Here is a 57671-nt window from a genome sequence, read left to right as displayed (position 1 = left end):
ATTTGTTGTAATTCTACATGTTTTTACAATTTCCTTTTCTAAAATTGCCAAACAATCATACCACTTCATGGTAAAATAGATGCAGTTGATCGGAGGGGTAGAAATGAGGGGGTTCCCTGACGAAAAAGGGTTTACATTAATAGAGGTTTTGCTATCTATTGTCATTTTTTCTATTTCTCTTTTACTATTCAGCACTTTTTTTATCAATAACATTAATCAATCAAGCAAACAGGATGCGCAGTTGATTGCCATGAATCTGGCGCGGCAGACTGCGGAGCAGTGGAAAAACGGGGATGGAAATGTGACGAATCCAACAGAAACAGATGGAAGTGCGATTCATGTGACCGGCGTTGATTTAAGCCAGCCTTTTACTTATGATGTGTTAAATGCGCTCATCAGCAGTGGAACCGGCAGCGGAGACAGCCAGGTGAAAACACTTGCTTTACCGATCGGGCAGCCAATTAACGGGCGGATTTACAGGCAAAGTGTCACCCTGCGCGCTCTTTCAGTTTCCGATCCAGATGGCGGCAGTCCCAAGAAAGCCATGGTGTTAATTACCGTTACCGTAACAGACGAAAATAACCAGGAGCTCGCAACCTTGACGACTGCCATGGCTAATCCGGCGAGAGGATGAAGTTCCAATGAAAAATAAAGCAGCGTATCTGCGTTCTTTTCTCCCAAATCAGTACGGTGTAACCTTGATAGAATTGCTTATTGCAACGGTTATTTTTCTAACCATTGTCCTTCCTCTTTCTACCGTCTATATACAGGGAATGAATGAATACAAAAAGACGAAAATACAAACCCAGCTTCGCAATGAAGCGGATTTTTTACTATCCGGCATCATGAAGCAGGTGCAGGAGTCGTCCTATTTCGAACTTGCCGATGATAGCATGTTAAGCGATCAGGGATTGGTTACAGCGGATGATAAGGAAACCCTGCTTACGATATTTTCACAAACAAATTTGTTAACACGAAATTCACCCACGGCGCCATCCGGGACGCCGGCCGACACCGATTACCACCAGGGAATCATCTCGTATAAACAGACGGTTGCGTATGACAGCTCCAGCGGCCAGCCTTCCTCTACGTTAAACAGAAAAATCTATACGTTCAATCGGGGGGGCTCCACCGATTTATTTCAGGGATTTGATTACGATAACGCCGCCTATATCGCGAAGGGATTGTTTCGCGTGTCGGATGACAACAAGAAACTATATATCTATCTCGTCATCGCGCCGCATTATGATCCGGGCTCTGCCTCTTCAAACAACCAGCCGATGTTTATTAAAGGAATACAGGCCAGCTATAAAAACCTTGCGGAGATTAAAGCGGCTATTGACGCTTCCCACCATGATTTTATTCATGTAGTAAAAACAGAAATATCGATTAACAACCTGGGAAAGGGGTGAGGGAATGATTCTTCGCAACGAAAGAGGAGCCGCCCTCATAACGGTTTTTATTATTCTTATATTATTTATGGTGCTTGGACTCTCAATAATGGGCTTCACTAATCAGTCAACCAATGTAAGGGTATTTGAAAACGATCAGGTTCAGGGGAAAATGCTGGCGGATATGGGCTTGGAGTATTTTAAGAAATATTTGGAAAAAAATCTGGTATTCTCTGATCTTCAATCCGCGATAGAAAGCACAGACGATTCGGCTCTTTTGGCTAAATTAAATCCAATTGCTGCAAAAATGGCTGACACCGGACACCCGACTTATCGGCAAACCGTATTACCGGACAACAAAGGGGCATTTGCTATCGGATATATTTCTCACCCCTTTTATTCGTACAAAGACGGAAGCAACGGGCCGAGCCAGCCGTATATCCACCGGTTGGATGTCTCCATCATTGGCATCCCGCCGCGGGCAATCGGTAATTCTTCTCTCACACAAAAACAGGTTGAACTGGACGCAACCGTCTATATCAATACGATACCGGCCCCCTTTCATTATGCGCTCAGCACGCCGGGTGAATTACGCCTGTTTGGGGGAAGCAACATTATAGGCAACGTTATCGCCTCCAATGTTGTAACAACCACGCAGTATCGCTACCGAACTATACCTAGTGATTCAACCTCAACAGCCCAATGGAAAACAGGCCCTGACAGCAGCGATAGTGGTGCGATTGCTGCTATAAATAAACCTTATATTGAAGGCAATGTATTTTTGACATCCGGGAATCTGTATCAGTTAACGGCGTGGCCAACCGACCCAACCACCGGCCAGGTTGCTGCGCCGACCGCGGACACGATTAGTTTAAATTCATCGTATGTCAGTTCACTTGGAACTTCGCGCAGCGAACTCGATACGAATAAAGTATTCACACCGAAAGAATTACAGGGCACAGACCAACAGACAGAGACAAACCTGTCTTATCCGGCCGGTGAACCTTACTATCCCGGGTACGAGCCTCCGATTGTACAGAAACAAACGAATGCAGTTGAATCATTGTTTCAAAGCCAAACGATCGGTGCATTTATTGAACAAAAAATGGCAGATGCAGGATCGGAAACACCGGGTTTTACTGTGGGAAGTGGTGACCCGGCAACAGATACAGGACCGCAATCTATGCAGTTCGAATATCCCGACCCTTATACGAGTCCAGGAGAGGAAACAGACAGAGAGTTTATAACACCTACTACTATTCCTCCGGGCAAGCTGGTAATCCGGTCAACCTATACGCAGAATATTGATAGTGCCCCGGTTACTGTCAGGCTGACAGGTGACCATTTTTCCGGCTTGAATGAGCTTTATATAGGCCCGTCGGTTAGCGCAAACCCAGATACAAAGGCATACGTAGAGATGGGAAAGCTCAGTTCATTTTTAAATTTTCTTCCTCCTGGGAATACCGATGATCCGTTTACTTTTAACGGAACTATATATATTAAAGGAAACCTGGACATTGTTGGGGATATTAAGGTGAATGGAACCATTTATGTGGATGGCGATGTTTTAATTCGTGAAATAAGTAATCTTGCAAATAAAAATCTCGTGATTATCGCTTCCGGTAAAATTAGCCTGACCGACCGTTACGCTGATAAAACATTTAGCGAATGGTCATCTCTCAGCCCAAGTCCGGTACTTTTTGCATTTCTATATTCCGACCAGGGAATTGAGGTGTACTCTATACAATCACGAAATTGGATTAACGGTGGAATTGCCTCAAGTTCTTATATAGAATTAAACACAAGACGGGAACTTGGAACCGATACACAGAAAGGCAATCCATCCCGTATGACCGTTCAATTTAACCGGAAAATTTTCGATGAATCTACCCCAGGGTTGCCGGCTGGAGATGAATTTTTCTTTGATACATATGATGTCAAATACAAGACACCTCCGGCAAACCTTACGATTGTTCCTTAACAGTAAACTTTTAAAAAAACAATAGATCATTAAATAAGGCTTAACGTATTTTCACCGTACGTTAAGCCTTATTTTTTACTGCAGATTATCCTTTGCTTTCACTTTGATAGGTCCTAAATCCTTAGATCCGGTAATTGAAATGGGGGTAGGATCTCCATTGAATTTTACAGAAATCGTTAAGTTGATTTTCACTTTGTATTGCTCACTATACCCGCTGGCTGTTTTAATATAACGAACGGTTTTATAAATCTCAGTAGGTTTATCCTTATCTTTCTGGGTGCCCATGGGTAGAGAAACATGAAGTGTTTTTCCATTCGATGTATTCGTTATATCATAACTCGCAGATATTATAGTGACCGAATCAACGTTTGGACGAAGAGCTAAAATATTATATCCTACTTCTAATCTGGCCGCCCTATTCTCATTTGACAACTGATCGTCGGGAGTAGAGAAGAGGAAGTTTACGAGATTGGTGAAGATATCCTTTCCATCTCCACGGATAACAGCGGTCTGAGTAGACTCATCTCCTCCAGGGTTTACCGCTGTAACGGTAAAGGTCGTATCTAACAAATTTCCATTCCCGTCAGTGTTCAGCTGAACGACAATATTTTTCTTATCAAATGTACCTGTATAGGTTGCCGGTGCTCCATCAGGCAATACCTTTGTCGTCCATTGTGTGCTTCCCGTAATGGTGCTGGTGTCCGGCACAATTGTAACGATTGCATAATTTCCTACAATATTCCCTAATTCGAGATTGAATTTTGGAACTTGTTTAACCGTTACCGTACATGTCGCAGTTAAATTTCCGTCGTTTGTTGTTACGGTTATGATGGCCGTACCACCTGATATACCTTTAACGATCCCATTACTATCTACAGTGGCTACGGATGGATTGCTTGATGTCCATGTAACACTGGGATCTGTTGCATTGGCTGGTGTTACCGTTGCCGTCAACTGTTCGCTGTTCCCCGCGTTAATTGTCGTTGATGTTTTATTCAGAGTCACACCTGTTACATGTATAACCGGACTGACTACTGTAACCGTACAGCTTGCCGTTTTGTTTCCATCATTCGTAGTCACCGTAATGGTTGCAGTTCCCGGAGCGACCGCTGTTACATTTCCACTGCTGTCCACAGTGGCGATAGATAGATTGTCTGATTTCCATGTTACACTGGAATCTGTCGCATTTGCCGGAGATACCGTTGCCGTTAATTGCTCGCTGTTCCCTACAGTGATGGTAGTCGATGTTTTATTCAGACTCACACCTGTCACAGGAATACTGACAACATTAATAGTTACCGGATTGGTTATCGTCTTGGTGACATTCGTTCCATCATAATTCGTATACGTGAGTACCATGTCGCGGAAAACGTAGGTACCTGCAGACGAAAACTGGAGAGGTAGTGATTTGGTCAAATTCAACCCATCCAGAATCGGTCCATTTGTATCGAACGGTACATCAGGCATACTTACTACCGCATAGCCCTGATCATCGATGTACGCCGTAGAATCTTGAGGCAAAGATACATTTTGCGGTAATTTTATTTTTACTTTCACATTCCCAATTTGATGTTGATTGATTTGTTGGGTTATGTTGCTGAAAACATCGTCTAAATTATCAACGGTGCCGTTTTCCGCGCTGCCTCCTGTTTTGGAAGACAATTGTTGAAGATAGGACATGTCTACAGCATCATTTTCCTGACTATTTGGGTCTCCCAGTCCAACAGAGTAGATTTTAATATTGTTTGCCGACAGATTACCTGCTAAGTTAAGGGCTTGTGTTCGAATCGTATTATTTAAAGTTTGGTAATCATAATAATTCCATCCTAGTCGAGAGGCCCCAAAAAACCAGAGTAAATAATTTCTCCCATCATTTGAATATAGAGTACTACGGCCATCAGATGAGAGGGCATAATATACCCCATTTGATTTCATAACAGTGGGTTCACCATCTGTTAGAAAAACAATATATTTTTTCCTATCCGGAGTCGATTGGGAACTAAAAATATTCTGCGCCTGGCTTAATGCCGCGTAGTAATTAGTCCCACCACCTGCTTGTAAACCATTTGCTTTTTGCATGATTACATTTTGAAAAGCGTCATTATCGTTCGTTGTAAGAGCAGATACTCCGGAACTTGATATATCGTAACTAAAAGGAACCAGTGCAATTCTATCCCCACAATTAACAGAACCGGAATTTACACCTTTTAGGATGTTGATAGCCTGTTGAAGCGCACCCTTTGCAAGCTGTAGTTTAGTCTGCTTACTAGAGCCAACTTTGTTGTTCATCGAACCGGACGTATCCAATACAAACACTACATCCACAGGAGGCCGGGTTGTATTCGGTGCTTTTCCTTTCGCTGTCAATGAGATATTCAGGCTTCCCTGGGCAGGTGAATTGGCGGGCTTTGTTATTGGAGACTGGCCCGTCACAGCCGCGTCTAAAGAAGGTCCCTGGGTTACCGTCACCACACATGTTGAGACCGGTGTATTTTTCCCGTTATCATGCTTTACGGTAATGGTGGCCGTTCCTTCTTTTAGTGCCTGAACGGTTACTGTCAGACCTTTCACGTTATTGCCGTTTCCGCCTTGAAGTGAGATAACATCCTGATTATCCCAGTTCCACGTCGGATTCCCGTTCGTATCACCGGCACTGATTGTTACCGTTTGACCCACAGTCATATTCAAGGACGCCGGAATCGTTATCGTCTTATCATTATCTGCCTTAGCCTGCGGGATAAACATATTAAAAAATACAAGACCAAAAAGAAGAAGAAGCGACATCCCTACGGATAAAATTTTTTTCAAGGCTACCCCCCCATACGCCACTTTTTTCCTATTTAACCATCCTACTTTTATAATACTTCATTTCTTCTATATATTAAATGAACTTTTAATAATTCCTTGCTCACAATTGCAAATTCTGTCATACAATGAACACAATTTATGAACAAAAACTCCCCTCTTTTTCACTATAAGGAGGGGAGTTACATATATAAAAACCTATACTTTTTTTCATTTATATTTTTTTCTTTATCATTTTTTTTCTATAATTTTTTCTATAGCTTCTTGTGCTGAATTGTTATGCCGAATTGCTTCTCCCGAATTCTTCTATAATTTCTCCACTAATCTTTCAGCTACTTTCCATATGTCCCCTGCGCCCATTGTCATAACCAGATCACCCGGCTTGGCAGCAGACTGGAGGTATGCGAGCACATCTTCTTTGCAAGAAAGATACCTGGCGTTCTGGTTGCTGTTCTGTTTAATCAGATCTACCAGCTTCTCGGCGCTGACGCCTTCAATTTCAGGGTCGTTTGCCGGAGAATAGATATCTACGATAATCACTTCGTCCGCTTCTTTAAACGCCCGGCTAAATTCATCAAACAGGAAGAAAGTCCTGGTGTAGCGCTGCGGCTGGAAAACACAGATAATGCGTCGATTGGTAGAACGGGCCGCTTCAAGCGTTGCCTCAATCTCCGTCGGGTGGTGCGCGTAGTCATCTACTACAAGTATGTTATTCACTTCATCAATCACCTGGAAGCGGCGCTTGGCCCCTCTGAATTCTATGATCGCCTTGACAATTGCTTCAAACGATAAGCCTGCCTCCATGCAGACCGCTGTTGTGGCAAGCGCATTGTATACGTTGTGGATGCCGGGTACGGAGAGTGTAAGCGCGCCAAGCGAATTTCCTTTGTACAGCACGTCAAAGGCAATGGTCCGGTCGCCAGGCCTTATATTCACCGCTGTATAATCGGCTTCCCGTTTAATGCCGTACGTAATGGTGGAAACTTGCTTGCTTACCTGCGGCAGCATCTCACGCACATACCCGTCATCCGAACAAACAACGGCCGCACCGCCCGGTTTAACCTGGGACAGAAACTGACGGTATGCTTTTTTGAGATTCTCAAAATTACCGTCGTAGTTTTCCAGGTGATCGGGTTCAATGTTCGTCACAACCGCAATCTGCGGGTAATATTCGAGGAACGTCCCGTCGCTTTCATCCGCTTCCGCGACGACATAGTCGCCTTTTCCCGCACGCGCATTGCTGCCTACCCCTATAATTTCACCGCCGATAATATAGGTCGGATCCGCACCCGACTTTTCCATAACGAGCGCAATCATGGAGGAGGTGGTTGTTTTTCCGTGCGCTCCCGCCACCGCAATGCCATGTTTCTCATTGAGCAGGCGCCCAAGCATTTGCGAGCGGTGAATAAGCGGAATCGATTGCTCCTTCGCAGCTGCAAGCTCCACATTATTCTTTGGAATGTCCGTCGAATAGACAACGAGATCCGCACCTGCTATATTGCGGGCATGATGACCGATGAACACATGAGCGCCTTTTTTACTTAGCTTTTCCGTTAGTTCTTTCCGTGCAACGTCAGAACCGCTAACCTTATAGCCCATGTCAACCATGACACGGGCAATGGCGCTCATGCCATACCCCCCAATGCCAATAAAATGAACATGCTGTATATTATCGTCAAGTTGTTTTGGTATGGATGTGTTCATCTTAATCACCAGCTTTCCTATACTTTTCTTTCCACTCTTTTCTCACATCTGAAATAAAATAAAGGGAACCAGCGACGACAATAATGTCGTCGGATTCGGCCGTATGTATGGTGTCATGCAACGCTTCCCGCCAGTCCATGTAAGAATGAACCCGATTTTCTCCAATCACAGCCCCGAATACGGAAACAAGCTTATCAGGGGACTGGGAACGTGGATTATCGACCTTTGTTACACGGACCTGTTTACAAACAGGGGCAATTATTTCAATCATTTCTTGATACGGTTTATCCGCCAGCACGGCAAACACCAGAGAAATCCTTTTGCCCGGATAAAATTCTTCCACCGTTTGTCGGAGGGCTTTGATTCCATCTGCGTTATGCGCTCCATCGAGAACGACAATCGGTGCTTCGCTTATTTTTTCAAAACGCCCCGGCCACACGGTTGCCAGCAATCCCGCCCGTATATGCTTTTCTTCCGTGTAAAGGGCGAAATATTTGCCCAGCACCTGAAGGGTCATCAGAGCAATTCCGGCATTTTCAACCTGGTGCTTCCCGGCCATCGGTGTTTCGCAAGCTTCAAGCGCACCGAAAATGCTTTTGAAGTCAAACATTTCCCCGTGCATTCCTGGTCTCTTTTCTCTGCGGTTGACCTCATATTCCACATCCGGGCGGTAGACGGTCGCGTTTTTTTGCCGGGCAACCTCAAGAATCACATGCAAAGCCTCTTCCTTACGCTCCCCGGTAATGAGCGGGACACCACTTTTGATAATGCCCGCCTTTTCCCGGGCAATAGAGGGAATGTCATGCCCCAGTATATTCATATGATCCAGCCCAATATTTGTGATAACTGTTGCGATTGGATGCACAATATTGGTCGAGTCTAACCTGCCGCCCAGCCCGGTTTCCCAAACAACAATATCGGGGTATACGATAGTGGCAAAGTACAAGATGGCAAGGGCCGTGACAACTTCGAACTCGGTTGGTTCTCCAATTTCCATGTCCGCCATTTCTTCGACGATCGGACGGATTTTCTCCTGTAAAAGAAAGAGGTTTTCGTCGGAAATGGGCTCGCCATTATTCTGTATGCGTGAATGGAACGATTCAATATAAGGGGACGTAAAAAGCCCGACATCGTGCCCTGCCTCCCGGAGAATAGCTGCGAGATAAGCGGAAGTCGAGCCCTTTCCATTCGTCCCCGCTATATGAATAAATTTTAAGCGGCGATGCGGATGGTTAAGCCGCTCCATCATATATTCCATTCGTTCGAGGCCGGGCCGGATCGAAAACTTATCCAGACCGCCAAGCCATGTTTGTATTTTTTCAATGTTTTGTTCCGGATTCACCGTCATCTCATCCTTTAAGTTCCTGAATTCTGGCACGTACCTTTGCCTGTTTATCAAGATAATCTTTTTCTTTCGCTTTTTCTACTTCTACAATATGAGCTGGTGCTTTGTCCACAAAACCTTTGTTAGCTAATTTCTTTTGCACCCTTTCCACTTCCGCATTCAACGTTTCGATCTCTTTTTCCAGGCGGGCGACTTCCTGCTCAATGTCGATAAGCCCGGCAAGCGGCAGATAAAGCTCGGCTCCGGTTAATACGGACGACATCGCCTTATCAGGCGCCTCCAAATCTGTGTTCATCTTGAGCAGTTCAGGGTTACAGAAACGTTCGATATACGCCTTACCGCCTTCCAGATACGAGAGTACCGTATCGTCGGATGCTTTAATAAGCAGTTCAATTTTTTTGCTCATCGGGACATTGACTTCGGCCCGTATGTTGCGCACGCTCCGGATAATATCAATGAGCAAATTCATCTGCTGAACGGCTTCCTCATTGACAAGCTCGGAACGGTAAACCGGCCACTCGGCCACGATCACGCTTCCTCCTTTATGCGGCAGGTGCTGCCAGATGTCTTCCGTAATGAACGGCATGAAAGGGTGCAGCAGGCGCATTGTCTGGTCAAGCACGTAAGCAAGAACGGAACGCGTCGTTTTCTTTGCGGCTTCATCTTCACCATACAGTGGGAGTTTGGCTGCTTCAATATACCAATCGCACAATTCGTCCCATACGAAATTATAAAGTACGCGGCCGACCTCTCCGTATTCAAAGTTGTCGAGCAGGCGCGTCGTTTCTTTAATCGTTTCGTTGAGGCGGTGAAGAATCCATTTGTCGGCAATGCCGAGGTTTGCGCTAATGTCAATTTCTTCGTACGTGAAACCCTCCATGTTCATCAGCGCAAAACGGGACGCATTCCAGATTTTATTGGCAAAGTTGCGCGCAGCCTCTACGCGCTCCCAGCGGAAGCGCTGGTCATTCCCCGGCGTACAGCCGGTTGCCAGCATGTAGCGCATCGCATCGGCCCCGTATTTTTCAATGACTTCCATCGGGTCGACACCGTTGCCGAGCGACTTGGACATTTTGCGCCCTTCGGCATCGCGGACAAGGCCGGTAATCAATACATACTTAAACGGATTCTTACCGGTAAATTCAAGGGCCGTAAATATCATTCGCGCGACCCAGAAATAAATAATATCGTAGCCCGTCACCAGCACATCGGTCGGGTAGAAGTGCTTCAAATCTTCCGTCTCATCCGGCCAGCCGAGCGTGGAAAACGGCCAGAGGGCAGAACTGAACCACGTATCCAGCACATCATCATCCTGCTTGATATCCTGGCTGCCGCAGTGCGAACACTGGTGAACATCATCCTCGGATACGGTCATTTCCCCGCAACTGTCACAATACCAGGCGGGAATTCTGTGGCCCCACCAGAGTTGGCGGGAAATACACCAGTCACGTACGTTCTCAATCCAGTGCAGGTAAATTTTTTCGAAACGATCCGGGACAAACGATACGCCCTGTTTCGATTTCGCATCGGCAATCGCCTGTTCCGCCAGCGGTCCCATTTTAACAAACCACTGCGTGGAAAGGTACGGTTCCACAACGGCGCCGCTGCGCTCACTATGGCCGACGGAATGCATATGTTCCTCAATTTTAAAAAGGATCCCCTGCTCCTGCATATCGCGCACAATATTCTTGCGGCATTCGAAGCGATCCTGCCCCTGATAAGCACCGGCGTTCCCGTTCATTTTCCCGGACTCGTCCATGACAAGGATCTGCGCAAGATTATGGCGAAGGCCAAGTTCAAAATCGTTCGGATCGTGCGCCGGTGTAATTTTAACCGCACCGCTTCCAAATTCACGGTCAACATAATCATCCGCAACAATCGGAATTTCCCGGCCGACAATCGGCAGGATAACGGTTTTGCCTACTAACGCCTTATAGCGTTCATCTTCCGGATGGACCGCCACCGCGGTATCACCGAGCATCGTTTCCGGGCGGGTGGTTGCCACCTCAATAAAACCGCTTCCGTCCTTTAACGGGTAGCGCAGATGGTACAGCGCTCCCTGCACATCTTTATACTCCACTTCAATATCGGACAGCGCAGTGCGGGTTGCCGGGTCCCAGTTGATAATATATTTGCCGCGATAAATCAGGCCCTTCTCAAAGAGACGGACGAACACTTCACGAACAGCCCGGGACAAACCTTCATCGAGCGTAAAACGCTCGCGGCTGTAATCAAGAGAAAGTCCCATTTTTGTCCACTGCTGGCGGATCACATCCGCATAATGTTCTTTCCACTCCCATACTTTTTCGACGAATTCCTCCCGGCCTAAATCATAGCGTGATATGCCTTCTTCGCGCAGTTTTCCCTCTACCCGCGCCTGCGTAGCGATTCCGGCGTGGTCCATTCCCGGCAGCCAGAGCGCGTCAAATCCCTGCATACGCTTAAACCGGATCATAATATCCTGCAGTGTATTGTTTAACGCGTGGCCGATATGCAGGTTTCCCGTAACATTGGGCGGCGGAATCACAATGGTAAACGGCTTTTTATCAGGGTTTCTTTCGGCTTTAAAATACCCGTTATCCCGCCAGAACGGATACCATTTGGATTCAGCCGCCTTCGGGTCGTATTTTGTTGGCATTTCAATCTCGTGATTTTCCTGACTGGACATAACATGACCTCCATCATTTGTAAGCAAATAAAGAAAAAAAACTCCTCCCGTCCCTCAAAGGACGAAAGAAGTTGATTTCGCGGTACCACCTTTGTTAACCTGCTTGAAATAAAGGAAAGCAAGTTCACTCATTTCATAACGGAGAAATTCCGGTCTGCCCTACGTTTTTCAGGCAAACAGCTCAAAGGCTACCTTCCATCAGTACATCCATGCGGCCTTCCACCAATGGTCCGCTCTCTGGTATGGCATCCTGATGTACTCTTCCTCATCAGCGCTGATCAGCTATCAATTTCAATTCATCTTATTATTTTACCCAGTTCTCTGCATAATAGTCAACATGTGTATAACTGACTATACATGATTTTCCCTGACGATGTCCTGGACTATCCTGCTGTTCTCTAATTCAATGATGCGTTCTGCCTGTTGGGCAAGCGTTAAATCATGCGTAACCATAATAATCATTTTCCCCTGCTGATTCAACTCTTTAAACAGATCGATAATGAGTTTTGCATTCTGTTCATCGACAGCCCCCGTCGGTTCGTCGGCCAGTATAATGTCGGGGTTGTTAATCAGAGAACGGGCTAAAGCGACACGCCGCTGCTCGCCCCCGCTTAATTGATACGGCAGATTTTCCAGCTTATCTCCGAGCCCGACCCGTTCGAGCACTTCCCGGCCCCATTCATTATCTTTTTTATCATAGTTTCTATTAATTGTCCGCGGGAGCAGCACATTCTCAAGGGCATTTAACGTAGGAATCAGGCTGGGAAATTGAAAAATAAAACCGCAGCGCCCAGCCCGGATTGCCGTCCGCTCCTGATCGCTTAAGCCGGTAACATCTTTGCCATCAAAGAGAATTTTTCCTTCCGTCGGCTTGTCCAGCAGACCAGACATAGCAAGAAACGTAGACTTCCCGCTTCCTGAAGGCCCGACAACCGCTACAAACTCGCCGGACTGCAGGGTGGCACTTACTTCAGTTAAGGCAAATATCTTCCGCTCCCGGCCAATTTTATACACTTTGCTGACATTGTCTAATGTAATCACTTACTATTCCCCTTCCCGAATCGCCTCATATGGTTGAAGTTTTAATGTGGACCGGACAGGGAAGAAGGCGGCAAATACCGCAATAACCGCCGTAATCACTGTGATTATCGTTCCGATAAGCAATCCGGTTGGCCAATCCGGAAAGAGCATGGGCAGCTGCAAAAGCTGCAAAATAAGAATACGGTTATCATAGAGCGCCGCTCCTGCCAGCAGCGAACCGACTGCGGCCCCTATAACCGATGCAAAAGCAGCTTCCATCAAGAGCAAGCGGTAGGTAACCATTTTAGAAGCGCCCATCGCCCGCAACATGCCAATTTCCTTTTGCCTCTCGCTTATGACGGCTGTGAACATTGTCATCACCTGCAGCGCACTCATAATAAGAACGAGCCCAATCATCATATAACTCAGCATTTTGACGGGGAAAACCTGCTTATTTACCGTTTCCTGCAGACCGCTGCCTTTTACTACATCGACATTCAAGTTCATTCTGTCTATTTGACGTTTAACGAATTCCATCATACCCGGCTGTGTTTTCACCAGCACAATGGAAATGGAGCCGTCCGGAAAATTAAGCTTGTTATCTCTTTTATGGTTTAATTCACGGGCGGCATCCATCTGCATAAAAATCGTTTTATCCGTCCCCATTCCCGTTGGAAAAATCAAATTTTTTATTAAAAAGTCCTTGCCAAACAAGGTAATCCATTCTTCGGTTGCGTTATCATCATAATGATAGAGGTAATTTTCACCTCCCGCGTTTGCGCCGATAATTAAATCATACTTTCCTATTTTTTTATCGCCGGCCACCCAATTCTTCAGGGTAAAGTCCGTTTTCGGATCATACGCTACGACGGGAAAGTCGCCTGCTGTCCGACAGCAAACCGCTGAGACGGTTTGAAGATAGATTTGTGGTGAAGCGATCTGCACCTCGCTTATTGTACGGATTCTATCCAATACTGTCTCTGGCATATAGAATCGAGTCGGAGTACCCGAAATAATCATATCCCCCGCCTGGCCGCCAAATCCTTTCGGCACGACCATTAAATCGGCTCCCAGGCGATTTGAACTGGCTGCAATGCTTCTTTCCATGGAAAAAATAAAAAAATAACTGGTAAATAATATAAAGGCCGTAATGGCCGCACTGCCAGCTAACAGGACGGTTCGGGACATCTTTCGTTTCAGGTTACGCCAGGCTACGGTCGATAGTCTATTCATCTGCACACACTCCTGCGTTCTATCCTACGCTGCAAAATATAATAGTTTAAGAGAAAAAGAATTAATCACGGGAAGTGAATATTTTTATCGACATAAAAATCAACCCTGCGAGTACGACATACCAGATAATAGAGTGGACAATTTCTACTCCGTTAAGCAATGATGTTCACCACACAATGCTAAAAATTATTTTTACTATTGAAATATATCATACCGTACTTGGAATATAAAGAAAACTTGGCTAGCGCCAAGCCGCAGGTGTCGGTGATGGCCTTAGTTGCACTTATATAGATAAGAAAGTTATTCTTTCTTATCTACGAAATATAAAAGGTCTGACAGCTATAGCCGACAGACCTTTTTCCTACTAATTCAAGGTTTTCAAATACGCGATAACAGATTTTGTCTGGTCGGTTGTCCATCCGCTGTTTTTCGCCATCGCCGGCATTCCGCCCTTACCGTTTTCGAGTATCTTCATAACCCCGTCTTCCTTAAGCTTTCCAACCACGCCATGCAAGTTCGGCCCGAGGCCGCCTTTTAAATCCGCTCCGTGGCATGCTGCGCAGGCCGAAGTCAAACCTTTTCCTACTTCTGCGCTAACGCCTTGAGCTGCTGTCTGGCCGCCTGCAGGGCGGTCATCGATCCCTTTTGCTGTTAACGCATACGTAACGGCCCATATTGCCAGAATGACATATACGACAATAAGAAAGCGAGGGACTTTGCCGTGGCCTTGCTTCATACCCATTACTTCATCAACGTGCTCTTCATGACCATGATTTTCGTTGTTCGACATATTGTCTCCTCCTTTCTTATTTCGCTGAAGCCGTTGCACCTGCAGGAGCCGGTTTTAAGCTCATCAGGTAGGCTACGAGATTGTTTAAATCCTGCTCACTCAAATAATCAAACTTAGGCATAATCGAGTCAGGAACGAGCGCCTGCGGGTCTTTCAAGTGTTTGTAGTTCCAGTCTGCACTCGTACGGGCGCCTACCCACATAAGGTCCGGACCGGTACGGTTAGAACCTACCAAGTGTGGATGGTCATACACATAGTCGCCAGGAACCGTTACAGGGCCAAGATTCATCGCAAGGTCTGCTTTAACAGGCCGAACGACCTGGGTATGGCAAGTGTTACAACCATTTGCTATGTAAACTAAACGCCCTTTTGCTTCAGGTGAATCCGCTTTATAATGTCGAAGTTCAGCACTTGCTGTCGGAGTCGTCATGTCTTTATCAAAGAACGGCAGAATAATTGTGGCAAACGTACCGATCATGAACAAAACGATCGCAGCAAGGTATATAGCTAAAGCGTTTCTTTCCAAGTTTTTCCCCTCCCCGGGTTATAGTACAGGGTTGAAATAATTAAGCTGCTGCGCTTTCATCAGAAACGAATTTTGTTCCTGATTTTACGGATTTCCAGATATTAAAGGCAAAGAAGAATTGGCCGATAATCATCAGGCTTCCGCCGATGGCGCGCCATACAATCAGCTGGTGCACCGTACGAACCGTTTCGATAAACGGAGTGCCTTTCATCCATGCAAACCCTTGAATTACCCCGGCAATCCATAAGGTAAAGGCAAACATTAAGAAGCCGATAACCGAGAAGTAATAATGGGCATCCATTAATTTTTTGCTGTAAATATTCCGCCCTGTCAAACGCGGCACGGCATAGTAGATCGTTACGAAGCATACGAATGAGAAGGCTGCAAAAGGCGCCATGTGCGCATGGCCTACAACCCAGTGCGTAAATTTGACAACCGCACTAACCTGCATTAATGCCTGGAACGGCCCTTGTAAACACGCCATTAAGTAAAAGATGGAAGCCGTTACGAGGAATTTCAGGCTCACATCATCTGAAACTTTATTCCATACGCCTTTCATCGTTCCAAATACGTTTGCCAGCACTGTCCAAACCGGAATAATTAAAAGTACAGAAGGGACGATACCTGCTTTCATCAGCCATAAAGGAATCGGGCCGTTAACAATATGGTGGGGTCCGTTCCATACATAAATCGTTGCAATTGTCCAAAAACCGATAAGGGACAGCTTATGACTGTACAGCGGCTTTCCGGTAAGCTTCGGCAGAAGATAATAGATTTGGCCGATACCTACAGTAGTAAACCACAATCCGAGAACGTTATGCCCATAAAACCAGTTCATGTTTAATTGGATGGTACCGCCAACGAGCGAAGAAGGAACATTCCCCACTATATACACGAGCGGCAGCCAAATTAAAGATCCGACAAAATACCAAATAGAAACGTATAATTGCTTTTCCTCGCGTTTGGCGATAGTCATAAAAAGATTGATAGACATAAGAATGCAAAGAAGAACGACTCCAATATCGAGCGGTAACGGAAGCTCTGCATACTCAACGCCAGTGGAATAACCCATGCAGATGACAACGACTGCAGCAGCGATTGCAAGGTTCCAGATTAGGCATGTAAGGTTTCCCAGTCTTTCACTCCACAGCGGCGTGCGTGTTAACTTCGGAATCATGTAAAACATGGCTCCAACCATCGCCATGGACAACCAGGCAAGCAGGATTCCGTTCGTGTGTATAACACGAATGTGGGCGTACGTTAAAGCAAAATCCAGCCCGTTTTGTCCTTTAAAGTAAAGGAAATCAGGGTTAATTTGCTTAATTGCCACAACAAGACCAGCCAACATCGAAACGATTAGCCAAAACATAGCGGAGTACCAAAAGTTCTTAGCGGTACTGAATGGTGCATTACTTAACATGTTGTGAACCTCCCCCTTTTTTAAAATAGTGCGTGAGAACGAATACTTGTTTCAGCCCCCCGAAAATTTTTGCCATCTTTGTTTTTATACAATCCAAAATATAGAAAAAAATAAAATGGGCAAAAATAATACGCCTCCACAAGTAATCACATTTTTAGAATATATCCTCGTTCTGTTACGGTCAACCTATAAAGCATGGCAAATTAGTGACAATGGAATCAGGTCTAAATACTTATCATTCGCACTGTGTGAATGTAGTTTTCTTATCCATAACACAATACGTATATATGTATAAATATTTATAATCACCTATTTTTTTTCTGCGCATAGATTGGTACTAGGTAATTAGGAAAGGATGAAGCTGTTTATGAAAAACTGGCGCACTCATCCCCTCTATGTAAAGGTTCGTTCAGGAGCTTCCCAGCTGCTTATCCCTTTTATCGTATTTCAGCTGGCGAGAACTCTTATCTTTCCGACAGCGTTTGATGTGCTGATTTTAATCATACTCGTTTTCGCGTATTCGTCGCTGTTGATGGAATGGATATAGCCGCAGCCAATAATGGCTGCGGCTAATCCAACTGACGCACAAACTTTTGAATTTTAGTAAGCATTTTTACGTCTTTCTGCCATCGCTCAATAAATTCCTGTTCCACATTTTGAGCAGGCGGCCGATCGCGCGTATATCGTTCGATGAGAGACATCATGCGTTCCGGATAAAGCAAACAGCAGCCGAGCAGCCTTTTTTCCTGTTCAGATAACGGCCGGTGTTTATTGTATATGGCGAGCCACCTGCTTCCCCTGCTGTTATCCCAGCTGTAATTAAACAGGTGCTTGCGAAAAAACAGAGCCAAATCACGCACCGGCGTATCATAATTAGCTTTCTCATAATTAAGGAAATAAAGGCGGTTATCCGAGAATAACAGATTCTTCCGGTGAATATTCCCGTGGCATAAGCTTAACGGCAGCCCTTTATCCTCGTCGATGCCGCGCTCCAGTTCTTCTAATTTGTGGAGCGCGTGAACCGCTGGCTTGAGCACGTGATGCAAATCTTCTGCCACACATCTCTGAAACGGAGTGAGCTGCCCCTCGGATTTATCGGAAGAAAAGGCTTTAAGGCGCACGATTCCTTCTTTCCAGCGTGCGCCTATCTGCCGAAGGGCAACTGGCCCATATCCGGTCCACTTTTTTTCCATGTCTGAACTTACCGCATGGATGCGTGCCATTTCCTGAAGCACGATCAGTTCCCAATTCGTCGGAACAAGGCTGTTCCCGCCATCAAGATCCCATGGTATTAATGTGAACATCCCTTTCGGTGCATGAATATATGATTCCCCATACTTTGTCTTACAAAAAGGAAGGATGCTTTTCATTCCCTGCTTCTCTAAAAAATACAACGCATTGGCTACAGATTCAATTTGTGCAGGTTTTTCTTCTGTTTTTTTTAACAAATATTTGGCTTTTTTTGTTTTAATAAGCCATGCTTTTTCCGGCTCATTCGTTTGAATAGCAAGCGGACGCAAATCATATTCATACAGAAGGTGTTTTGCCTGTCTTTCCATTGACAGACCTCCCTCGCTGTTCGTTCCATAAGGCAATCTCATGTAAAATTTTTTCCCTTTCCATCTGCAGCTTGAACTGGCGCTGGACGAAATCATCTTCCTCGGCACGGTATCCCCCTAAAATGGCTAACATTTGCTGAAGCAACCTCCCGGGGTAGCAGAGGAGCGCAGATACGTACTTCCACTCGGCTTCAGGCCATTCACGAACGGATGTATATCCACCCAGAAAGGCATGGAGCGCGTCTGCCTGGCCGTTCTCGGCTTGAAAAATCTGCTCAAGCAGCGACACCGTATCTTCATGCAGCGGGCCAAGCACGGGATTATGCAGGCCGGTTACATACCATTCCCCTTCCCAATAAACAAGCTGCGAGCATTGAACAAAAGCAAAAGAGAGCCGTTGGGTGTCTCCCCGGGCTTTAGACGCCAGATAGAGTTCTTCCGCCTTTTGAACCCGTTCCGTTACGTGCGGAAGATTGTGTATCCAGCGGACTCCTTCCTTTTTTTCCTTCATAATCGTTTGAAGCCATTGGTAGGCATTTGTAAATTTTTCTGGTCCAATCGTACCTTCAGCCCTGTATCTCCCCCTGTAATCAACCAGGCAGCTGTCGGCATGAATAGAAGCAAGGATTTGACCGAACGATTCATATCCTTTCAACCTGATTTCCCTATCTTCCGGCCATTGAGTCATTGGCGGCCAATAATCCGACAAAGCATAAATGCCTATCCGATCCTCAATCCAATGCTCATCTTCCTTCGTAGCAAGGTAGCGCTCCACATAACGGAACCCGCGTCGAACGAGGTTTTCACGCCATGTATGCGACCATTGGAAAAGTTCCTTATCGGGACAGTAAATAATTCGCTTCGCTCCCCGGTCTGTTAGCGCCACCCAGCCGTCTTCTACGTTCTCTATTTTCTCCACCTCAAGAGCATACGCCTTTAAATAGCCGCTAAAGAGATGCTCGTGTACTTCCACGTTATCCGCTCTTGCGCACAGGAATATACAAGACTTGGCCCTGAGAAAGGGTGGCGTTACTATGCAGGCCATTCGCCTGTGCGAGATCAGATGCTAAAATACTATACCTTTCCGCAATGATTTCAAGTGTCTCATCCTTCTGGGCGATACACATTTTGAGACGTGTAAAGGTTTCTTCACTCCCCATAAAATTGGTCAGATACAGTGCATTTTCTTTTGCTTTGGGTTTTTCTTCGCTTTCATCCCTGTCATCCTGCGGCTTTTCCTGTGCGATTCGGGACTTCTGGACATCGGCTTCCACCTCCAGCATACCCGCCCGCAATCTTTCCGCAGTTTCCACTTGTTCAGCCGAATCTTTGGAACGGAACAGCGAAGAAGGATCAACCGTGACAGGATCCAACTTCGTCCCTTTTTTCGTTATCGAAACTTTAATTTCTTCCTTCGGTTCATCGGGAACTTGCTCTGCTAATTCAGCTGCCCGTTCAGCTTCCTCCTGAGTTGCTTCTTCCTGGTCTGCATCTTCCGCTGTTTCTGCCACGCTACCGTCTGTTTCTTCTGCTTCTTCTGCTGTTCTTTCTTCGGCGGCTTCATTTTTATATTCTTCCGAACCTGCATCGTCAGCTATTTTCTCCGATTTTTTCTCTGTTTTTACTTCCGCCTTTACTTCCAGGCTTTCCTTCACTTCTACTTCAACCGTTTCTCTCGCCTTTGCTTCTGCGCTCTCTTCCGCTTTTACCTCTACCGCTTCCTCTGTTATTTCCTCACTTTTTTCCATTGCTTTCTTTTTCCATCCGTCCGGCATAACATGAACTTTAACTGCCGGTTCACTCTCTTTTCTCCGTGTTTCCACTATTTTCTCGCTTTCTTCTGCCACCTTGGGGAGGAATTCTTCTTTTTTGGACACCTCTGCGATTTCCGTTACCGGAAGAGAATAATTATTTGCCGTGTCCTCCTGTTCTTCGTCTTCCATATTTCTCTCTATATCATATATAGCTGCCTGCTGGCTCTCTTCGTCACTTTCTGCCTGGAAAGAGAACTCATTAGCCACTTCATCCCCTTCTTCCGGCTCTTTGTTCCGTGAAGCAATATATTCATAGGAAATAGGAAAAGAAGACGTTTGCGTTTGCTCTTCCCTCGGAAGTGTATTCCTGTAATGAATCCCATTTAAAATCAAGTCAGCCGATATAAAAAGTTTTCGGGAAGAATGAAACTCATAATCGAAAGAATCAATAGAAGCATAAATCTTCTGCAAATCTTCTATTTTATTTCGTGGAATCTCAATATGGACAGGGATTTTCCGTGCAAATGAAACCAGTTCCTGTTCTAACGAAAAATCAATCGGCTCCAGTTGAAACGGATTGAATTTCACCGAATCTACATATCCTGTGACTTCATCCGGATCCCTATTCAGGAAAGGATTCGGATGAGGGTCGGGTTTTGCCACGTACTTTCCGGAAAGCTGGAGGTATCCGGAAATCGTTATCTCTTCGCCCTTTTCCTGAATTTGAATCATAGGAGTTAACTCTATCTCATCAATTTCCGCGATTTCTTTTTCATCGGGTGATACAAAAAAGGCATCCTGGATAGGAAACGAAAGCTTATTTACTTCGCCTTCATGCATGATGCTAATGTCCTCCCTTCGCTAATGGCTTTCTTTATTAAATATATAGAATGGGATTGATAGATATGCCAGCCGTAAAGAAAAAGTTCGTGGAATACATCAAAATTCGTTGTATTTTTGCGGATTTTCCCTTGCATGGAAGCCTTAACTGGCCGTGCTACAAATAAGAAAAACCTTTGGCTAAAAACCAGCCAAAGGCTTGCACTGATACAGTCTATTCAAGCAGACTATGAAGCACTACAGCTGCTTCAATGCTTCATAGTTTGCTTGAATGGTTCGCTCGATATCTTCATCGGTGTGGGCAAGGGAAATAAACATGCCCTCAAATTGTGAAGGTGGAATGGAGATTCCCGCTTCGATCATGAGGCGGAAGTATTTGCTGAAGCGCTCAAGATCGGAAGTTTTGGCCGTTTCATAATTGACCACCGCTTCGTCGGTGAAGAAAAGACCGACCATAGAGCCGACGAGGTTGATATGAATCGGAATCCCCACTTCGTGTGCGTTGGCGGTGATGCCTTCTGCCATGCGGGATGCCTTGCGTTCCAGCTCTTGATAAACGCCGGGCTTTCCAAGCTCAAGCAGGGTGGCATATCCAGCCGTCATCGCCAGCGGGTTTCCTGACAGGGTTCCCGCCTGGTATACCGGGCCGTCAGGAGCAATCTGGCGCATAATCTCCTCTTTTCCCCCATACGCCCCGACAGGCAGGCCGCCACCAATGACTTTACCCAGTGTCGTAAGGTCCGGCGTAATGCCAAACCGCCCCTGGGCACAATGATAATCTACACGGAATCCGGTCATCACTTCATCAAAAATAAGCACAGTTCCATACTGGCTCGTTATTTCCCGCAGTCCTTCCAGGAAACCCGGCTGCGGCGGAACCACTCCCATATTCCCGGCAACAGGCTCAACAATAACAGCCGCCAGCTCATTGCCAAAATGTTCGAAGGCGACCTTGACACTGTCCAGGTCATTATACGGAACGGTAATGGTGTGGGAAGCGATCGATTCCGGAACACCCGGGCTGTCCGGGAGTCCAAGGGTAGCCACGCCGGAGCCCGCTTTAATTAATAAGCTGTCTCCATGACCATGGTAACTTCCCTCGAATTTCATAATTTTATCGCGCTTCGTATACCCGCGTGCCAGGCGCAGGGCGCTCATTGTCGCTTCCGTGCCCGAATTGACCATGCGCACCACTTCAACAGACGGCACAATATCACAAACGAGCTTTGCCATATCCGTTTCTATTGTTGTAGGAGCCCCAAAGCTGGTCCCCTTTTCCATTACCTCTTTTAATGCCTGCTGCACAGCCGGATGGCAGTGCCCGAGAATGAGCGGCCCCCACGAGCCAACATAGTCTATGTACTCGTTACCGTCGATATCATATATTTTTGATCCGACTCCCCGTTCCATATAAATCGGGTTCATCCCGACGGATTTAAAGGCGCGAACGGGGCTGTTAACCCCGCCCGGCATGTATTTTTTGGCTTCTGCAAAATTTTCTATGGATTTATCAAATTTTTTACCCATGCTGCCAGCCTCCTTGAGTTTGTCCTATTCTAATTCCTGCAACCAGCGTGCAGCATCTTTGGCATGGTAGGTCAGGATCATATCGGAACCCGCGCGTTTTAACCCGGTAAGCAACTCAAGTGTAATGGCCTTTTCATCGATCCAGCCGCGCTGTGCCGCTGCCTTAATCATCGAATACTCTCCACTCACATTGTAGGAGGCAACAGGCAGATCAAAATTATCCCTCACTTCCCGGATAATATCCATAAATGCCATGGCCGGTTTTACCATCAGAATGTCCGCCCCTTCTTCAACGTCTGAGGCGGCTTCACGCAGCGCTTCGCGGCGGTTGGCCGGATCCATCTGGTACGTTTTGCGGTCGCCAAATTGCGGGGTTGAATGGGCCGCATCCCGGAAAGGACCGTAGAACTGTGAGGCATATTTAACGGCATAGGACATGATGGGAACGTTAATGAAGCCCGCTTCATCCAGTCCTTCACGAATCGCGGCAACGAATCCGTCCATCATGTTGGAAGGAGCGATGACATCAGCACCCGCTCTCGCCTGGGACACCGCTGTTTTTACAAGCACTTCCAGACTGGAATCGTTATCGACATAGTCACCATGAATCATTCCACAGTGCCCATGATCGGTAAACTGGCAAAGGCATGTGTCTGCCATCGTCACAAGCTGGGGTGCCCACTGCTTGACTTTACGCGTGGCACGCTGCACAATTCCTTCTTCATCGAAGGCGGCTGAACCGCATTCATCCTTATGGTTCGGTACGCCGAATAAAATAATCGACTGAATGCCAAGATTTACGATTTCTTCGATTTCTTCCTCCAGCCGGTCCAGTGAGTAATGATAAACACCGGGCATTGAGTCGATTTCATGTTTAATGTTTTCTCCCTCTACTGCGAAAAGCGGATAGATAAAGTCGTTGGCACTCAGAGATGTTTCACGAATGAGATTGCGCATCGCTGCTGTCGTACGAAGACGGCGATGCCGTTGAAAATTAGCCGACATATTTGACTCCTCCTCATAGGGTATTTAACTGTACATGTTGTAAGATAGCTTCAACTAAACCATGAATCGTATGTTCTTCAGCCATTACATCGACATGCAGTCCGAGTTCCGCAGCTGTATCGGCGGTTATCGGGCCAATTACACAAATGCAGACCCTGTCCAGCCACTTTCGCCGCCTCTCTTCAGGCAGAGCCGTGAGAAAAAAGCGGACGGCAGACGAACTGGCAAATGTAATGATATCAATTTTCTTATCTTTCAACAAATCACTGATTTGTTGAATATTCTCAACTGCTGCTACCGTATCATAAGCTGCCACATCTGTCACGCGCAAACCCAGCTTCCTCAATTCATCAGGCAGAAAATCACGTGCGATATTGGCCCGCGGCAAAAGAACCTTTTCACCCGGTTTTACGTGTGTTTTTAGTGTTTCCAGCAATCCTTCTGCGGTAAACGTTCCTGCTGTGCGCTCAACTTCTACCCCGTGTCTGGAGAGCGCAGCCGCTGTTTTTGTTCCCACCGCCGCCACACGAACGTGCGTTATTTTTTTAGCCAGCTCTATATGTACGGATTGGGCACGCTGAAAGAAAAACTTCACACCGTTAACGCTGGTAAATACGAGCCAATCATAGGAATCAACCGTGCGCAAACAGTGATCAAGTTCGGATAAATCTGCCGGGAGAGCGGTTTTTATTACCGGAAAAATAATCGGCTCGCCCCCCAATTGTTCGATTTGTTTGGCAAACTCGCCCGACTGGCTGCGTGCCCGCGTAATAACAATCCGTTTACCGGAGAGCGGACCCCTGTGCTGTGTCATTGCGCGTTTTCCTCTTTAACCCTGCGCAAAATCCCGTCAGCCCCCTGCTGTTTTAATTGGCCTGCCAGCTCCCGGCCAACTTCCTCAGGATTGCTGCCGGAAAGCTTTTCTTTTAGAATAACCTGTCCATCCGGTTCCGCTACCAGACCGGTTAAGGCCACCTCACTGCCCTGTACATTTGCATGGGCGGCAAGAGGAACCTGGCAGCCACCTTCGAGCGCAGTTAAAAAAGCACGCTCCGCGCGAATGGCAAACGCCGTATCCTGATCATGTAAACGGGTAAGCAGATCAAGCACTTCCCGGTCATCCGCCCGGCATTCGATACCAAGCGCCCCCTGTCCGACGGCAGGCAAACTTACCTCCACCGGGAGATATTCCGTGACCTCACCTTTCCATTCCATACGTTCCAGACCTGCAGCGGCAAGGATAATCGCGGAAAAACCCTCTTCCTTGAGCTTGCGGATTCGGGTATCAATATTTCCACGGATCGATTTAATCGTCAGGTCAGGGCGCCTTGCTTTAATCTGCGCGGCACGCCGTAAGCTGCTGGTTCCAATGACGGAGCCTTGCGGCAGTTCATCGAGCTTCTTACCGTCAAGGCTGATGAGAACGTCCCGCACATCCACCCGCTTCGGCACACATCCAATCACAAGCCCGTCAGGCAGCCGGGCCGGCATATCCTTCATGCTGTGAACGGCCAAATCGATATCACCATCAAGCATCGCCTGCTCAATTTCTTTAACAAACAACCCTTTTCCACCCACTTTAGAAAGGGTGACATCCAGAATTTGATCGCCTTTGGTCACGATTTTTTTAATTTCAAACGTATAGGGTAATCCATAGCTTTTTAATTGCTCAATGACCCAGTTTGTCTGCGTAAGCGCCAGAGCACTTTGTCTTGAACCGACGATAATTTTTCGCATGATATACCGTTCCTTTTTGAATTATTGTCTAAACGGATACAGCCCGTTTACAACCATTGATGAAAAGAAGAAACCGATCCGGAGATCACGTAGTTAAGAAGCACAAGCAGAAAGGATCCGGCATTCCAAAGTGCCAGTTTTCTGCCCTGCCAGCCGCAGGTAACCCTCTGGTATAAATAGAAGGAATAAACGAGCAAAAGGCTAATCGACATTAATACTTTTGGGTCAATCCAGAAATTTGCCGATACTTTCAGATGCGCCCATATGGCCCCTAGAATAATCGCCATAAGAAGGAGGGGAACCCCCGCCATATTTAATCGGTACGAATATAAATCAAGCAGAGCAAGACCGGGAAGGCGACGCATCCACTTATTCCATATTTTCTGCTTGAGCATTCGATCTTCCACCAGATACATCAGCGAAAAGATAAAGGAAAGGGAAAAAGCCCCATAGCTCAACAGCGCAATGCTTATATGAATAAACAATAAATCAGAGGTCAGACGCTCTGACACAAGAGGGGAAGCGCTCTGGTTGGCAAAAAAGTTAATCGCCAGAACAGAAAAACCAATCACATTTGTAAATAATACGAGCAAATCCACCCTGAAAAAGTAGTTAATAATTAACGAAAGGGTAACGAGAATCCATGAATAAAAAAACAGGGTTTCAAACAGAGTAAGGACAGGAAAATAATCTTTTTCCACCATGCTCATGACAAAAAAGACGCTTTGCAGCGCCCAAACAATAGCAAGCAGCCAGAAGGCGATTCGATTCACCTTCCGGCTACGATTAAGGAAATCCGCAAAATAGAGGAGTACACTACTTGCATAAAGATAAACAATGGCATCATATATTAAATTCTCACGAAACAAACGGCATGACTCCTCTCCTTAGGAGCGAACAGGAAGCTCCTGTCCAATAAGAACCCGGCGATGCCGTACAGAAATATAATCTTCTTCTCCCTGCTCCGGCTCATTCTCTATTCTATCCTCAAGAGCAAATAGCTTAATAAACATGTTCAGCGCTTGTTCGGAGTCCGGCTGTCCTGACAGTTCTTTAAGCCGAACAATCGGATCATGCATCACCTGGTTAATCAAGCTTCGCGTCTGCTTATTAATCATTCGTATTTCTTTTTCCGTTAAATCCGGACATTTATTCTCGATATTGCGCATCGCCTCCTGCTGATGAGTCAGCAGTTTTTCCCGAAGTGCTGTAATAAGGGGAGCTACCCCTAGTGTATTCAGCCAGCTCTTGAAGGCAACAAGTTCTTCCCCAATCATTATACCAATTTTCTCCGCTTCCTGCGCGCGTTCTTTTAAATTGGCTTCCACAATCCCCTCTAAATCATCAATATCATATAAATAGACGCCTTCCAGTTCATTGATAGCCGGGTCAAGATCCCGAGGCACCGCAATATCGATCATAAAAAGCGGGCGATTGCGTCGTTTGCGCATAATGGATGCAATACCCTGCTTGGTTACCACGTATCCTTCCGCACCGGTTGAGCTAATCACGATATCAGCCTGAATAAGGCCGTCATTGAGCTGTTCCATTGTATACGCCGTACCGTGAAACTTTTCCGCGAGCGCTGCTGCGCGCTCATATGTACGGTTAGCCACAATAACGTGGGCCGCCCCATTCGCGTGCAAATGTTTGGCTGTCAGCTCGCTCATTTTCCCGGCGCCGAGCACCAGAACGATTTTATCGTTAAAGTATCCGAACACCTGCTTGCCCAGTTCGATGGCAGCATAGCTGGTAGAAACAGCATTCTTGTTGATTTCGGTTTCAGAATGAGCCCGTTTCGCAACCGTAATCGCCTGCTTAAACAACGTATTAAAAACGGTCCCGGTCGTTCCAACCGTCTGCGCTAACTGGAACGCATCCTTAATCTGACCAAGAATCTGTGTTTCACCCAGCACCATTGAATCAAGGCCGCAGGCGACCCGAAACAAATGGCGAACAGCATCATCGTTCTCTTTTATATAAATATGGTCTATGAATTCCTCGCGCGGAACATTAAACCACTGCGCGAGAAAGGCTTTAATAAAATGTCGGCCCGTGTGGAGCTGGTCAACAACCGCATATACTTCCGTCCGGTTGCACGTGCCAAGAATGACGGCCTCCAACACGCTTTTTGTACCGTTTAACGTAAGCAAAGCCGCACGCTTATCTTCTTCTAAAAATGCAAATCGTTCACGGATTTCCACTGGGGCCGTGCGGTAATTCAATCCGATTGAAAGAATGTGCATAGGTGACACCCCATCCTTACATAAATTTCTTCTTTCTATGTTACGACCCGTTCTAAAGTGCTATGCACTTCTTTTCACAAAATTTATTATACCACTCATTTTGTCGATAATTAAAATAAATTGTGAACGGTTTATGAAGTCTTGTCTTTTTTATTATAGCAAAAAAAAGCATCCGCCAAACAATTGGAGGATGTTAGGAAATGTATAGTATGGCGTTATTCCTCGGCGTGCGTTTTCGGTTTAAGCTGCTTCATATAAGGTGTTTGACGGATTTTCTTTGTGTGTTTAACGGCCAGTGCATGGAAATAAGTTTGGCTGTGAACAGTTTTTTCGCCTTCTTTTTTTTCAACGCGGGTATACGTGCCGTCCGGGTTGAGCTGTCTCGCTTTAACATTGTCGCTTAAATAAATGCGCAGAATTTCTCTCACCCGTTTTTTTAAATGATTGGCTTCAACCGGAAAAAGAATTTCGACCCGGCGTTCCATATTTCTTGTCATCCAATCTGCGCTGGAGAGAAAGATTTGCGGCTGCCCGCCGTTGCGGAAATAGAAAATACGGCTGTGTTCCAGGAAACGGTCAACGATGCTGCGCACCCGGATGTTCTCACTTACTCCCGGAATTCCCGGCCGCAGACAACAAATCCCCCGCACAATCATATCGATCTGGACACCGGCCGCTGAGGCCTTATACAAAGCTTTAATTAGTTTCTTGTCGGTAATTGAATTCATCTTTATGATAATCTGTCCCGGATTTTCCGGCGTACTGTTCGCGATTTCATGTTCAATCAGCTGGAGAAATTTATTTCGCAGCCCTGTTGGAGCCGCCTCGATTTTTTTCCACTTCGGCGTTTTTGAGTAGCCGGACAAATGATTGAAAATATAGGAAGCATCAATACCAAACATCTCATTACAGGTAAACATTCCAAGGTCGGTATAGAGGCGGGCTGTGGAATCATTGTAATTTCCTGTACCCAAATGCACATAACGGACAAGTTTCTGTCCTTCCTGCCGGACCACAAGCGTAATTTTGCAATGCGTTTTCAAACCAACCAACCCGTATATAACGTGGCAGCCCGCCTTCTCCAACTTTTTAGCCCAGACAATATTGTTTTCTTCATCAAAGCGCGCCTTAAGTTCGACAAGCACGGTAACCTGCTTGCCGTTCTCCGCCGCTTTTGCCAGTGAATTCACGATCGGTGAATCCCCGCTTACGCGGTACAGGGTTTGTTTAATGGCAAGTACGTTCGGATCCTCGGCAGCCTGCTTCACAAAATGGACGACCGGATCGAATGACTCATACGGATGGTGTACAAGAATATCTTTGGTGGCAATTGCTTCAAAGATGTTGTTTTCCCCTATAAAATCAGCAGGCGGCTGAGGCGGGAGTTCCTGATAGCGCAAATGGTTATACCCCGGTAAAGAATAAAATTTCATGGCGAATGTCAGGTCAAGCGGCCCGTCGACTTGATAGATATCGCTTGATTCAATCTCTAACGACTCCTGAAGAATCCCTTTTACGTATTCATCCATCTCCCTGGTTATTTCAAGGCGGACAGCGGAGCCCCATTTGCGTTTTTTCAACTCTTTTTGAATCTCTTTCAGTAAATCTTCGGCGCCTTCCTCGTCCAGTGTCATGTCCGCATTCCGTGTAATCCGGAATGGTTGAACGGACAGAATCCGATTCCCTTTGAAAAGAAAGTCCACATAATGGCAGATGATATCTTCCAATAGGATAAACTGCGACTTATCTTCCTGGCATGGCAGCTTAATAAAGCGAGGAAGAACGGAAGGAACCTGGACCACCCCGAACAACAATTTACTCTTGCCGTCTTTTTCGGTCTCGAGCATCACCGCTAAATTAACGCTCTTATTTAATAGCAGCGGAAACGGACGGCTGGCATCCACAGCCATTGGCGTTAATACCGGATAAATCCGGTCGTAAAAATAAGCGTGGACAAATTTCTCTTGCTCCGCTGTCAACTGTTTCGGTTTAAGAAACGAAATCCCCTGTTCGAAAAGCAACGGAATGATAGAATTATGAAGGATTTCATATTGGGAAGCAACGAGCTGATGCGCTTCATCCGAGATCGCTTCTAACTGCTGTCGGGGGGTCATGCCCGCTTTATTTTCCGGAGCGTAATCCCCATGTTTTTCCTGGTCCTTAATCGAGGCCACCCGAACCATAAAAAATTCATCCAAATTCGAACTAGTGATAGAAAGGAACTTCAACCGCTCCAGAATGGGATTATCCGGATCCATGGCTTCTTCCAGAACACGCCGGTTAAAAGCCAGCCAGCTTAATTCACGGTTGATATAATAATCCGTACAATCGAAATCTATTTTATCCTGTTCAACCGAATGCTCGATATTTGCTGAAGTATTTATGTTTTCCATGCTTATCCTCTCCGTTTAACGGGATCTATAAAGCCTTCCATTCAATTTGCAATGGGTGACCAAATTGTTTTTTAAACTTTTTCTTATATTCTTCAATGGCATCCATTTCAAGCACTTGATTGCCGTTGCTAAAACACCTCAGAGTGATTTCCTCCTGGCTGCGGGTATACCGGATGATGGAAACTTGCTGTGTAGCTGTCCGATCCAGCGCTTTTGCCATTAAAATAAGGAGACTAAGCTGTTCAATCATTTGAAAATCAGCTTCCGTTAACAGCGAATCATAAGGCGCGGCAAGCTGGCGCATTTTCTTGGTTCCTTTATAGGAAGCAAGCAGTGCCGCCAGAAGCCTCTCCCGGTGTGATAATCCCGGCAGAAGGACATGTATCATTAAATAAAAGGTATGCTGGTTCGATTCCCGGAGATTGATTGCCTGTCCAATATCACGCAGCCGTGACGCCACTCGAAGCAGCATTTTTTCACGGTTGCCGTAGTTATGCACTTTCTCCTGTTTCAACTGGTCAAACATCCATCCTGTTAACTGGTCTACATGAGCAGCATGCACCGGGTTGACATTGTAGCGATTGATAAACATCTGAACACCATGTTCGACAACGTCATTCAGTAATGGTTTAGCCGCTGGCGAAAGGTCATTTTCCATCCAAACACCATCCCGCAGACCTCTGTTGCTTATCATGAGCGAGTCACATTCGGCATGCTCAAGCAAGACTTTTATAATGGCGATCCCGGCCACAATTATATCCGCCCGCTCCTTTGAAAGTCCCTCTACGTTTTTAAGCTGTGCGATGGTTAGTGGACGCACATAGTCATAGACAGAATCGATCTGCCATGTTTTCATTTCATATTGATGAAGGCTCGGCAGAGGGTAGCGGGAGATTTTCTGGTGAATTTTACCGAGATTTCTCGCCGTTCCCCCCATGCCTACAAGCGGAATATTCTCTTTTTTTATCCATGGTTGTGTTGCAAACATGCTGCGCAAATAGTTCTCCAGTGACTGAATTTCTTCCGGAGTAGGCACTTCGTGATGAAAAAATTGTTGAGTCAGCGTAACAGCCCCAAAGGGAAAGCTGTGGCTTTTCACAAGGTTTCGATTGCAAATTTTTACTACCTCTGTGCTTCCACCCCCGACATCAATTGTCAAACAATCGTTTACCCGTATCGAATTAACTACAGCAAGATAACCATAATAGGCTTCTTCTTCTCCTGTTAACAAGCGAAAATGAAATCCGGTACGCTCGCTAACTTCTTTCAGGAAAAATTCTTTATTACCTGCTTTGCGTACGGCAGCAGTAGCTACGCCTATTACTTTTGTAACACCACGCACCTCACACAGACGGCGAAATTTCAATAACGTACTGATGGTTTTTTCCATGCCTTCATCTGAAATATTGCTGCTTTTATCTAAGTAAGCACTTAAACGAATCGTATTTTTTACATGGTCCACTTCATACATAACGCCTTTATCCGATTTACAGTAAATGACAAGACGAACAGAATTCGACCCCATGTCAATGATAGCCTCATATTTATCCATAATTACCAGCCTTACGCATTTTGTACTTCTTACTTATTTTAACGATTATATGTTAACTTATTGTAAATCTTTTAACAACTGTATGAAGAATTTGTGATTGCTCAGATAATTTTTCGGCTGCCCGGGCAAGATCCTGAACTCCACCTACCTGCTGTTCCATAGAGGCTGCCCCCTTGGCCATTGACTCGGTAAATTCCTCCACAATGGCGGTCAGACTTCCAATAATATGTTCCATCTCCGCTCCATTCTCCATGATGCGGCTTGAGAACGTTACATTTTCCGATACTTGATCTTTCGTTTTTTCAACTACTTCATGCATCGTACGGATCGATTCTCCCGCTACTTTCACGACTTCCATTCCTTTTGTAATCGCCCTTACACTTTCTTCCGCTTTTTGTACGGCTTCCGTTGCTTCCTCCCGCGTTTTTTCCAGCGTCATCAAAATATCGTCTGCAAACTGTGACGTGCTTTCGGACAGATTGCGTACCTGACCCGCTACAATTGCGAATCCGCGTCCGTGTTCTCCGGCACGCGCGGCTTCAATGGAAGCATTCAGCGCAAGCATATTCGTTTGCCGCGCAATCCCCGTAATCATGGAAATTTTCTGCATCATTTCATTTGTAAAATGCGATACGGCCGAAATTCTCTGAACCGCTTCCGTTACGAGAGATTCAATGTTTTTCATATGAAATTCTGAATCGCCTATAGCTGCAGTTCCTATGTTGGCGCTCTCAAAAGCACTGTTTGATAAAGACAGAGCCTGACTTATATTATCGGTCATCTTATGTACTTCGGTCATCATTTGCTCTGTCATCGCGTGCGCTTCTTCTAAGGAAGCGAGCTGGGATTCCGTCCCTGTGCGAAACGTGTTCATCATTTCCGACATTTCTTCGAAAGTCCGAACGATCTGTGCCGCTTCTCCCGCCTGGGCTTCACTTATATCTTTTGTCACCTCAGCGGAGACAGCCAATTCCTGTACAATGTTCCTCGTTCCAATAATAACTTTATTTAACTCATACCCCATCTGGGTAAATTGATTCCGCCCATGGCTTCGCGTTGTGACACGCAGGTCTCCCGCTGAAATACTTCGGGTTACCTTGTACCAATCACGTAAACGGCTTGCGATCTGGTTATACAAAATAAAAGATCCGCTGATTCCTACAACAAGTGAGATAATGGAGGCAAATAGCATAGATTCCTTCATGTCGCCCATCGCGATAAATGTAAAGGCGGTTGCCAGCGTTGGAACAGTCCCCAATCCATAAATCGCCGGAGTCAAAAACGGGCGGTGCATAATGCGTCCCATCCGCAAATTAAAGCGCTTACCATTTGCGTATTTTAAAACCGGACAGGATGCGTCGATTAACAATTCACCCGTATTGCGCGGATACACTTGCAGCAGAGGTTGATCCGTATTCGCCGACTTTCTACCTACTTCATCGTCAAAAATATTTCCTTCACGAAGCCGATTCGTATGAACAAGACCGTGTCCGTTCCTGTCAACGAGTACGAAATATTCGTCGTTCGCAAGATCCTCATCCAGGATCGCCCTTATCTGCTCTCTGCATGAATCGATGGATTCCATTTCTCTTAGAAGCGGTTCTATTCTTTTTGCTGTTCGCTGGACTTTAGCAAGTCCTGTTCTCGCACTCCGGCTTTGAAGCATGCGATTCATACACGTTCCCCCTTTATTAGGCATATTGAATTATTCGCCATTCGATTCAGTCGAACCTGCTTTTCCTTATTATATTTCGGAATATTATTTCTTTTCCACCTTATCTTTTTTTCCCTTATAATTGTAATATCTCTCTGCCACATACAAACGGGAGTACCAGGCTTGGCTGCATGTATGTGTGTAAAGACAATTTGATTAGCGCCAAGCAAAAGGCGTAGGCGTTAGCTTTAGTTACACGTATGCGTGTAAGAAAGTTACACTTTCCTGCACGCTGAGAAAGGGTCGGGTGAACATCTTTATGAAAAAAACGCTTGTAGCTGATGCTATTTTGCTGTTTGTTACTCTCGTGTGGGGAACGACTTTCGTTGTGGTGCAGAATGCAATTAATACCCTCCCCCCACTGACATTTAACAGCATTCGTTTTTTTATTGCGTCCGTTTTTTTATTTGTTTTTCTTATTATGTTTTATCGGCAGCAGATTCGCCAAATTAATGGAAAATTAATGGTTGCAGGATTCATACTTGGGACCCTGCTGTTTTTAGGGTATGCGTTTCAAACAGTTGGCTTGCTTTATACAACTTCATCTAAGGCCGGATTTATCACCGGTCTCTCTGTTGTCATGGTTCCGGTTTTTGCTTTTTTCATCCTCAGGCAGCATCCAAAACTTTCCGCCATTTTAGGCATTCTGATTGCAACCATTGGATTATACTTTCTTACCATGAGCAATACGATGGCGGTTAATAAGGGAGATATCTTTGTTTTTCTTTGTGCGATTTCTTTCGCTTTACAAATTATTTACACCGGGCGTTACGCCCCTCATTTTCCATCGTTGGCGCTCGCATTGCTGCAGATTCTCACGGTATCGATCCTTAGCGGCCTTGGTTCCCTGGTGTTTGAAGACTGGCATGCGGCTCTGAGACCGGCCGTGATGATGAACCCCACCGTGTATTGGGCCCTTCTCATCACAGCGATACCCGCAACAGCACTTGCTTTTCTGGCCCAGACAAAGTGCCAAAAGTTTACGACTCCAACACGGGTCGCCCTTATCTTCTCAATGGAACCCGTTTTCGCCGCCGTTACCTCCTACTTCTTCTCCAGCGACGTATTAACCGGCCGTTCACTCGTTGGGTGTCTGTTTATTTTTATCGGTATGATTTTAGCGGAGCTGCCTATTGATCAGCTGGTACAGAGGATGAGGGACAAGGCAAAAACTTCGACGAATTGTTAGCAGAAACAAACTCAGAGGGCGGTGAATGGAATGGTCGGTTTCTATTTTTTTGCTTTTTTTCCGCTACCCAGTGCTTCTCTGGAGCTTGGAGGTGCTTTTAGGCCCGACTGTCTCCATCATTGAGATACCCGGATGTTTCGGTCCGCCTCCAAGCGGAAGAGGAGCACGGACGGTTTGCGCATCCCAACTTAAGTTTTACACTCGGCTGCATTCATGCGTGGTAAAAGAAAAAAGGGGGCTGACCCAAAAGCCTCTTATAGAAATTCCAAGACCCACTTTAGCAGTAAAAATCGCATCAAAAATAATGAGCCCGTACCACTTTTATCGTGATTACGGGCTATTTTTTGGGATTTAATTATTTGGGACTTCCCTCGTCGTTTCCACCATTTTCCTTTCCATGCTTTATCTTGTTCCAGATTTCTTTCCAGGCTTCGTCTTTCCCTGCGCCGGTTTCGGAAGAAAAGATCAAAAGCGAGTCTTCTTTCTCCATCTGCAGGGTTGTCCGTACATCTTTCAGGTGTTTGGGCCATCTGCCTTTCGAAACCTTGTCCGCTTTTGTCGCGATCACAATGACGGGAATCCGGTAGTGTTTTAAAAATTGGTACATCGCCTGGTCATCTTTGGTAGGAAGGTGACGAATATCAACAACCTGAATCACCGCCTTGAGCTGCTCCCGGGTTTTCAGGTACTCTTCCATCATCTGGCCCCATTTTTCTTTCTCCGTTTTTGAAACTTTGGCGTAGCCGTAACCAGGCAAGTCGACAAAAAACATTTCATTATTAATTAAATAATAGTTCAGAGTCTGGGTTTTACCAGGTTTAGAGGATGTGCGGGCCAGATTTTTACGGTTTATCATTTTGTTGATAAATGATGATTTACCTACGTTCGACCGTCCGGCCAGGGCAATTTCCGGAAGGTCGCCCGGCGGATACTGCCTGGGTGAAACGGCGCTAATCACAAATTCGGCTTGATTAACCTTCATCGGGATACCGCCTTTACCAAGGCCACCTTCAATACTTGATCAAGGTGCTCAACCGGGATAAATGTCAGGTCTTCCCGAACACTTTCCGGAATATCATCAATATCTTTTTCATTGTCGCGTGGAATAATAATTGTCTTTAATCCGGCCCGGTGAGCGGCTAGAGCCTTTTCCTTCAAGCCGCCGATCGGCAGCACCCGGCCCCGCAGGGTAATTTCTCCCGTCATGCCAACTTCCCGGGAAACAGGGATGCCGCTTAGAGCGGAGACAAGTGCGGTGGCCATCGTAATCCCCGCGGACGGCCCATCCTTCGGGATGGCCCCTTCCGGAACATGAATATGGATATCGTTTTTTTCATAAAATTCCGGATCGATATTGAACTCTTTCGCGAGGGAGCGAATATAACTAAACGCAGCCTGGGCAGATTCCTTCATCACATCGCCGAGCTGACCCGTTAGCGTAAGTTTCCCTTTACCAGGAAGAACGGATACTTCAATATTGAGTGTATCTCCTCCCGCTTCCGTCCACGCAAGGCCTGTCACCGCGCCAACCTGATCTTCCGTTTCAGCCACGCCGTAGCGAAACTTAGGCCCACCGAGCATATCTTCGACGGTATTCGGGGTAACAACGACTTTTTTCTTCTCACCGGACACAATCATCCGGGCTGCTTTCCGGCAAATGGTCTCCATCATCCGGTTCAGGTTGCGCACGCCCGCTTCCCGGGTATACTGGCGGATCACTTTCATAAGCGCCTTTTCCTGCACGCGAAGCTTATCTTTATCGAGACCATGCTCTTCCAATTGTTTAGGCAGCAGGTATCCCTGGCAAATTTTAAGTTTTTCAATTTCTGTATAGCCGGGAATATACAGCATTTCCATCCGGTCTAACAGTGGCCGGGGAATCGTATGAACCGCGTTGGCTGTTGTAATAAACATAACGGATGATAAATCATACGGTTCTTCAATATAGTGATCGCTAAAAGTGTCATTTTGGTTCGGATCCAGCACTTCGAGTAAGGCTGCTCCCGGGTCCCCCCTAAAATCGTTGGACATCTTATCGATTTCGTCCAACAGGAACACAGGGTTTAACGTGCCGGCCGTCTTCATTCCCTGGATGATCCGGCCCGGCATCGCACCCACATAGGTGCGGCGATGTCCGCGGATTTCAGCTTCATCCCTGACTCCACCCAGTGAAATGCGGACGAATTTCCGGTTTAACGCACGCGCAACAGAACGAGCGAGTGACGTTTTTCCAACTCCCGGGGGTCCAACAAGGCAAAGGATGGGGCCCTTTGACTTGTTAACGAGTTTCTGTACGGCCAGATATTCAAGCACGCGTTCTTTGGCTTTTTCAAGCCCGTAATGGTCTTCATCCAACACGCGTTCCGCATTTCTGATATCAAGATTGTCCTCGGTTCGCTTCGTCCACGGCAGTCCAAGCAGCCAATCAATATACGTACGGATGACACTGCCTTCCGCACTCGTTGTCGGCATTTTCTCAAGTCGTTCAATTTCCCGTTCCACTTTGTCAACGATATTCCTGGGTGCTCCCGACTCATCGAGTTTCTTGCGCAACTCTTCTACTTCTCCGACGCGGCCCTCTTTATCCCCAAGCTCCTTCTGGATCGCTTTCATCTGTTCACGCAGATAATACTCCTTCTGCGTTTTCTCCATCTGCTTTTTTACACGCTGTCCGATTTTTCGTTCCAGATCGAGCACCTCTCGCTCGTTATTCAAAATTGCAAGCAGCTTTTCCAGACGTTCCCGAACGGGAATCGTCTCCAAAATCTCCTGTTTATCTCGTATCTTGAGCGGGAGGTGAGAGGTAATAATGTCCGCAAGTCTTCCGGGTTCCGTTATATCAGATACGGAGGCAAGCGTCTCCGGTACAATTTTTTTTGACAGGTTTATATACTGTTCAAAATTAGCCAGCACGGTTCGCATCAGCGCTTCAATCTCAGTGCCGGAGTCTTCCTTATCATCTAGAAAGGAAATCTGTACTTCGAAGTATTCCTCTTCCTGTAAATATTGCTCGATTCTTGCCCGACAAATTCCTTCCACCAGCACACGAATCGTCCCATTGGGCAGCTTCAACATCTGCTTCACTTTGGCCACGGTACCTACGTTAAAAATCTGTTCTTTATCTGGTTCCTCAATGTGCACTTCTTCCTGTGTAGACAGAAGAATGAGGTTATCATCCACCATTGCTTTTTCCAACGCCTTGACCGACTTTTGCCGGCCGACATCAAGATGCAAGACCATGCTCGGGAAAACGAGCAATCCTCGCAATGGAAGAAGAGGGATTTGTCTCTCTTTTTCAGTTGTTCCCATCTGTTCTACCTCCAGTCCCCTGTAGCCATGATGAAATGTTACCAGTACAAGGTTTTTCTGCATTTCATTTTAACGTAACCAGTCCTTCTTGTCTAATCCCGAAATCCGTCAAATATGCCTTTATGCTTGAATGGAGGACGGAGAAGGATTCAGGATTTCAGTGGCCTTGCGAAGAGTTTGTTCCAGCGGGACTATTTCAGGCTTGGTAATGATCGCTTGCTCCAGCACTTCGTCTAATTTCTCCACCGCGATGACCTCGATCCCTTCCATCCCTTGAAAAATTTCCTGCCAGTTGTCCTTCGGGATAAGGACTTTTTTCACGCCGGCACGTCTGGCTGCTTCCACTTTGGCCACGACACCGCCGATCGGCTTGACGTTCCCATATAAACCAATCTCCCCGGTCATCGCCACATAGTTATCGATCGGCTCCTCCATAATGGCTGAAAAAATAGCCGTAGCGATAGCGATTCCGGCTGACGGTCCGTCGACTGGCGCACCGCCGGGAAAGTTAATGTGGATTTCGTAATCAGCCGTCGGAACACCTTTCATCCGCAGAACAGTCAAAACATTATCCAACGAACTACGGGCCATCGATTTGCGGCGAAGCGTCCGGCCGCGTCCCCCCATTTCTTCTTCCTCTACAACGCCGCTTATCATCACCTGCCCGGTTCCCGGTTGCACCGCTCTCGCTGCTGTTACTTCAATCTCCAGCAGCGCACCCAAATTCGGGCCGTATACGGCTAGGCCATTAACAAGACCTACAAACGATTCACCCGATACTTTTTTATCCGGACGAGGAGACTTCTGACTGCTGTTCACAACCCATTCGACATCCGACTTCGTTATCGTATTGCGGTCTTCTGTAATTGCCAGCCCCGCTGCAATCTGAACCATATTCACCGCTTCCCGCCCATTGGCGGCGTACCTGGTTAAAAATTCAATCGCCCCTTCTGCGGCAGACATATTCATTTTTTCAACAGCGTTCTTTATTATCGAAGCAATTTCATCCGGTGTAAGGGACCGAAAAAATATTTCCAGACAGCGGGAGCGAAGGGCCGGCGGCAGCTCATCCGGCGTCCGTGTAGTCGCACCAACCAAACGGAAATCAGCAGGCAGCCCATTTTGAAAAATATCGTGAATATGTTTAGGGATCTGCGGGTTTTCCTCGTTATAATACGCGCTCTCCAAAAATACTTTTCGATCTTCCAATACTTTAAGCAGCTTATTCAACTGAATCGGATGTAATTCACCGATTTCGTCAATAAACAGCAGTCCCCCGTGTGCTTTTGTCACAGCTCCGGGTTTAGGCTGGGGAATTCCGGCCTGTCCCATCGCACCGGCCCCTTGATAAATAGGATCATGAACCGAGCCTATTAATGGGTCGGCAATTCCCCGTTCATCAAAGCGGGCAGTCGTTGCATCCAATTCGGTAAATAATGCATCCTGTTTAAATGGGGAAGTGGGATTCTTTTTCGCTTCTTCTAAAATAACTCGCGCCGCCGCCGTTTTCCCTACTCCCGGCGGCCCATATATAATCACGTGCTGAGGATTGGGACCACACAGCGCAGCGCGGAGGGCACGGATGCCATCTTCCTGTCCAACGAGATCGGCAAGAGATGACGGGCGCGTTTTTTCAGAGAGAGGCTCAGTAAGTGAAACGGAACGAAGCTTTTTTAATTGCTCCATTTCTTTTCGCGATTCACGGTCCACCGTCGTTCGGCTGGATCGTTGATTCTTAAGTAGATTCCAGAAGTATAATCCAATGACCACCGCAAAAAACACCTGAATCAACGTTAAGATAAATGTCCAATTCATATGTACCCTCCTAAAAATAGAGAAATGCGAAGCGGGCACCTCTATGTCTCTTTTCTAGGAGTATTATTGCCTTTGAAGCCGGGAACTAAACTAAGAAAAACAGAGCAAGAAAAACGCGCGGTTTTCTTCCTCCATTTTTCTTGCTAAGTTGAAACGCAACAAAAGAGAGGCTGTAATAACAACCTCTCTTAGCAAAGTGTCTTATGCACTTTCCGGTTTACTTACATCAATTAGTTTGCCCTGTTCCGTGTATAATTCAGGATCCGATTTTCTTTTTACGGTTTCATCCGTAATTACACATCTTACGATATCGTCACGTGACGGAAGTTCGAACATGATGTCGAGCATAATCCCTTCAATGATCGAGCGAAGTCCACGGGCACCGGTGTTGCGTTTAATCGCTTCTTTGGCGATTTCCTTTAATGCGCCTTCCGCAAACACAAGTTCGGCATTATCCATTTCAAGCAGTTTCTGGTACTGTTTTACCAGCGCATTCTTTGGCTCTGTCAGAATTCGTACGAGCGCTTCTTCATCGAGAGGTTCGAGTGTGGTAATGACAGGGAGCCGGCCGACAAATTCAGGAATCAAACCGAATTTAAGCAAATCTTCCGGCAGCACCTTTTGCAAATATTCCCCGGCTTTCAGGTCACGGGTTGTTGCATCCATATCGGAACCGAAACCAATTACCTTCTTGCCTATCCGGCGCTTAATAATAGATTCAATCCCGTCAAACGCTCCTCCGACAATGAAGAGAATGTTGGATGTGTCGATTTGTATAAACTCCTGATGCGGGTGTTTGCGTCCGCCCTGCGGAGGTACACTGGCTACTGTGCCTTCGAGAATTTTAAGCAAAGCCTGCTGAACCCCTTCACCGGAAACATCCCGCGTGATAGAAGGGTTCTCCGATTTCCGCGCCACTTTGTCAATTTCGTCGATGTAAATAATTCCACGTTCGGCCTTTTCCACATCATAATCGGCCGCCTGGATCAGTTTAAGAAGAATGTTTTCCACGTCTTCCCCTACATATCCTGCTTCTGTGAGGGACGTAGCATCGGCGATCGCAAACGGCACGTTTAAAATACGGGCTAACGTTTGAGCAAGCAGGGTTTTCCCGCTGCCGGTAGGACCGAGCATAAGAATGTTGCTCTTTGCAAGCTCAACGTCATCGATTTTTGCACCGGTATTAATTCGCTTATAATGGTTGTAAACGGCAACAGAAAGTGATTTCTTCGCCGCATCCTGGCCGATGACATAATCATCAAGGAAATTGCGGATTTCACTTGGCTTCGGAATCTCTTTTAAATCAATCTCTTCTTCAGTTCCGAGCTCCTCTTCCACGATTTCGGTACAAAGCTCAATACATTCATCACAAATATATACACCCGGTCCGGCCACGAGCTTGCGTACCTGGTCCTGAGATTTTCCACAGAAAGAACATTTCAACTGACCTTTTTCATCATTGAACTTAAACATGAATTCACCCCTTACTTTTCATCATTACGAGTAATGACGGCGTCAATTAATCCGTATTCTTTCGCTTCAAGGGCACCCATAAAATTGTCACGATCCGTATCGCGTTCAATCCGTTCCATAGGCTGCCCTGTACGCTCGGAATAAATTCGGTTCAATTTCTCCTTTGTCTTAATAATCCATTCAGCGTGAATTTTAATATCCGCTGCTTGCCCTCTTACCCCGCCTAGGGGCTGATGAATCATCACTTCACTGTGTGGAAGAGCATACCGCTTGCCTTTCGCTCCCGCCATCAACAGGAAGGAGCCCATACTTGCAGCCATGCCAATACAGATGGTTGAAACGTCCGGTTTAATAAACTGCATAGTGTCATAAATCGCCAACCCGGCCGTTACTGAACCTCCGGGAGAGTTTATGTATAAGTTTATGTCCTTATCTGGATCCTCTGCTGCTAGAAAAAGAAGTTGAGCTACGACCGCATTTGCCACATGATCATCGATTTCCGAACCAAGCATGATAATGCGATCCTTCAATAAACGGGAATAAATATCATAAGCGCGTTCTCCCCGACTTGTCGTCTCTACAACATAAGGTATGACAGTCATTCATACTCCTCCTTTCACAACACGTTTGAAAAACAAGGCACGAATCGTCCTTCGTGCCTTGCCATTCTTATTTCATTCCTGACTATTTGCTGCTTTCAACAAGCAGGTCAATCGTTTTGCGAATACGAATGTCATTTTCCAAGCTTTCCAGATTACCCTGTGTCTCAAATATGCGGCGAAGTTCGTCTACCGGACGATTGTATTGTTCGGCAAGTTTATTTAACTCTTCATTAACGTCTTCATCCGTTACTTCGATATTTGCATCCTTGCCAACCGCTTCAAGTGTCAGTGTTGTGCGAACGCGTTTTTCAGCGTCGGCATGGAACTGCTCACGAAGCTTCTCTTCATCCAATCCGGTAAATTGATAATACAGGTCAAGATTCATGCCTTGATACTGCAGGCGCTGGGCAAAATCATCAACCATATGGTTAACTTCATGTTCAATCATAACTTCCGGAATGTCAATAGTTGCATTGGCAGCTACCTGCTCAATCAGCGCTTCTTTTTTATAGTTATCGGCATCGATAACCGCTTTCTCTTCCAGCTTATTCTTAATGTCGGCTTTCAATTCATCAAGCGTATCAAATTCACTCACATCTTTAGCGAATTCATCATCCAGCTCCGGCAGGTTTTTACGTTTAATTTCGTTGACTTTTACCTTAAATACAGCAGGTTTGCCAGCGAGCTCCGCTGCGTGGTACTCCTCCGGGAACGTGACTTCGACATCTTTTTCATCGCCCTTCTTAAGGCCGACGAGCTGGTCTTCAAATCCGGGAATAAATGTACCGGAACCGATTTCTAATTGATAGTTGTCCGCTTGTCCGCCTTCAAAAGGTTCATTATCCACGTAGCCATCAAAGTCAATGATCGCGTAGTCGCCTTTCTCAATGGCGCCATCTTCTACTACAACAAGCTCAGCATTGCGTTCCTGCATCGTTTTTAATTCTTGCTCAACAGATTCGTCGGTTACGGCAAAATCTTTCGGCTCAACGGTTAATCCTTTGTAATCACCGAGCTTTACTTCAGGCTTAACGGTTACCGTAGCTTTAAATACAAGAGGTTGTCCTTTTTCCATCGTTTCTACATCTACTTCCGGACGGTCAACCGGGTCAATGCCCGTTTCTTCAACAGCCTCAGAGTAAGCTTTCGGAAGAAGGATATCAAGCGCATCCTGGTAAAGAGACTCAATGCCAAAGCGTGCTTCAAAAATCTTACGGGGCACCTTTCCTTTGCGGAATCCCGGAATATTTACTTTCTTTACAACTTTGGTGAATGCTCGGTCAATCGCTTCATTCACCTGGGTTTCTTCCACCTCAACGGTAAGAACACCCTGATTATTTTCTAACTTTTCCCAAGTAGCTTTCATTTTATGCTTTCCCCTCCTAAAAATTTAACGACCCTGAGGATGGATTTCCTGCTTCGTTGATTTCGTACGCCTACTTTCTCCACAGGCTTAATTTCCCGTTCATCCGACGGTACAAGTGATCGCTTATGTAAAACTTGTAGCTTTATATAAAGAAAACTTGGCTAGCGCAAAGCCGCAGGCGCCGGTCATAGCCTTAGTTGCCCTTATTCAGCACGGGGCTGCCGAAAGTACCTTTATAGCTATAGCCATTATATTATATCATAACCAAACTCCATTTCAACTCACCAAAAAAATGAAAATTCCCCCTGTAAGAAAAGGTTACGAATCAATCTCCAGCACTTGGTTGAGGCTGCGGTAATTACGGCTGACGCTTGAAAGAGGGACCTGGTAGAGGGCCGCTACCCGCTTCTGCGTCAGGTCCATATGAAGGAGCCGGGCTGTTGCGTAGTGCAGGGCCGCCGCCCACGATGCCGTATTGCGAACGGCGGGATGAAGCGGAAAAATCGCAAACAGATATTCCATCCAGAGCTGAAGGGCAAAGGGGAGAAAGGAAACATCGCCATTGTCCACGACGCGCCCGATAATTTCCATCACCCGCCGTTCCTCATCCGGAATTTCCTGGTCATGCAGGGGAACATCTTCTATGTTTGCCTCAAACAACTGATTATACTTATGTATAAAAACACGGCCACCCTCACCCATCTCTTTCAGTGCCCGCACGGCAAATGTTTTAAGAATTGGGTCCGGGTAGACAAGAAGTAAATATTCTTTTAAAACAGAAACGGTTTCCGGCGTGTGTATGTATTTCAATTGTTCGATGGAACGAAGCTGCTCTTCAAAGGTGCCACCGTCCAGTTTTTCATAGAGTTCCGACGGGTAGTCCGGATTATCCGCTATGCGCTGGATTACAGTATCTCTTGAAAGATTGGCATCGTGGTCCTCTTCGGATTGACGAAGCAAATCACAAGCGGCTTTAATTTCCAGCAAATCCTCGGTCACGATTATGCCGTCATGATTTTGGGCTTCGTTTAAAAGCCGGCTAATGCCGTCAAAATCTTCGAGCCGTATTAAACAGGATAAGTACAAGCGAAGCACCGAAGAACGATCCCCAATCTCCTCTTCCCACATCTTCATCGCCACATCCCTTGCTTCTTCATAGCAATCGGATTCATACCGCGTCAAAGCCATGTCAAAAAGTGCGACGGGATGTTCAGGTTCGAACTGGAGAATATTGGACAACCAGGCTATCGCTTCATCAAACCGTTTTTCTTCTCTGGCCACAAACGCTTGCTCCAGGTAAAAGTCGACAACAGTCGGGAGCAAAACGACATTACTCCCGCGATTTTTCATCATAATCCACCCCCTTATGCGGATAGGGCCCGCACTGAATAAACTCCGCCAAGCCGCTGCTGCTTCTCCCCCGTCTCAGAATAAAAGACTACCGTCATCTCCACTGTTTCGCCGTTTTTTTCTTCCGGACATTCTTCCGGCCATTCAATGAGGGCGTATGTAGGTACCGGATAACGGCGGGGCAGCAGCAGACTGCCCGGATTTACATAGAGAATTCCGTTTTCCTGTACGCAGGCCGGCACGTGCGTATGGCCGAATAACACAAGGCTGGCGTTTGCTTCAAGCGCACGGTATTTTAGCCGCATGACCGTTTCTTTCACACGATACAAATGTCCGTGCGTCTGGAAAATACGAATGGAACCAATATCCGTAATGTTCTCATCCGGGACTTGGGAATCGATATCGCAATTTCCCCGTACATAGGAAAAGTCCGAAAAGCTTTTGCGTGAATAGCAAAAATCACCACAGTGAAAGACATAGTCAGGCCGGTGACGCTGCAAAATACCCGGAAGATGTTCGGTGCTCCCATGCGTATCACTTACCACCAGAATTTTCATATGCAACGCCCTCGTAGTATGCTTTCCAGTTTGCGGATCGCTTTCCCGCGATGGCTGATTTTATTTTTTTCTTTCGCGGACAGCTCAGCCATTGTTTTTCCGAATTCAGGAAGGAAAAAGTACGGGTCATAGCCAAAGCCGCCTTCCCCTGAAGGAAACAGAACTATTTCGCCTTCACACTCCCCGCGCACCACCATCGTTTTCTCACCAGGAGCCGCCAGGGCAAGCACAGCAACAAACTTTGCGTGGCGCTGCCCTGGCGGTAAGTCGCGTACAAGAGAAATAAGTTTTTTGTTGTTTGCCTCGTCATTCGCATTCTGCCCGGCAAAGCGGGCAGAGTATACGCCCGGCATTCCATTTAACGCGTCCACTTCCAGTCCGGAATCATCCGCCAACGCTGCCTGGCCTGTTGCTGCACATATAGTTTCTGCTTTTTTTATCGCGTTTGCTTCAAACGTATCCCCGTCCTCCTCTACTTCGGGAAGCCCGGGATAATGTTCAACGGTTTGAATACTCGCGGCATAGCCGGCCAGCATTTGCTCGAATTCACGAATTTTCCCTTTATTTCGTGTGGCCAGCACGATTGTTTCCCAGGGAAATGAGCGATTATCCATTCCTTTCATCCCCTTCTTTTTGCCGGGGAAGTAATGCCGCTGTGCTGCCAAGCGCTGCCTTTTGAAAACCGATTAATTGTTCGATACCTTTCTTTCCAAGTTCGAGCAATCCCTGCAGTTCGTTCGCGCTAAACGGTGATTCTTCCCCCGTTCCCTGCAGTTCGACAAAACTCCCGGAACCGGTCATCACGATATTCATGTCTACCTGGGCGTGGGAATCTTCCTCGTAACAAAGGTCAAGGCATACCTCTCCATCAATAATCCCGACACTTGTCGCCGCCAAAAAATCCGTGACCGGCAGTTGGGCAATTTGTTTGTTATTTACTAACTTCGCCATAGCGGAAACCATCGCCACATAGGCTCCGGTTATCGAGGCAGTGCGAGTCCCCCCGTCCGCTTGAATAACATCGCAATCAAGCCAGATCGTGCGCTCGCCAAGGCCATTCAAGTTCACGATTGAACGAAGGGCGCGGCCAATTAGCCGTTGAATTTCCATCGTTCTACCGCTAACTTTTCCTCTGCTCGATTCCCGTACGTTTCGTGTAGCTGTCGCCCGGGGGAGCATGGAATATTCCGCTGTTACCCAGCCTTTCCCTTGGCCTCGCATAAATGGAGGGACTTTTTCTTCAACAGTAGCCGTGCATATCACTTTCGTATCTCCAACCTCGATCAGCAGAGAGCCTTCCGCGTGCTTTATGTAATCCATCGTAAAACGAACCGGTCTTAATTCATTGTTTCCCCGATGATCTATTCGCATCGTATACATTCCCTCCAATTGCATAGTACTGGCTTATTATAGCACAATCCATCCATAAAAATGTAAATCGTGCGGCACAGGAATAGAAAAGAAAAAGAGGTGGAAACACACCTCTTAACACCTCTTCAAAAACGCCCTTGGGGCTCATCATTCAATAAAGTTTACTATTAATCGTAGAGGGACGTGAAACGGGTTTCGAATAGTCCACCTTGCCTGTCTTAACCGTGCTCTTTCCGTCCACCATAATTTGAACTTTCTTCGCATTCGTATTCTCCGTCAGGGAAAGAACGATTTCCTCAAGGGCATCCGGATTTGCCTGCTTATCACTGTACGAAAGAATCTTATTATCAAGGTTTGCAACAATGACGCCGTTATTCTCTTTCACGTTTAACACGTTGACTGTGGGAAGAATGGAAGAAAAAAGCGGTGAACCCTGCGTCGGACCGTGAACTAACTCTTTCAAAACCACATCCGCCTTATTGGACTGGTCATCAGGAACAAGTCTTGTAACAGGAACAAAATACGTGCCTTTATCCCCTAACTGTCCTTGGAAGTATAAAGTGACCGGCATTGTATGCCCTATCTTCACATTGGAAGCCATCTCCAGGTTAATGCCATTCTTACGGCTCAAATGGGAAATGGGAGTTCCTTTCACCGGCATGACATCCTGCGGGTATCCGTTGATTTGAATGTTTACTTCTTTAATGGAATCAAATTCGGTAAGGGCCCAGGTAACAGCATCGATGATTTTCTGTTCGTTTTCCGGCTTATACTTTTTGAATTCAGGTGAGAAATCGACGGTCGCAACCCCATTTTTGATATTTAAACTTTTTACTTTAGTTCCCGGCGGAAGCACAGCATGGAATCCGGTTGGAAGCATTTTTTCTCCCTCGCTTCCCTGCACCATGCAGGTAAGCACTTCCTTCGCAACCCCTGTTTTTTTCGGAAGTTCAACTTCCCAAGGAACGACGTATCCGTCCGGATCTACCGCATATATTTTGCTTACAATGGTGCTTGCTGCAGCACTCTCTTTTGCTCCGGTGACAGAAGACGGATCGGTAAACGTATCGGTTACGGGCTGGCCATCCGTTGTTACCTTTTCACTGCCAGCCGGTTGTGAAGTCAACGGAGGAGGGTCAATTTGGTTGCTTGAAACATCCTTGGGGCCATACATGCTGCATCCACTCAAAAATAAAAGACCCATTAGTGCGCTGGCAAACGTTATTTTTCGAGACATGGCTTTTCCTCCTAGGCTCTATTTTTTACTACTATGTATACGAGCCTATTGCGGAATTATACATGTTTTGTCCAAATCCTTATTCATTCAATGCAACTTGTACCGCTCCCACTTTGATACCGAGCCATTCTTCCGCGATCGAGGCAAACAGTGCGCGATCCCCACTCGTGTAAAAATGGTGGGTTGTATGAATGACGTCTCCGCCATTCGCCAGCATCTGCCGGTATGAAAGCACCGCACTCAATTCACGGGCCGCCTCTTCAGCTGAACTGATTAAACGAACATCCGGGCCTACCGCCTCCTGAATGAAGTGGGCAATTAACGGATAATGCGTACACCCGAGGATGAGCGTGTCAAAGCGCTGCTTCAGGAGCGGCAGCAGCGCTTCTCTTACGATTTCCATGCCTTCCGGGTCATGGAGCTGTCCGCTTTCCACCAGCGGAACGAGCGAGGGGCACGCCAAGCTTGTGACCTCAATCTTCGGATTTAACTTTTTTAGCGCCTTCTCATAAGCGCCGCTTCGAATCGTCCCCTGTGTCCCGATCACCGCGATTTGCCCGGATTTTGTTTCCTTAATCGCTGTTCTTGCGCCCGGCTCTATAACCCCGACAACAGGAATGTCAAGTTTTGCGGTTACCTCCGCGAGAACAACAGCGGCTGCCGTATTACAGCCAATGACAAGCGCCTTTATATTTTCTTTCAGTAAAAAATCAATCATTTGCAAGGAAAATGTCCGGACTTCTTCAGATGGACGAGGTCCGTACGGACAGCGCGCCGTATCGCCGAAATAAACAATATCCTCCCTTGGCAGCTGCCGCAGCACCTCCTTTGCAACCGTTAATCCACCTACACCCGAATCAATAATCCCTATTCCCTGTTTCATTACTTCGCTTCCTTTTATATTGTGTAATTGTGCAATGGACCTTCCTTAATGAAGGCGTGGCTTTTTAATCCTGATGCCAGCCAATTCCTCTTCACACCTTTATGATTTTGAGCGTTTCTCGCACGAATTGCAAGATGCTATTTTTCTATTGTATTCAACATGGAGCACGAGGCATCGAAATCCGTTTCTTTTTGCACAGTTTTTTCCTTGCAAGGAAGCGCGGGCTGTCCGTATCCTCTTCCATGTAGGAACGGCACCGAAATATCGTAAGGTTGGTGAATGGAATGGTTCGTTTTTAGCAGTTTGCATACTCACCCCTCCCGTAGGTTGATAATCATCTTTACCCGTGTTTTTTCATGTATAAACTGTGATAAAATAGACAAAAAAAGACTTGACGCCGTACCAGACCACGTTACAGTAACTAGCTTCAAACTGCACTTATGAAATAAGAACCTTTATGTTACCATTGAAGGTAAAATGGATAAATGTGTAGATTGAGATGCACTCACGCTTATGAAACTCCCCAACCGTTTGTTTATGACTATAAAGCTATGACGCTTAACACAAGGAATCAAGGGCTTAGACTTGCTCTATCGATAACAGGGAAACACATCATTGATAAGTAAAGAGGAGGCAAGGTTAGAAATGAGGATCCCCATACTGAAACTCGGAAATTATTTATTGGTTTCTATCCAGGTAGAACTTGATGATAAGACAGCCGTACAATTCCAACAGGATTTATTGAACATGATTCACAAAACCGGTTCCAAAGGTGTTGTAATTGATTTGACATCTGTTCAAATGATTGACAGCTATATCGCGAGAGTTCTCGGTGATGTTGTGAAAATGGCTGAATTACTTGGCAGCCAGGTCATATTTACAGGAATACAACCAGCCGTGGGCATTACTTTAATTGATCTGGGAATTGGGTTTCAAAATGTAAAAACCGCCATGAACCTGGAACAAGGATTGGAAAAACTGAAGCAGCTACTGGAGGGATAAAGGTGGACAACAACCCTAACATTACCGTTACTAACGAATGGGATATCGTTGTTGCCCGACAAACGGGGCGAGACCTCGCCAAATCCCTTGGATTCGGAGAAGTAGATCAAGCTCGGATAACGACTGCCATATCCGAATTGGCTCGTAATATTTACTTGTATGCAAAAACTGGTAAAATCGAGCTAAGGAAAGCCAGTGAAGGTGATAAAGTTGGCATTCAAATTATTTCACGGGACAACGGGCCCGGCATTAAAGATGTGATGAAGGCATTGGAAGACGGCTATTCTACTTCTGGTGGCCTGGGCGCAGGACTTCCTGGTGTAAAGCGTTTAATGGACGAGTTCACCATTGAAACAAGTGAAGGAAAAGGCACGATGATTTCTGCCACGAAGTGGAAAGTTCTTTAGGAGGGCACCATATTGAAGCTTGTGATAGAGTACTACGAGCAAATTATGCTGCATTTTTTACAAAACCCGGTAGAGCATCAACTCTATGCCGGGCAGCAGCTCAGCAAAAAATTAATCGAAAAAGATGTTACCCCGGAGGAAATTCTCTCTATTCATTTTAGCGCCATGAAACAACACGGGTTTACGCTTTCTTCCGATTGGGAAAAGTCCTTTCAGTTTCTGATGGAGATTATGGTTTCCTTCGGCATGGCCTACCAGGAACGCCAGAGCCTGCGCTTGAAAAAGAAGCAATTGGAAAGTGAAATTAAGATGGCTACATCCATGCAAAAGAATTTATACCCGCATGACTTTGACCACAGCTTCCATGATCTCGATATTGGATTTATTAGTACGCCGGCTCGCGAAATGTCCGGCGACTTTTACTATTTTGTGCATCACGCAGATCATAAACTAGGTATCCTCATAGCCGATATAGTAGGGAAAGGAATTCCTGCCGCCCTCTGTATGTCTATGATTAAGTACGCGATTGATACGCTCGAAAATGATGCAAAACCCGTTCATTTAATTCTCGATCATATAAATAGACTCATCATTAAAAATGCCGACCCGAGTCTTTTCGTAACGATGTTCTATGCGATTTACGATCCTGCTACTTCTATTTTTTCCTATTCTTCCGCTGGCCATGAACCGGCTCTCTATTTTAATAAACGTTTAGGATCCTATACGGATTTAAATACAAAAGGCCTCATTCTTGGTGTCGATTCTTCCATGGTTTACAGCGAGGAGCAAATCCAGCTTTCATCCGGTGATTTCCTCGTTCTGTATACAGACGGTGTAACTGAGCAAAAGGACTCCCATCTACCGGATGACAACTCTATCATTCGGGAAGCTCTCGCCACCATTGATGAAATTCTGCCTGTTCAGGACATTGTCCAACAGATGTACCAATATATTATTGATAAAAAAGATTACCGGTTAGATGATGACCATACCATCGTAATGGTCCGTAAAAAGTAGAAAGACGTAAATGCTGATAGTAAGTAGTAAAAGTCATAATCAGGGTTTCATTGTTTCTTCCGGGGGGTAAAGTATAATACTTGTCAAATAACAAAATAACTAAAAAATAAACCCAATAATTTAGAGGTGAAAGACATGAATCAGTTGCCCTTTGCAGTAGAAGTTGTAGAAAACGACAACGGGATTTGCTTGTATATCACCGGAGATTTGGATTTAGCGACTGCCCCTCAGCTACGGGAGGCCCTGTTTCCTTTAGCGGAAAAAGAAAAGAAAGCAATCAAAGTTAATTTAAAAGATTTGCATTACATGGACAGCACGGGTCTGGGAGTATTTATTGCCACTCTTAAGCTGCGTAAAAGCATTAACGGTGAATTATTACTTGAAGACGTACCTGAAAAAATCCAGCGTATTTTTCAAATATCCGGAGTGGACCAATATCTTACTATCGTTTAATTTTTTTCACAGGGGGGATCGTCATGCCCAACACGCATGATTCTATAAAATTAATTGTTCCGGCTCGCGCCGATTATATAGGAGTGATTCGTCTTACTGTATCCGGGCTCGCTCATCAAATGGGCTTTTCTTATAACGATATTGAAGATATTAAAGTAGCGGTTGCGGAAGCTTGCAACAACGTTGTCCGTCATGCCTATCAACAGGCAGACGGTGAAATTACAATTGATATCAATGTACAGATGGACCAACTGGAAGTGGTGGTATGTGATAAAGGTCCTTCTTTTGACGTGGATAAAATAGAAAATAAGGCTTCTTCTTTGCATGGAAAGAATTTGGATGAAGTTGACATTGGCGGTTTAGGTATTTATTTGATGAAGACGCTAATGGATGAAGTCAAATATGATTCAAGCCAAGGGGGGGTAAAGGTTACACTTCTTAAATCTTTAATCAGGGATGAGGTGAACCAAGGTGAGCCAGACGTCCGCCAACAAATCAATCAGTATTGATATCACGGAATATATCCGGACGTACCAGGAGACAAAGTCGAATGATATCCTAGAAAATATTCTTGAAAATTACCAGGACGCTGTTAAGAAACTTGCCTCTAAAATGGCCCGCGATTTTCATCTGGTCGATGATCTGTACCAGGTTGGCATGCTAGCTTTACTTGGTGCGATTGAAAAGTTTGATATGGATGTCAGCCATAATTTTAATGCCTATGCCGTTTCCACGATTGTAGGCAAAATGAAGCACTATCTCCGTGATAAAACATGGAGCATTCGCGTACCCCGCACCATTAAGGAAATGGGCTACCGCCTGCAAAAGACGATAGATCAATTAACCACTGAACTTCAACGTTCTCCCCGCATTAGTGAGATTGCGCAAAGGTTAGAAATCAGCGAGGAAAAAGCGTTGGAGATTATGGAAATTAAAGGAAATATTCATGCGCTTTCTCTCGATACGTCGATGAAGGGCGAAAGCCAGGAACAGGATTCCCATACATTGATGGATGTAATTCAGGATCACGACCCCGGCTATGCGGATATCGACCGAAAAATGGATCTGTCTGAGCTTTTTAATGAATTGGACGAGCAGCAGCGTACGGTTATTCATTATGTATATTACGAAGAGTGGTCCCAACGGCAAATCGGTGAAAAACTTGGCATTTCACAAATGCAGGTTTCGCGGATTTTACGGAAAACATTACAGCAGATGAGAGACGCTTATAAAAAAATTTCGGAGTGAATTCCATGAAGGTAGAAAAGAAACCCGCTATATTTGAGTTTAGTGTCCACCATACTTCTAAAACACCCGATGCCCCATCCGGTGATTGTTATTTCATCAAACAATATGAAAACCATATGATATTATGTATTGCGGACGGACTCGGAAGCGGTAAGGAAGCACTGGTTTCCGCAGAAAAAACCATTAAAGCAATTGAAAGTCACTACACGATGGATTCACCTCTGGATCTACTACGAGTTGGGAACAATACCATGTTAGGTGCACGCGGCGCTGTAGCTGGCATCGCACGTATCGAATGGGAAACGGAATGTGTTATCTTTGCAGGAATCGGCAATATTACATGTCTTTCTATTACACCAGAACGAAAAAAACAATACTTACTCTCTGTACCGGGTTTTTTAAACGGGCGGCCTTTTCAATCTATTGAGCGGCGGCTTTCTTACCACCAGGGAGATACGATTCTTATGTATTCGGACGGTATACAGCTGCCGGATGAATGGGAATATATTGTAGCAAAACCGACGTCTACAGACAGAATTCTCAAAGAATTGGTAGATAAAATGGTCCCCATCCATGATGACGCCACCCTTATTGTCGGAAGATGGAAGAATTGAAGGAGACAAGCGGATGTCAAGTCTCTTTTTTTGCGTGTATTTTTTTGTGTATACAGTATTTTATGTACACACAAAGCTAGACACCCTTAACGGAAAAAACCACCCCATAATGTAGAGGTGGGATAGCTGGTTCACAAAACACCTAAATTTTTATTTCACCTAATCGAACCAGTTCAACAACTGCTTGCGATCGACCCTTCACACCAAGCTTTTGCATGACGTTCGTGATGTGTTTTGAAACACATTGAACCTAAAACAATCTACAACCATCTTATCGTCTCATGAATATACTGCATGTTTTCGTGGAACCCCCAACCGATTCCTTCCGTTTTTTCAACGACAGCAGCGATTCTTTCTTCGAACTCCTCAAATAAATCGTATCCATCCTCTTCATTCACCATTTCAATGACCGAGGCAAACATCTTCAAAATACTTTCATAAAACCGAGCATCAATATCACCATACGCATTGGTAAACTCCACACCCATTTCAACGTAAAAGAGCTTTAATTCCAGCGTATGTTTTGGGCTTTGGGTGATCTTTTCAAACTCATCAATTGCCTTTTTTGCATCTGCTAACCTCAGTTTTCCGAACCCTCGGTCTGGAAAGAACTCATCCTTCACCTTTTTCTCATAGACAGGAAACAATGCCTCTATCGCTTCCTCACCTAATAACCGAATGGTTAGAAATTGCTCGGTTTGCTTGCTCAACTTAAAGGTATCAACCAGCAATTGAATAAGATCTTGCTGTGAAAGGGATTGCAGTTGTTTTTTCAGCTTCGCCGTTGTTAGCTTAATGGGTTTCTTTGTTTTTTCAACTTCCTTCGGCTCTTTTGGATTTAGTTGCTTTTCCTTTTGCAGAAGCTGTTCATTTACTCCTTCAAGGTCCAAAAGTTCGGGATCAAACCCTTTTTTCAACCAGGCAATCGTATCTTTATATTCAGGATGTGATTTCGTTGCTAAAATATCCAGAATTCTTTGATACCCCATGATACCACCGCAATCCTCTGGCGGACAATGCCGTTCACCTTCCAGACATACAGGATACTGCTTCTCAGGCTGGTCAGGCAAGATTTTTTCCAGGGTTAATTCATGTCTCCAATCATCGCCGAAGTCGTAGACATAAAGTACCTGCTGCCCTTCTTTGGTGATATGATCAACTATTTTTTCCCTTCGTGCATTTAGCTCTGGTTTGTTTCCTGGTGGAAATGTCGGATCTGGACGGGTAATCGTGAAAGACCCAAAATCAAACATATAGAGATGATACTCTTCCCACCCCATGACAATCTGTAGCGTCTTATGCAATTGGTGAAAAGTAATTGAGCCATTCACTTGGAATCTTCTCCAAATTGTCGGGTGTATATCTTTTAATGCCACTTTAAATTGATAAATCATCCGTTCAACTCCTTGCTGAAAAGTAGACTTATTCATAATCCTAACCTTATTATAGCTGATAGGAATAAGTGAACATAACAAAATATGATATTCCCCTTTAAACAAACCATACGGAGATAGTAACAGGTTCGTTTCGAAAGTGGGAGACACTACTTTGTGCCTCCCGCAATTGCTTTGTCTTCAATTCCATTATCGTTTAACTCATCCAACTGTATTCCAAAAGTGGTCACAACATGAATCTGCCTATCCCGATCCACTTCAATTCTTGCGACCAGCTTTTTGAGAGTTAGGTGTATTTCATCAAAATTGTCATAATCTAAATCCAAAAGTTCGTCCAGGGAATCCATTACATCTTCATATAACTGAGTTAAATCTACCTTCTTTTGAAGTTCCTGCTTTAAATGATTAACCCGATTTTCCCAACCTTGAATTTCTTGTTCGTAGTGCCTCTTCTCAAACTCATACTGTTCCTGATCATTGATCGCACCCCGCATCTTCTCTTTCCGCAATTCAAGGATACACTTACGATTTTCGTCAATGTTTTTTTCTAACCGTTTAATCTCTAAATCAATATCATAAGTGTTTATCTGTATGTTATCTTTGAACCGTTCCAGCAATTGTTCAGCTGAAGTAATGCTTCGTAATCGGTTGGACAATTCCTCGAGCAGGTCGTCTCGAAACGAGTAGTAAGGAAGCCAAAAATCATTTGAGCATCCAGCGTCCCCCTGCCTTCTTCGCTTAGAACAGATCAGATAACGATATTCTCTGCCGTCAGTCGAATTCTTGCCATTTTTACTTTTCATACTGACCATTGACGAACCACAATGTTTACATTTAATAAAACTTGCGAATACGTTGATTCGGTTCCTTATTCCTCCACGCTGACCACCGCCGCGTTCTAAACGAATCTCTTGAGCTTTTTTAAACGTTTCTTCATCAATAATCGCTTGGTGGGTTTGAAGTTCATGCGCTCTCTGCCACTCTGATGGATCCTTTTGTATTTGCTTTTTCGTTCTTTCCGTTGTATCGTTTACATTGGTAAATACTTTTACCGATTCATATTTACCAAACGCATTTCTTCCTATATATACTTCATTCTGCAAGATCCTCTGAATACTTGTAATCCCCCACTTTCCTTTCTTCGGTGAAGGTATACCCTCATGATTCAGATAATCAACAATCGCTTTTTCACCCATTTTATTTGCCGTGTAAAGCTGAAAAATCTTCTGTACAATATGTTTTGTCTCTTCATCGGGGATAAGCACTTTTCTGTCGTTTATCAATTGCTTTTTATAGCCAAAAGGAGGAATACTTCCAGTAAAATTTCCTTTAAGTGCGGATTGCCTTTTCCCCCGGCGGGAACTGTAGCTAATCTGTTCGCTTAATTTTTGGTTGACCGCAGATATGATCGTAAATTTTAGTTCATCTAAATCTTTTTTAGAATCATAACCTTCATCAATGGATATTAACCTTATCCCTAGTGCATCGACTAATTTTCGTTTTAAATTCAACGCATCCCCAGTATCACGTGCGAAACGTGAAAGTGAGGCAAAGATCACAATATCGAAAGCCCCGTTTTGTGCATCCTTCATTAACTTTTGGATTGCTGGGCGGTCAGTAATCGTCGTACCTGTGTCACGGTCTTCATAAATCAAATTCTCATCAACTTCTAAATTTTCTTGTTTAGTACGATCTCGACACACTCCAACTTGATGTTCTGGACTGTCTTTTTGGCTTAATTTTGTCGTACTGACACGTACATAGATGGCTGTGCGATTTTTATCTACAGATTGGGTTGAAATATTTCGTCTCATTGTTTGTTCCTCCTCTTTAAGAAAAGCAAATCCCTTTGGCATTGAACTGACCAAAGGGACTGCAGACCATCTCTTTTTTTATGTTAAGCGGATAACGAACTGTTACCGCATTTCAATGTGATTGTTATTGGAATGAATAATATTAGTGCGGATTTAATTACCGTTAGGTTAAACTGCACGTCCCAAAACGGATGTTTTTTTACACGAGGATTACTGCTGTTAAAATCGTCCATATTTTTATGGACTACTTGCCTTGCCAGATCATTCACAATTTCATGTAAATTTCTTTGTCCAAAGTGAAAATTGATTGTATATGGTTTTCCATTTTTATCCCAACGCATATCGCATACCCCTCTCGTCTTGGTGGTTATTTATTTTTATGACAACTCTAAGTTGTACCATTACTTAAAATAATTGTTATTCCTTCATTTATTGAAATCAGTCGATGAATTATACACATGAAACCAATCAAATCAAAATATTATTCTAATGACCTAAAACAGGTAAAGGTTATTTTACTTCCATTCTTGTAAAGTGCAATCCCATAGTTTAAAGAACTCTTCTTCCTCTATCACCGCTTGATAGATCGGCAGTAAAAACTTTGTAATTTTTAACATCACTTCATGAAAGTCAAGAGTGTCGGCAATTCCAATTCGGCGTAAAAAGGCTTTCCATTGTCGTACTCTCGCCTCATCTTTGGCAAATGCTTCAGAGAAAACAGGATGTTCTCTTTCAACCTGGGTTCCTCTACGCTGAAAGGTTTCAAATACTGCCTCCATTAGTACACGCCCGTCAAAATTCTCAGTGGTCAACAGTGTATAAATATCGTAGAAATCTTTCATTCTACTATTGACAACAGACAGGGTAATCATTGCTTCAAATTTCTCTGAAATCACGGATTCCGTTGAATATGCCTGAATATTTGGTGACTCCATATTTAACAGAACTGGATAATCGATAACCTGTGGCTTCGGAACAATCACATCCCCAAACCCGATATCAAGTTGAAGTACCTTCCTCATCTTCCCTAACAATGAGGGGATTTTTATGCGAACTCCTTCGTAATCGGCATCCTCTTTGATTCTCTCTGCCGTTATGCCAGTAGAGTCGAAATGCACGCCGTCTTCTTCAATTGGTAAATTGCATATTTTTTCAAAAGTCTCCTTGATATACTCGATATCATTAGCAATTTGACGGGCTAAGAAATCAATGTCTTTCGTTGGTCTTGCCTTAAACTGTGTCAAGGAAAATAGAAAAAGACCGCCTTTCAGGACAAATTTGTCCCTATATTCCGAAATGGATAACCGATATAAGAAACGTGTAACCGTCAAGTACCTTTGAGCAGATTTCGCTAAATAAG

At 45.4% G+C, this 57671-nt stretch carries 48 protein-coding genes, 1 pseudogene and 1 other annotated feature; of the genes and pseudogenes, 12 read left to right on the top strand and 37 right to left on the bottom strand.

The window, feature by feature from the left end; translation table 11 throughout:
• Positions 1–103 precede the first annotated feature (103 nt).
• The 3 genes from H525_RS0102455 to H525_RS0102445 are packed head-to-tail and all read left to right on the top strand — an operon-like array spanning position 104 to position 3372.
• Positions 104–634: a type II secretion system protein gene (locus H525_RS0102455; RefSeq protein ID WP_027414878.1), complete on the top strand. Its 531-nt coding sequence runs from the start codon at positions 104–106 to the stop codon at positions 632–634.
• Positions 635–641: 7 nt separating this feature from the next.
• The gene (locus tag H525_RS0102450; protein ID WP_027414877.1) at positions 642–1412 is read left to right on the top strand and encodes a PilW family protein; all 771 of its coding nucleotides are present in this window, start codon (positions 642–644) and stop codon (positions 1410–1412) included.
• Positions 1413–1416: 4 nt separating this feature from the next.
• Positions 1417–3372 carry a hypothetical protein gene (locus tag H525_RS0102445; RefSeq protein WP_027414876.1) on the top strand — a complete coding sequence of 652 codons (1956 nt, stop codon included), beginning with the start codon at positions 1417–1419 and terminating at the stop codon, positions 3370–3372.
• Positions 3373–3447: 75 nt separating this feature from the next.
• On the opposite strand, the gene H525_RS25295 is transcribed toward H525_RS0102445, so the two are convergent.
• The 9 genes from H525_RS25295 to H525_RS0102400 form a co-directional block, all read right to left on the bottom strand.
• A complete protein-coding gene (locus tag H525_RS25295) occupies positions 3448–6180 on the bottom strand; it encodes an Ig-like domain-containing protein (protein WP_051330745.1) in 2733 nt (910 codons plus the stop codon).
• Positions 6181–6483: 303 nt separating this feature from the next.
• Positions 6484–7881, bottom strand: a complete 1398-nt coding sequence (gene murC, locus H525_RS0102435; protein ID WP_027414875.1) for a UDP-N-acetylmuramate--L-alanine ligase — start codon at positions 7879–7881, stop codon at positions 6484–6486.
• Position 7882: 1 nt separating this feature from the next.
• Complete coding sequence (locus H525_RS0102430) at positions 7883–9223, bottom strand: bifunctional folylpolyglutamate synthase/dihydrofolate synthase (protein WP_162142462.1); 1341 nt, start codon at positions 9221–9223, stop codon at positions 7883–7885.
• Between the two features lie 7 nt (positions 9224–9230).
• Positions 9231–11894: a valine--tRNA ligase gene (locus tag H525_RS0102425; RefSeq protein ID WP_027414873.1), complete on the bottom strand. Its 2664-nt coding sequence runs from the start codon at positions 11892–11894 to the stop codon at positions 9231–9233.
• Between the two features lie 54 nt (positions 11895–11948).
• Positions 11949–12175: a binding site (T-box leader), on the bottom strand.
• A gap of 70 nt (positions 12176–12245) precedes the next feature.
• Complete coding sequence (locus tag H525_RS0102420) at positions 12246–12935, bottom strand: ABC transporter ATP-binding protein (RefSeq protein ID WP_027414872.1); 690 nt, start codon at positions 12933–12935, stop codon at positions 12246–12248.
• Positions 12936–12938: 3 nt separating this feature from the next.
• On the bottom strand, positions 12939–14147 hold the full coding sequence (locus H525_RS0102415; protein WP_027414871.1) for an ABC transporter permease: 1209 nt from the start codon (positions 14145–14147) through the stop codon (positions 12939–12941).
• A gap of 364 nt (positions 14148–14511) precedes the next feature.
• A complete protein-coding gene (locus H525_RS25290; RefSeq protein ID WP_051330744.1) occupies positions 14512–14937 on the bottom strand; it encodes a c-type cytochrome in 426 nt (141 codons plus the stop codon).
• Positions 14938–14953: 16 nt separating this feature from the next.
• Complete coding sequence (locus tag H525_RS22510; RefSeq protein WP_051330743.1) at positions 14954–15463, bottom strand: cbb3-type cytochrome c oxidase subunit II; 510 nt, start codon at positions 15461–15463, stop codon at positions 14954–14956.
• A 40-nt stretch (positions 15464–15503) separates the two neighbouring features.
• The gene (locus H525_RS0102400; protein ID WP_027414870.1) at positions 15504–16883 is read right to left on the bottom strand and encodes a cbb3-type cytochrome c oxidase subunit I; all 1380 of its coding nucleotides are present in this window, start codon (positions 16881–16883) and stop codon (positions 15504–15506) included.
• Between the two features lie 367 nt (positions 16884–17250).
• Here H525_RS0102400 and H525_RS0102390 point away from each other — a divergent pair, with 367 nt between their 5' ends.
• Positions 17251–17430, top strand: coding sequence for a hypothetical protein (locus H525_RS0102390; RefSeq protein WP_035099693.1), 180 nt, complete (start codon positions 17251–17253; stop codon positions 17428–17430).
• Positions 17431–17452: 22 nt separating this feature from the next.
• Here the strand turns inward: H525_RS0102390 and H525_RS0102385 are convergent, their stop codons facing one another.
• The 12 genes from H525_RS0102385 to H525_RS0102330 all read right to left on the bottom strand — a co-directional run bounded on the left by H525_RS0102385 (position 17453) and on the right by H525_RS0102330 (position 33171).
• The gene (locus tag H525_RS0102385) at positions 17453–18442 is read right to left on the bottom strand and encodes a phosphotransferase (RefSeq protein WP_027414868.1); all 990 of its coding nucleotides are present in this window, start codon (positions 18440–18442) and stop codon (positions 17453–17455) included.
• Positions 18411–19415, bottom strand: coding sequence for a hypothetical protein (locus H525_RS27755; RefSeq protein ID WP_027414867.1), 1005 nt, complete (start codon positions 19413–19415; stop codon positions 18411–18413). The genes H525_RS0102385 and H525_RS27755 overlap by 32 nt, the downstream gene beginning before the upstream one ends.
• Before the next feature lies 1 nt (position 19416).
• Positions 19417–21036 carry a LysM peptidoglycan-binding domain-containing protein gene (locus H525_RS0102375; RefSeq protein WP_027414866.1) on the bottom strand — a complete coding sequence of 540 codons (1620 nt, stop codon included), beginning with the start codon at positions 21034–21036 and terminating at the stop codon, positions 19417–19419.
• 237 nt (positions 21037–21273) lie between these two features.
• Positions 21274–22563, bottom strand: coding sequence for a glutamate-1-semialdehyde 2,1-aminomutase (gene hemL, locus H525_RS0102370; RefSeq protein ID WP_027414865.1), 1290 nt, complete (start codon positions 22561–22563; stop codon positions 21274–21276).
• 24 nt (positions 22564–22587) lie between these two features.
• Positions 22588–23568 carry a porphobilinogen synthase gene (gene hemB, locus H525_RS0102365; RefSeq protein ID WP_027414864.1) on the bottom strand — a complete coding sequence of 327 codons (981 nt, stop codon included), beginning with the start codon at positions 23566–23568 and terminating at the stop codon, positions 22588–22590.
• Between the two features lie 13 nt (positions 23569–23581).
• Positions 23582–24382: a uroporphyrinogen-III synthase gene (locus H525_RS0102360; RefSeq protein ID WP_027414863.1), complete on the bottom strand. Its 801-nt coding sequence runs from the start codon at positions 24380–24382 to the stop codon at positions 23582–23584.
• Complete coding sequence (gene hemC / locus H525_RS0102355; RefSeq protein WP_027414862.1) at positions 24379–25305, bottom strand: hydroxymethylbilane synthase; 927 nt, start codon at positions 25303–25305, stop codon at positions 24379–24381. The genes H525_RS0102360 and hemC overlap by 4 nt, the downstream gene beginning before the upstream one ends.
• Before the next feature lie 47 nt (positions 25306–25352).
• Positions 25353–26174: a cytochrome C assembly family protein gene (locus tag H525_RS0102350; protein WP_027414861.1), complete on the bottom strand. Its 822-nt coding sequence runs from the start codon at positions 26172–26174 to the stop codon at positions 25353–25355.
• Positions 26175–26192: 18 nt separating this feature from the next.
• Positions 26193–27551: a glutamyl-tRNA reductase gene (hemA, locus tag H525_RS0102345; RefSeq protein ID WP_027414860.1), complete on the bottom strand. Its 1359-nt coding sequence runs from the start codon at positions 27549–27551 to the stop codon at positions 26193–26195.
• 215 nt (positions 27552–27766) lie between these two features.
• On the bottom strand, positions 27767–29944 hold the full coding sequence (locus H525_RS22505; protein ID WP_051330742.1) for an RNA degradosome polyphosphate kinase: 2178 nt from the start codon (positions 29942–29944) through the stop codon (positions 27767–27769).
• A 25-nt stretch (positions 29945–29969) separates the two neighbouring features.
• Positions 29970–31496: a Ppx/GppA phosphatase family protein gene (locus H525_RS22500; protein ID WP_051330741.1), complete on the bottom strand. Its 1527-nt coding sequence runs from the start codon at positions 31494–31496 to the stop codon at positions 29970–29972.
• 52 nt (positions 31497–31548) lie between these two features.
• Positions 31549–33171 carry a methyl-accepting chemotaxis protein gene (locus tag H525_RS0102330; RefSeq protein ID WP_027414859.1) on the bottom strand — a complete coding sequence of 541 codons (1623 nt, stop codon included), beginning with the start codon at positions 33169–33171 and terminating at the stop codon, positions 31549–31551.
• A gap of 298 nt (positions 33172–33469) precedes the next feature.
• Here H525_RS0102330 and H525_RS0102325 point away from each other — a divergent pair, with 298 nt between their 5' ends.
• On the top strand, positions 33470–34399 hold the full coding sequence (locus H525_RS0102325) for a DMT family transporter (RefSeq protein ID WP_027414858.1): 930 nt from the start codon (positions 33470–33472) through the stop codon (positions 34397–34399).
• 355 nt (positions 34400–34754) lie between these two features.
• On the opposite strand, the gene yihA is transcribed toward H525_RS0102325, so the two are convergent.
• From yihA to racE, 12 genes are all read right to left on the bottom strand, one after another.
• On the bottom strand, positions 34755–35381 hold the full coding sequence (yihA, locus tag H525_RS22495; protein ID WP_051330740.1) for a ribosome biogenesis GTP-binding protein YihA/YsxC: 627 nt from the start codon (positions 35379–35381) through the stop codon (positions 34755–34757).
• The gene (gene lon, locus H525_RS0102310; RefSeq protein ID WP_027414856.1) at positions 35378–37708 is read right to left on the bottom strand and encodes an endopeptidase La; all 2331 of its coding nucleotides are present in this window, start codon (positions 37706–37708) and stop codon (positions 35378–35380) included. Before lon ends, yihA begins: the two co-directional genes overlap by 4 nt.
• 120 nt (positions 37709–37828) lie before the next feature.
• On the bottom strand, positions 37829–39523 hold the full coding sequence (gene lonB / locus H525_RS0102305) for an ATP-dependent protease LonB (RefSeq protein WP_027414855.1): 1695 nt from the start codon (positions 39521–39523) through the stop codon (positions 37829–37831).
• A gap of 201 nt (positions 39524–39724) precedes the next feature.
• Positions 39725–40996, bottom strand: coding sequence for an ATP-dependent protease ATP-binding subunit ClpX (clpX, locus tag H525_RS0102300; RefSeq protein WP_027414854.1), 1272 nt, complete (start codon positions 40994–40996; stop codon positions 39725–39727).
• Between the two features lie 11 nt (positions 40997–41007).
• Positions 41008–41598 carry an ATP-dependent Clp endopeptidase proteolytic subunit ClpP gene (clpP, locus tag H525_RS0102295; RefSeq protein WP_027414853.1) on the bottom strand — a complete coding sequence of 197 codons (591 nt, stop codon included), beginning with the start codon at positions 41596–41598 and terminating at the stop codon, positions 41008–41010.
• An 82-nt stretch (positions 41599–41680) separates the two neighbouring features.
• Complete coding sequence (tig, locus tag H525_RS0102290) at positions 41681–42964, bottom strand: trigger factor (RefSeq protein WP_027414852.1); 1284 nt, start codon at positions 42962–42964, stop codon at positions 41681–41683.
• 318 nt (positions 42965–43282) lie between these two features.
• Positions 43283–44317, bottom strand: a complete 1035-nt coding sequence (locus H525_RS0102285; RefSeq protein ID WP_027414851.1) for a tetratricopeptide repeat protein — start codon at positions 44315–44317, stop codon at positions 43283–43285.
• An 11-nt stretch (positions 44318–44328) separates the two neighbouring features.
• Positions 44329–44871 (bottom strand): metallophosphoesterase, encoded by a 543-nt coding sequence (locus tag H525_RS0102280; protein WP_027414850.1) that lies wholly within the window; start codon positions 44869–44871, stop codon positions 44329–44331.
• On the bottom strand, positions 44868–45485 hold the full coding sequence (locus tag H525_RS0102275) for an XTP/dITP diphosphatase (protein WP_027414849.1): 618 nt from the start codon (positions 45483–45485) through the stop codon (positions 44868–44870). The genes H525_RS0102280 and H525_RS0102275 overlap by 4 nt, the downstream gene beginning before the upstream one ends.
• Complete coding sequence (rph, locus tag H525_RS0102270; protein WP_027414848.1) at positions 45478–46242, bottom strand: ribonuclease PH; 765 nt, start codon at positions 46240–46242, stop codon at positions 45478–45480. Before rph ends, H525_RS0102275 begins: the two co-directional genes overlap by 8 nt.
• A 151-nt stretch (positions 46243–46393) precedes the next feature.
• Positions 46394–47479 (bottom strand): GerMN domain-containing protein, encoded by a 1086-nt coding sequence (locus H525_RS0102265; RefSeq protein WP_035099683.1) that lies wholly within the window; start codon positions 47477–47479, stop codon positions 46394–46396.
• Positions 47480–47558: 79 nt separating this feature from the next.
• On the bottom strand, positions 47559–48362 hold the full coding sequence (gene racE / locus H525_RS0102260) for a glutamate racemase (protein ID WP_027414846.1): 804 nt from the start codon (positions 48360–48362) through the stop codon (positions 47559–47561).
• A 645-nt stretch (positions 48363–49007) separates the two neighbouring features.
• Here racE and H525_RS0102255 point away from each other — a divergent pair.
• From H525_RS0102255 to H525_RS0102225, 7 genes are all read left to right on the top strand, one after another.
• The gene (locus H525_RS0102255; RefSeq protein WP_027414845.1) at positions 49008–49364 is read left to right on the top strand and encodes an STAS domain-containing protein; all 357 of its coding nucleotides are present in this window, start codon (positions 49008–49010) and stop codon (positions 49362–49364) included.
• 2 nt (positions 49365–49366) lie between these two features.
• Positions 49367–49771: an anti-sigma regulatory factor gene (locus H525_RS0102250; RefSeq protein ID WP_027414844.1), complete on the top strand. Its 405-nt coding sequence runs from the start codon at positions 49367–49369 to the stop codon at positions 49769–49771.
• 21 nt (positions 49772–49792) lie between these two features.
• Positions 49793–50788 (top strand): PP2C family protein-serine/threonine phosphatase, encoded by a 996-nt coding sequence (locus H525_RS0102245; protein WP_245590385.1) that lies wholly within the window; start codon positions 49793–49795, stop codon positions 50786–50788.
• A gap of 135 nt (positions 50789–50923) precedes the next feature.
• Positions 50924–51241, top strand: a complete 318-nt coding sequence (locus H525_RS0102240; RefSeq protein ID WP_027414842.1) for an STAS domain-containing protein — start codon at positions 50924–50926, stop codon at positions 51239–51241.
• A gap of 23 nt (positions 51242–51264) precedes the next feature.
• Positions 51265–51750, top strand: a complete 486-nt coding sequence (rsbW, locus tag H525_RS0102235) for an anti-sigma B factor RsbW (protein WP_027414841.1) — start codon at positions 51265–51267, stop codon at positions 51748–51750.
• Positions 51713–52489, top strand: coding sequence for a sigma-70 family RNA polymerase sigma factor (locus tag H525_RS0102230; RefSeq protein WP_027414840.1), 777 nt, complete (start codon positions 51713–51715; stop codon positions 52487–52489). The genes rsbW and H525_RS0102230 overlap by 38 nt, the downstream gene beginning before the upstream one ends.
• A gap of 5 nt (positions 52490–52494) precedes the next feature.
• Positions 52495–53103 (top strand): SpoIIE family protein phosphatase, encoded by a 609-nt coding sequence (locus tag H525_RS0102225; RefSeq protein WP_027414839.1) that lies wholly within the window; start codon positions 52495–52497, stop codon positions 53101–53103.
• A gap of 142 nt (positions 53104–53245) precedes the next feature.
• Here the strand turns inward: H525_RS0102225 and H525_RS25965 are convergent.
• The 4 genes and pseudogenes from H525_RS25965 to H525_RS22485 form a co-directional block, all read right to left on the bottom strand.
• A pseudogene (locus tag H525_RS25965) lies at positions 53246–53344 on the bottom strand (LuxR C-terminal-related transcriptional regulator); the annotation flags it as partial.
• A gap of 19 nt (positions 53345–53363) precedes the next feature.
• Positions 53364–54497 (bottom strand): DUF6155 family protein, encoded by a 1134-nt coding sequence (locus H525_RS0102220; protein WP_027414838.1) that lies wholly within the window; start codon positions 54495–54497, stop codon positions 53364–53366.
• A gap of 149 nt (positions 54498–54646) precedes the next feature.
• Positions 54647–56311, bottom strand: coding sequence for a recombinase family protein (locus H525_RS22490; protein ID WP_051330739.1), 1665 nt, complete (start codon positions 56309–56311; stop codon positions 54647–54649).
• Between the two features lie 515 nt (positions 56312–56826).
• Positions 56827–57671, bottom strand: an 845-nt coding sequence (locus H525_RS22485; protein WP_051330738.1) for a nucleotidyl transferase AbiEii/AbiGii toxin family protein, incomplete at its 5' end; no start/stop codon positions are given.

Source organism: Aneurinibacillus terranovensis DSM 18919 (genome assembly GCF_000430625.1).
Classification (GTDB): domain Bacteria; phylum Bacillota; class Bacilli; order Aneurinibacillales; family Aneurinibacillaceae; genus Aneurinibacillus_B; species Aneurinibacillus_B terranovensis.
This window is presented reverse-complemented; position numbering and strand designations above follow the sequence as displayed.

Coding starts and splice junctions, on each gene's coding strand:
- H525_RS0102400 (WP_027414870.1), bottom strand. CDS start 16,883: ATGTTAAGTAATGCACCATTCAGTACCGCTAAGAACTTTTGGTACTCC.
- tig (WP_027414852.1), bottom strand. CDS start 42,964: ATGAAAGCTACTTGGGAAAAGTTAGAAAATAATCAGGGTGTTCTTACC.
- H525_RS22490 (WP_051330739.1), bottom strand. CDS start 56,311: ATGAGACGAAATATTTCAACCCAATCTGTAGATAAAAATCGCACAGCC.
- H525_RS0102390 (WP_035099693.1), top strand. CDS start 17,251: ATGAAAAACTGGCGCACTCATCCCCTCTATGTAAAGGTTCGTTCAGGA.
- H525_RS0102280 (WP_027414850.1), bottom strand. CDS start 44,871: ATGAAAATTCTGGTGGTAAGTGATACGCATGGGAGCACCGAACATCTT.
- yihA (WP_051330740.1), bottom strand. CDS start 35,381: ATGAAGGTTAATCAAGCCGAATTTGTGATTAGCGCCGTTTCACCCAGG.
- H525_RS0102415 (WP_027414871.1), bottom strand. CDS start 14,147: ATGAATAGACTATCGACCGTAGCCTGGCGTAACCTGAAACGAAAGATG.
- rsbW (WP_027414841.1), top strand. CDS start 51,265: ATGCCCAACACGCATGATTCTATAAAATTAATTGTTCCGGCTCGCGCC.
- H525_RS0102455 (WP_027414878.1), top strand. CDS start 104: ATGAGGGGGTTCCCTGACGAAAAAGGGTTTACATTAATAGAGGTTTTG.
- H525_RS0102360 (WP_027414863.1), bottom strand. CDS start 24,382: ATGACACAGCACAGGGGTCCGCTCTCCGGTAAACGGATTGTTATTACG.
- H525_RS0102220 (WP_027414838.1), bottom strand. CDS start 54,497: ATGATTTATCAATTTAAAGTGGCATTAAAAGATATACACCCGACAATT.
- H525_RS0102325 (WP_027414858.1), top strand. CDS start 33,470: ATGAAAAAAACGCTTGTAGCTGATGCTATTTTGCTGTTTGTTACTCTC.
- H525_RS0102330 (WP_027414859.1), bottom strand. CDS start 33,171: ATGAATCGCATGCTTCAAAGCCGGAGTGCGAGAACAGGACTTGCTAAA.
- lon (WP_027414856.1), bottom strand. CDS start 37,708: ATGGGAACAACTGAAAAAGAGAGACAAATCCCTCTTCTTCCATTGCGA.
- H525_RS0102255 (WP_027414845.1), top strand. CDS start 49,008: ATGAGGATCCCCATACTGAAACTCGGAAATTATTTATTGGTTTCTATC.
- H525_RS0102385 (WP_027414868.1), bottom strand. CDS start 18,442: ATGGAAAGACAGGCAAAACACCTTCTGTATGAATATGATTTGCGTCCG.
- murC (WP_027414875.1), bottom strand. CDS start 7,881: ATGAACACATCCATACCAAAACAACTTGACGATAATATACAGCATGTT.
- clpP (WP_027414853.1), bottom strand. CDS start 41,598: ATGACTGTCATACCTTATGTTGTAGAGACGACAAGTCGGGGAGAACGC.
- racE (WP_027414846.1), bottom strand. CDS start 48,362: ATGAAACAGGGAATAGGGATTATTGATTCGGGTGTAGGTGGATTAACG.
- H525_RS25290 (WP_051330744.1), bottom strand. CDS start 14,937: ATGTCGAACAACGAAAATCATGGTCATGAAGAGCACGTTGATGAAGTA.
- H525_RS0102225 (WP_027414839.1), top strand. CDS start 52,495: ATGAAGGTAGAAAAGAAACCCGCTATATTTGAGTTTAGTGTCCACCAT.
- H525_RS0102285 (WP_027414851.1), bottom strand. CDS start 44,317: ATGATGAAAAATCGCGGGAGTAATGTCGTTTTGCTCCCGACTGTTGTC.
- H525_RS0102240 (WP_027414842.1), top strand. CDS start 50,924: ATGAATCAGTTGCCCTTTGCAGTAGAAGTTGTAGAAAACGACAACGGG.
- H525_RS0102265 (WP_035099683.1), bottom strand. CDS start 47,479: ATGTCTCGAAAAATAACGTTTGCCAGCGCACTAATGGGTCTTTTATTT.
- H525_RS0102450 (WP_027414877.1), top strand. CDS start 642: ATGAAAAATAAAGCAGCGTATCTGCGTTCTTTTCTCCCAAATCAGTAC.
- H525_RS0102445 (WP_027414876.1), top strand. CDS start 1,417: ATGATTCTTCGCAACGAAAGAGGAGCCGCCCTCATAACGGTTTTTATT.
- rph (WP_027414848.1), bottom strand. CDS start 46,242: ATGCGAATAGATCATCGGGGAAACAATGAATTAAGACCGGTTCGTTTT.
- H525_RS22500 (WP_051330741.1), bottom strand. CDS start 31,496: ATGGATAAATATGAGGCTATCATTGACATGGGGTCGAATTCTGTTCGT.
- lonB (WP_027414855.1), bottom strand. CDS start 39,523: ATGAATTGGACATTTATCTTAACGTTGATTCAGGTGTTTTTTGCGGTG.
- hemB (WP_027414864.1), bottom strand. CDS start 23,568: ATGTCGGCTAATTTTCAACGGCATCGCCGTCTTCGTACGACAGCAGCG.
- H525_RS0102375 (WP_027414866.1), bottom strand. CDS start 21,036: ATGCATGAAGGCGAAGTAAATAAGCTTTCGTTTCCTATCCAGGATGCC.
- clpX (WP_027414854.1), bottom strand. CDS start 40,996: ATGTTTAAGTTCAATGATGAAAAAGGTCAGTTGAAATGTTCTTTCTGT.
- H525_RS0102425 (WP_027414873.1), bottom strand. CDS start 11,894: ATGTCCAGTCAGGAAAATCACGAGATTGAAATGCCAACAAAATACGAC.
- hemC (WP_027414862.1), bottom strand. CDS start 25,305: ATGCGAAAAATTATCGTCGGTTCAAGACAAAGTGCTCTGGCGCTTACG.
- H525_RS0102275 (WP_027414849.1), bottom strand. CDS start 45,485: ATGGATAATCGCTCATTTCCCTGGGAAACAATCGTGCTGGCCACACGA.
- hemL (WP_027414865.1), bottom strand. CDS start 22,563: ATGGGTAAAAAATTTGATAAATCCATAGAAAATTTTGCAGAAGCCAAA.
- H525_RS22505 (WP_051330742.1), bottom strand. CDS start 29,944: ATGGAAAACATAAATACTTCAGCAAATATCGAGCATTCGGTTGAACAG.
- hemA (WP_027414860.1), bottom strand. CDS start 27,551: ATGCACATTCTTTCAATCGGATTGAATTACCGCACGGCCCCAGTGGAA.